The 57,671-nt window shown below is 37.9% G+C and carries 36 protein-coding genes (2 of these 36 only partly in view); 15 read left to right on the top strand and 21 right to left on the bottom strand.

Going from position 1 to position 57,671, the window contains the following annotated elements:
* Positions 1-755, top strand: partial view of a Leu/Phe/Val dehydrogenase gene (locus B6A32_RS10710; protein WP_085303780.1) — the 3' portion only. Its footprint begins 289 nt before the window's first position; only the last 755 of its 1,044 coding nucleotides appear in the window; its start codon lies off the left edge, out of view; the stop codon is at positions 753-755.
* Between the two features lie 149 nt (positions 756-904).
* Here the strand turns inward: B6A32_RS10710 and ydiJ are convergent, their stop codons facing one another.
* Together ydiJ and ppsA are read right to left on the bottom strand one after the other, a co-directional pair.
* Complete coding sequence (ydiJ, locus tag B6A32_RS10715; RefSeq protein WP_085303781.1) at positions 905-3,973, bottom strand: D-2-hydroxyglutarate dehydrogenase YdiJ; 3,069 nt, start codon at positions 3,971-3,973, stop codon at positions 905-907.
* A 180-nt stretch (positions 3,974-4,153) separates the two neighbouring features.
* Positions 4,154-6,532: a phosphoenolpyruvate synthase gene (gene ppsA / locus B6A32_RS10720; RefSeq protein ID WP_085303782.1), complete on the bottom strand. Its 2,379-nt coding sequence runs from the start codon at positions 6,530-6,532 to the stop codon at positions 4,154-4,156.
* A 206-nt stretch (positions 6,533-6,738) separates the two neighbouring features.
* On the opposite strand from ppsA, the gene ppsR reads away from it, so the two are divergent.
* Both ppsR and B6A32_RS10730 read left to right on the top strand, forming a co-directional pair.
* Positions 6,739-7,548: a posphoenolpyruvate synthetase regulatory kinase/phosphorylase PpsR gene (gene ppsR / locus B6A32_RS10725; protein ID WP_085303783.1), complete on the top strand. Its 810-nt coding sequence runs from the start codon at positions 6,739-6,741 to the stop codon at positions 7,546-7,548.
* A 127-nt stretch (positions 7,549-7,675) separates the two neighbouring features.
* Positions 7,676-8,725: a 3-deoxy-7-phosphoheptulonate synthase gene (locus tag B6A32_RS10730; RefSeq protein WP_085303784.1), complete on the top strand. Its 1,050-nt coding sequence runs from the start codon at positions 7,676-7,678 to the stop codon at positions 8,723-8,725.
* Between the two features lie 274 nt (positions 8,726-8,999).
* Here B6A32_RS10730 and B6A32_RS10735 read toward each other — a convergent pair whose 3' ends face one another.
* Together B6A32_RS10735 and B6A32_RS10740 are read right to left on the bottom strand one after the other, a co-directional pair.
* Positions 9,000-11,264: a TonB-dependent receptor gene (locus B6A32_RS10735; RefSeq protein ID WP_085303786.1), complete on the bottom strand. Its 2,265-nt coding sequence runs from the start codon at positions 11,262-11,264 to the stop codon at positions 9,000-9,002.
* Between the two features lie 93 nt (positions 11,265-11,357).
* A complete protein-coding gene (locus B6A32_RS10740) occupies positions 11,358-12,569 on the bottom strand; it encodes a phosphopentomutase (RefSeq protein ID WP_085303788.1) in 1,212 nt (403 codons plus the stop codon).
* 296 nt (positions 12,570-12,865) lie between these two features.
* On the opposite strand from B6A32_RS10740, the gene udk reads away from it, so the two are divergent.
* The 4 genes from udk to B6A32_RS10760 all read left to right on the top strand — a co-directional run bounded on the left by udk (position 12,866) and on the right by B6A32_RS10760 (position 16,347).
* Positions 12,866-13,504: a uridine kinase gene (udk, locus tag B6A32_RS10745; RefSeq protein WP_085303880.1), complete on the top strand. Its 639-nt coding sequence runs from the start codon at positions 12,866-12,868 to the stop codon at positions 13,502-13,504.
* Positions 13,505-13,583: 79 nt separating this feature from the next.
* Entirely contained in the window at positions 13,584-14,828 is a 1,245-nt protein-coding gene (locus B6A32_RS10750) for a NupC/NupG family nucleoside CNT transporter (RefSeq protein WP_085303790.1), read from the top strand.
* A gap of 85 nt (positions 14,829-14,913) precedes the next feature.
* Positions 14,914-15,687, top strand: coding sequence for a deoxyribose-phosphate aldolase (gene deoC, locus B6A32_RS10755; RefSeq protein WP_085303792.1), 774 nt, complete (start codon positions 14,914-14,916; stop codon positions 15,685-15,687).
* 72 nt (positions 15,688-15,759) lie between these two features.
* Positions 15,760-16,347, top strand: coding sequence for a thymidine kinase (locus B6A32_RS10760; protein WP_085303794.1), 588 nt, complete (start codon positions 15,760-15,762; stop codon positions 16,345-16,347).
* Positions 16,348-16,449: 102 nt separating this feature from the next.
* Here the strand turns inward: B6A32_RS10760 and B6A32_RS10765 are convergent, their stop codons facing one another.
* The 10 genes from B6A32_RS10765 to B6A32_RS10810 all read right to left on the bottom strand — a co-directional run bounded on the left by B6A32_RS10765 (position 16,450) and on the right by B6A32_RS10810 (position 40,479).
* Positions 16,450-25,602 carry a choice-of-anchor L domain-containing protein gene (locus B6A32_RS10765; RefSeq protein WP_085303796.1) on the bottom strand — a complete coding sequence of 3,051 codons (9,153 nt, stop codon included), beginning with the start codon at positions 25,600-25,602 and terminating at the stop codon, positions 16,450-16,452.
* Positions 25,603-26,412: 810 nt separating this feature from the next.
* Entirely contained in the window at positions 26,413-28,398 is a 1,986-nt protein-coding gene (locus B6A32_RS10770) for a cytochrome c/FTR1 family iron permease (RefSeq protein WP_085303798.1), read from the bottom strand.
* A 418-nt stretch (positions 28,399-28,816) separates the two neighbouring features.
* Entirely contained in the window at positions 28,817-29,200 is a 384-nt protein-coding gene (locus tag B6A32_RS10775) for a cupredoxin domain-containing protein (protein ID WP_085303801.1), read from the bottom strand.
* A gap of 21 nt (positions 29,201-29,221) precedes the next feature.
* A complete protein-coding gene (locus B6A32_RS10780; protein WP_085303804.1) occupies positions 29,222-31,465 on the bottom strand; it encodes a heavy metal translocating P-type ATPase in 2,244 nt (747 codons plus the stop codon).
* A gap of 18 nt (positions 31,466-31,483) precedes the next feature.
* A complete protein-coding gene (locus tag B6A32_RS10785) occupies positions 31,484-31,888 on the bottom strand; it encodes a MerR family transcriptional regulator (RefSeq protein ID WP_085303806.1) in 405 nt (134 codons plus the stop codon).
* A gap of 290 nt (positions 31,889-32,178) precedes the next feature.
* Complete coding sequence (locus B6A32_RS10790) at positions 32,179-32,997, bottom strand: formyltransferase family protein (protein ID WP_085303808.1); 819 nt, start codon at positions 32,995-32,997, stop codon at positions 32,179-32,181.
* A 317-nt stretch (positions 32,998-33,314) separates the two neighbouring features.
* The gene (locus B6A32_RS10795; RefSeq protein ID WP_085303810.1) at positions 33,315-36,455 is read right to left on the bottom strand and encodes an efflux RND transporter permease subunit; all 3,141 of its coding nucleotides are present in this window, start codon (positions 36,453-36,455) and stop codon (positions 33,315-33,317) included.
* Between the two features lie 17 nt (positions 36,456-36,472).
* Positions 36,473-38,353 (bottom strand): efflux RND transporter periplasmic adaptor subunit, encoded by a 1,881-nt coding sequence (locus B6A32_RS10800; protein WP_085303812.1) that lies wholly within the window; start codon positions 38,351-38,353, stop codon positions 36,473-36,475.
* Positions 38,346-39,809: a TolC family protein gene (locus tag B6A32_RS10805; protein ID WP_085303814.1), complete on the bottom strand. Its 1,464-nt coding sequence runs from the start codon at positions 39,807-39,809 to the stop codon at positions 38,346-38,348. The genes B6A32_RS10800 and B6A32_RS10805 overlap by 8 nt, the downstream gene beginning before the upstream one ends.
* Positions 39,810-40,041: 232 nt before the next feature.
* Positions 40,042-40,479 carry a hypothetical protein gene (locus B6A32_RS10810; RefSeq protein WP_233131386.1) on the bottom strand — a complete coding sequence of 146 codons (438 nt, stop codon included), beginning with the start codon at positions 40,477-40,479 and terminating at the stop codon, positions 40,042-40,044.
* 426 nt (positions 40,480-40,905) lie between these two features.
* Between B6A32_RS10810 and B6A32_RS10815 the strand changes: the two genes are divergently transcribed.
* The 6 genes from B6A32_RS10815 to B6A32_RS10840 all read left to right on the top strand — a co-directional run bounded on the left by B6A32_RS10815 (position 40,906) and on the right by B6A32_RS10840 (position 48,044).
* Complete coding sequence (locus tag B6A32_RS10815) at positions 40,906-41,445, top strand: manganese efflux pump MntP (protein WP_085303816.1); 540 nt, start codon at positions 40,906-40,908, stop codon at positions 41,443-41,445.
* Positions 41,446-41,582: 137 nt separating this feature from the next.
* The gene (locus B6A32_RS10820) at positions 41,583-42,248 is read left to right on the top strand and encodes a response regulator transcription factor (protein ID WP_085303885.1); all 666 of its coding nucleotides are present in this window, start codon (positions 41,583-41,585) and stop codon (positions 42,246-42,248) included.
* Positions 42,249-42,257: 9 nt separating this feature from the next.
* Positions 42,258-43,688 (top strand): sensor histidine kinase, encoded by a 1,431-nt coding sequence (locus B6A32_RS10825; protein WP_085303818.1) that lies wholly within the window; start codon positions 42,258-42,260, stop codon positions 43,686-43,688.
* 161 nt (positions 43,689-43,849) lie between these two features.
* A complete protein-coding gene (locus B6A32_RS10830) occupies positions 43,850-45,538 on the top strand; it encodes a phosphoethanolamine transferase (RefSeq protein WP_085303820.1) in 1,689 nt (562 codons plus the stop codon).
* On the top strand, positions 45,538-45,903 hold the full coding sequence (locus B6A32_RS10835; protein ID WP_085303822.1) for a diacylglycerol kinase: 366 nt from the start codon (positions 45,538-45,540) through the stop codon (positions 45,901-45,903). Before B6A32_RS10830 ends, B6A32_RS10835 begins: the two co-directional genes overlap by 1 nt.
* Positions 45,904-46,055: 152 nt before the next feature.
* Positions 46,056-48,044 carry an LTA synthase family protein gene (locus tag B6A32_RS10840; RefSeq protein ID WP_085303824.1) on the top strand — a complete coding sequence of 663 codons (1,989 nt, stop codon included), beginning with the start codon at positions 46,056-46,058 and terminating at the stop codon, positions 48,042-48,044.
* Between the two features lie 192 nt (positions 48,045-48,236).
* Here B6A32_RS10840 and rnk read toward each other — a convergent pair whose 3' ends face one another.
* Positions 48,237-48,614: a nucleoside diphosphate kinase regulator gene (gene rnk, locus B6A32_RS10845; RefSeq protein WP_085303826.1), complete on the bottom strand. Its 378-nt coding sequence runs from the start codon at positions 48,612-48,614 to the stop codon at positions 48,237-48,239.
* A gap of 58 nt (positions 48,615-48,672) precedes the next feature.
* Positions 48,673-48,900 carry a hypothetical protein gene (locus tag B6A32_RS10850; RefSeq protein ID WP_085303828.1) on the bottom strand — a complete coding sequence of 76 codons (228 nt, stop codon included), beginning with the start codon at positions 48,898-48,900 and terminating at the stop codon, positions 48,673-48,675.
* A 667-nt stretch (positions 48,901-49,567) separates the two neighbouring features.
* Between B6A32_RS10850 and B6A32_RS10860 the strand changes: the two genes are divergently transcribed.
* Entirely contained in the window at positions 49,568-51,946 is a 2,379-nt protein-coding gene (locus B6A32_RS10860; RefSeq protein WP_085303832.1) for a putative bifunctional diguanylate cyclase/phosphodiesterase, read from the top strand.
* A gap of 30 nt (positions 51,947-51,976) precedes the next feature.
* Here the strand turns inward: B6A32_RS10860 and B6A32_RS10865 are convergent, their stop codons facing one another.
* The 3 genes from B6A32_RS10865 to B6A32_RS10875 all read right to left on the bottom strand — a co-directional run bounded on the left by B6A32_RS10865 (position 51,977) and on the right by B6A32_RS10875 (position 54,854).
* The gene (locus tag B6A32_RS10865) at positions 51,977-52,756 is read right to left on the bottom strand and encodes a ZIP family metal transporter (RefSeq protein ID WP_085303834.1); all 780 of its coding nucleotides are present in this window, start codon (positions 52,754-52,756) and stop codon (positions 51,977-51,979) included.
* 53 nt (positions 52,757-52,809) lie between these two features.
* Positions 52,810-54,084, bottom strand: coding sequence for a mechanosensitive ion channel family protein (locus B6A32_RS10870; protein WP_085303836.1), 1,275 nt, complete (start codon positions 54,082-54,084; stop codon positions 52,810-52,812).
* A 269-nt stretch (positions 54,085-54,353) separates the two neighbouring features.
* Complete coding sequence (locus B6A32_RS10875; RefSeq protein ID WP_085303838.1) at positions 54,354-54,854, bottom strand: hypothetical protein; 501 nt, start codon at positions 54,852-54,854, stop codon at positions 54,354-54,356.
* A 175-nt stretch (positions 54,855-55,029) separates the two neighbouring features.
* Here B6A32_RS10875 and B6A32_RS10880 point away from each other — a divergent pair, with 175 nt between their 5' ends.
* Positions 55,030-56,019, top strand: coding sequence for an LLM class flavin-dependent oxidoreductase (locus B6A32_RS10880; protein ID WP_085303840.1), 990 nt, complete (start codon positions 55,030-55,032; stop codon positions 56,017-56,019).
* Positions 56,020-56,276: 257 nt separating this feature from the next.
* Here B6A32_RS10880 and B6A32_RS10885 read toward each other — a convergent pair whose 3' ends face one another.
* Both B6A32_RS10885 and B6A32_RS10890 read right to left on the bottom strand, forming a co-directional pair.
* Complete coding sequence (locus B6A32_RS10885) at positions 56,277-57,338, bottom strand: fatty acid desaturase family protein (RefSeq protein WP_085303842.1); 1,062 nt, start codon at positions 57,336-57,338, stop codon at positions 56,277-56,279.
* Positions 57,335-57,671, bottom strand: partial view of a flavin reductase family protein gene (locus B6A32_RS10890; protein ID WP_085303844.1) — the final stretch only. 722 nt of this gene lie beyond the right edge of the window; only the last 337 of its 1,059 coding nucleotides appear in the window; the start codon falls outside the window, past its right edge; the stop codon is at positions 57,335-57,337. Before B6A32_RS10890 ends, B6A32_RS10885 begins: the two co-directional genes overlap by 4 nt.

The raw sequence follows: 57,671 nt of genomic DNA on the forward strand, positions 1-57,671 counted from the left end.
AAGCCTTCGGCCATGCGGTTAATAATTTAAATGGCCGTTACTACACTGCAGAAGATATTAATATCACAACAGGTGATATGGCAATTGTTAATCAAAGCACTGCGTTCGTTTCAGGACTTGAAGGTAAAAGTGGTAACCCTGGTCCTTTTACTGCTTTAGGTACTTTTTTAGGCATTAAAGCAGCCGTTAAGTTTAAGTTAGGAAAGGACGAATTAACGGGCATTAAAGTAGCCGTTCAAGGCTTAGGTAGCGTAGGTTATTCACTTTGTGAAAAATTACATGCTGCAGGTGCAGAATTGATCGTAACTGATATTAACCCAGTCGCTTTAGATAGAGCAGCAAAAGAGCTAAATGCTACTGTTGTTGGTTTAGATGAAATCTATAGCCAAGATGTTGATGTGTACTCTCCTTGTGCACTTGGTGCATCTATTAATGATGAAACAATCGTGCAATTGAAAGCAAGTATTATCGCGGGTTGTGCAAATAACCAATTAGCAGAATCACGTCATGACAAAGCTTTACTTGAAAAAGGTATTTTGTACGCACCTGATTATGTTATCAATGCTGGTGGTATTATTAATGTGGCATTAGAGATTTATCCTGAACCTTATTGTGCGAAAAGTGCAACAAAGTTAGTAGAGAATATCTATAACACTTTGATGACTGTTTTTGAAACAGCAAAGACTAACAATATGCCCACCGGCTTTATTGCAGATGAAATGGCGCGTAATATTATCGCTGCAGGTGCTAAGTAAGTATAGCTATCAGCTATCAGCTATCAGCTATCAGCTATCAGCTATCAGCTATCAGCTATCAGCTATCAGTATTAAAACTGACCTAGAAAAATAAAAAAGCACCTAAGGTGCTTTTTTTGTTTTAAAGAGGTGTGACTTTACCTGAAGTTTTATAACTCATTTAGCAAAGCTTGCACCGGGTGTAGTGTAACTTTGTTATCTAAGCGTTTTATCTGGCTTCTACACGAATAACCGGTAACTAAAATTTGCGCTGAGGCTAATTGTACTACTTTATCCTGCCAGCTCATTTTATAAAGCGAGGTAGAGTTATCAAGATTCACTTTTTCATGGCCATATGTACCAGCCATGCCACAGCAACCTAAAGAGGTATTAGATAAATTTAAACCAAAATGTTTGAAAATCTTTACCCACTGCCCTTCACTGCCAGCTAAGGCAGTCTTTTCAGTACAATGGGCAAATAGTTTATAAGCTATGCTACTAGCGCTTTGTACTGTAATTACAGGACTAACGTTGTTATCTATGAGTGTTATCAGCCACTCATGAGCCAATTTAACTTCAAAATCACCACGATATTCCCCTAATGCTTGCTTGTATTCATCTCTAAAACATAAGGCTAATGAAGCGTCTAAACCTACCATAGGTATATCAAGTTGGTGTACTTCATTTAAAAACTCCGCCGTGTTTTTAGCTGTTTTAGCAAATTTAGCTAAAAAACCTTTTACATGCTGCGGTTTACCATTGGGTTTGAAAGGTAAAAGTATTGGGTCGAACCCTAGCTTTCTAGCTAATAACATAAAATCTTCAACAACCTTTGCATCATAAAATGATGTAAACGGATCTTGCACAATTAATAGCGTTTTTGCACGTTTATCTGCGGTCATACTCTTCAATGCTGATAAATCAAAAGGGGTAAATTTATGCTGAGCTATTCTTTGTGTTAAAGTCGGGATTGATAATAAAGGCGTATCAACATAACCAATAGAGACTTGCGATAATTTATCGTAAATACTTGAAGCTAAAACACTGTTGACTAGTTTTGGTGTTTTAGCCATCAAAGGTGTCATCCACTCTACATTCGCCACTAAATGATCTTTTAATGGTCTAAAATAACGAGTGTGATATAGGTTAATAAAACGCGCTCTAAAATCTGGCACATCAACCTTAACTGGGCATTGGCTCGCACAAGCTTTACACGCTAAACATCCTTGCATTGCTTCCATAACTTCATGGGAGAAGTCATCTGCATCATCGCGATTTAAAACGTTAGTTAAACGGTTTTTCACCTTATCTAATAGACTTTTAACGGACCAGTTTTGAATATTTTGCTCCATAACAAGCACATCAACACCTTTAGTCTCTAATAAGCGTAACCACTCACGCATCAAGCCAGCCCTACCTTTCGGAGACTGCCTTCGGTCACGCGTTACCTTGCTGGAAGGACACATAGGGCTATCAAGGTCATAATTGAAACACAAACCGTTACCGTTGCAATCGAGCGCTGAATTAAAGGAAGTTTTTACCTTAGTAGGGATTTGTCTGTCATAAAAACCGCGTTTTTTATCATCGACAGAAACTAGTTTTTCTGTCGAAAGATAAGGCGTACAAATTTTACCTGGGTTCATTTTGTTTAGTGGGTCAAAAGCGGCTTTAATTTTTCTTAACTCAAGAAATAATGTTTCGCCAAAAAACTCTGGACCGTATTCGCTGCGGTAACCTTTACCATGTTCACCCCACATTAACCCGCCATATTTAGCCGTTAACGCCACCACTTTATCTGAAATATCTCTCAGTAAAACTTCTTGTTCAGGGTCACACATATCGAGTGCTGGTCGCACGTGTAAAACTCCGGCATCCACATGACCGAACATACCGTAGTGCAAACCATAGCCATCGAGCAATGCTCTAAATTCTACTATGTAATCGGCTAAGTTTTCAGGTGGCACAGCAGTGTCTTCAGCAAATGCTAGCGGTTTTTGGCTGCCTTTGGTGTTGCCCAACAAGCCTACTGCTTTCTTACGCATAGTATACAATTTACCTATGCTGGTAAGATCAGATGTTACTTGATAACCAATAACGCCGGTTTTATTGGCAATATCTTTATCAAGCTCTGCACATAAAGCAGAAACTTGGTCGGCAACACTTTCAATACTTTCGCCGTTGTATTCCACCATGTTGATACCGTCCATAACGGCACCATCAACATCTTGCAGCATATCACTGACTAATTGCCACACAATATCCTGTTTTGCTAAATTAAGTACTGTACTGTCTATTGTTTCAACAGAAGTTGCTTTCGCTTCTACTAAGCTTGGAGAGTGGCGTAGTGCTGAATCAAAGCTGTCATATTTAATATTAATTAACGTTTTAGCATTCGCAATAGGCGTTAAGTTCAGTTTAGCTTCACAAACAAAGGCTAACGAGCCTTCTGAGCCAGTAATAATACGACTTAAGTCAACCATAGACATGTCATGATTGAATACGTTTTCTAAGTCGTAGCCTGTTAAAAATCGATTTAAGCGCGGAAATTTTTCTAAAATCTGTACGCGATTATCAACACATGAGTTAAGTACTTGTTGCATTAATTTTGCTTCTGTACCCTCCTGCTGAGCAAGTAATTGTGCTTGTTCCATGCTTTGAGGTTTTGTTTGCAGTATTTCACCGTTTGCCAAAACACTTTCTAATGCTAAAACATGATCAGAGGTTTTACCGTAAACTAATGATCCTTGACCTGAGGCATCCGTGTTGATCATTCCCCCCACAGTGGCGCGGTTACTGGTTGATAAGTCAGGCGAGAAGAAAAAACCATAAGGTCTTAAATAATCATTGAGTTGATCTTTAATAACACCCGCTTCAACACGTACCCAGTTTTCTTGAACATTAATCTCTAAAATACGGTTCATGTATTTTGATAAGTCGATAACAATACCTGGGGTCAGGCTTTGTCCATTAGTCCCGGTGCCGCCACCACGTGCACTAAATTTAATGCCGTTGAATTTATCTTCGCTGCCGAGCAAAGTAATAATTTGAATATCTGATTTGTTACGAGGATGCAGTACTAATTGAGGAAGTTGTTGATAAATACTGTTATCAGTGGCATGCGCTAATCGAGCACTGTACTGGAAATTTATATCACCTGAGAACGATTTAGTCGCCAATATTTCGGCAAACTCTTGATATAATGGAGAAACTAACTCTTGAGGACTTAAGCGAGGTAACATGGATAAAAGTCTATTAACAATATTATGTGAAAAATATTATATCATGAGACTTTGTTAATTTAATCGTTTTACAACAAAAGCCTAAGAACTTTTTTGTCATTGTAATCACAAGTAATAACAAACAAGTACTTAGGCTTTAATAAGGTCATAATTTACTTTCAACCGATTAAGGTTAATTTATTATGATTTTTTGTGTTGCTCTGCTAAATATAACCATGTTGGCAATACGGTATCTGGGTTTAGTGATAAGCTTTCAATGCCTTTTTCAACTAACCAAGCGGCAAAGTCTTCGTGATCAGATGGGCCTTGACCACAAATTCCTACGTATTTACCACGCGCCTTACAGGCTTTAATGGCCATTTCTAGTAAAATTTTGATTGCTGGGTCGCGTTCGTCAAACAAATGCGCCACTAAACCTGAATCTCGGTCTAAACCTAACGTAAGCTGTGTTAAGTCATTAGAACCAATTGAAAAACCATCAAAGTAATCTAAGAATTGATCAGCCAGTAAAGCGTTCGAAGGTAATTCACACATCATAATAATACGTAAACCATTTTCACCGCGTTTTAAGCCATGCTCTGCAAGAATCTCAATAACAGCAGCCGCTTCGTCGAGTGTACGTACGAATGGGATCATGATCTCAACATGGGTCATATCCATATCGTTACGCACGCGTTTAATCGCCTCACACTCAAGAGCAAAACAATCTCTAAAGTCTTTAGAGATATAACGAGAAGCACCACGATAACCAATCATCGGGTTTTCTTCTTCTGGTTCGAAATTGTCACCGCCAACTAAATTAGCGTACTCATTTGATTTAAAATCAGACATGCGCACAATAACTTTTTCAGGGGCATATGCTGCGGCTAAGGTAGAAATACCTTCGGTTAGCTTGGCAATATAAAACTCTACAGGGTTATCGTAACCCGCAATTATATCGCGAATTTCATCTTGTAAATCGGCTGATTGCTCATCAAAATTTAATAAAGCTTTAGGATGAACACCAATCATTTTGTTAATAATAAATTCTAAACGTGCTAATCCAATACCAGCATGTGGTAAACGAGCAAAAGCGAATGCGCGATCTGGGTTACCTACGTTCATCATTATTTTTAAAGGTAAGTCAGGCATTGCGTCGACTTCTGATGTGGTAACAGTGAAGTCTAATTTACCTTGGTAAATGAAACCGGTATCTCCTTCAGCACAAGAAACTGTTACGTCATCGCCTGTAGCAATTTTTGATGTTGCATCACCACAACCAACAACCGCAGGAATACCCATTTCACGAGCGATAATGGCAGCATGACATGTTCTTCCACCACGGTTAGTGACAATAGCAGAAGCACGTTTCATAATTGGCTCCCAATCTGGGTCGGTCATATCCGTAACTAAAACATCGCCTGGTAAAATTTTATCCATTTCAGCTAGCGATGATAATACTTTTGCCTGACCACTACCTATTTTATGACCAATAGAGCGCCCTTCACAGATAATATCTGCCGTTGCTTGTAATTGAAATTGCTCCATTACATTAGCATTTTCACGACTTTTAACTGTTTCTGGACGTGCTTGTACTATATATAGTTTACCGTCTAGGCCATCTTTAGCCCATTCAATATCCATTGCTCGGCCATAATGCTTTTCAATGATAACCGCTTGCTTGGCGAGTTCTTCAACCTCTTTATCATTAAGTGAAAAGGTATCAGATTGTGCTTGGTCGATATCGACAATTTCAACTTGCTTGCCATGTTCTTCGTTAGCAGCGTAAATCATTTTAATGGCTTTACTACCAATATTACGGCGTACAACTGCAGGTTTTCCTTTAGCTAACGTTGGCTTATGAACATAAAATTCATCTGGGTTAACGGCACCCTGCACAACCATTTCACCTAAACCATAGCTTGAAGTAACAAATACCACATCTTCAAAACCAGATTCAGTATCGATAGAGAACATAACGCCACTTGATGAAATATCACTGCGAACCATACGTTGAATGCCAGCGGAAAGCGCAACACCGCGGTGGTCGTAGCCTTGATGTACACGGTAAGAAATAGCACGGTCGTTAAAAAGAGAGGCAAAAACGTGTTTAATCGCTACCATTACAGCATCGAGTCCACGAACGTTTAGAAAGGTTTCTTGCTGGCCAGCGAAAGAAGCGTCTGGCATATCTTCAGCGGTTGCAGATGAACGAACAGCAAATGAGGCATCATCAGCAAAACCACCTGCAAGCTTAGCGTAAGCTTGTTCAATATCGCTTTGCATATCAGGTAGGAATGGGGTATCGATAATCCATTGACGAATTTTTGCACCGCATTCAGCTAAAGCATTTACATCACTGACATCTAAATCATCAAGCAACCGATAAATTTTATCGTTTACACCACTTTGTTCTAGAAATTCATTAAAAGCAAACGAGGTAGTTGCAAAGCCACCAGGCACTTGCACACCCACATTCGAAAGATTGGAAATCATTTCACCCAATGATGCATTTTTACCGCCAACACGGTCAACATCATTCATTCCTAAATCTTCATACCAAAGCACGTATTCTTGCACGACAACATCTCCACTAGACATAATAAAATTTAAGAAAGCTATCTATCAAAAATATGCTAAAAATATCTTTCTTAACGCTTTTATCTATTTTTGTACTAATAAGTGGTTTATTTCATGCCACAGACATTTTACACTGCTAACCTTGAAACTAAAGTACTATTTAAATATTTTCACCTTTCATTTCAGAATAATATATAGGATAAAAAATGCGGGCAGCTTTTTATATTTCGGACGGCACAGCAATAACATCTGAAGTTTTTGGTCATGCACTGTTATCTCTTTTTCCTATGGAGTTTGAGCATGACACTATTTCTTTTGTTGAAACAAAAGAAAAAGCAATTGAAGCATGTAAACGTATTAATAAAGCAGCCAAGCGAACCGGTATGCCGCCTTTAGTATTCCATACCTTTGTTAATCCAGATATTAGAGAAATTATTGACGGCTGTGATGGGGTTATTTATAACTTCCTCGAGCACTTTATTGCCCCACTTGAAGAAAAGTTGGGTATTAAAGCAAAACCTAAAGCCCATAGAACCCATAGTATTCATGAAAACAGTTATGATTATCGTATCGACGCGGTTAACTACTCGTTAGCTAATGACGATGGCTCAAATGTTACTAACTATGAGCATGCCGATGTTATCCTCGTTGGTGTTTCTCGCTCTGGTAAAACACCAACAGCGCTTTATTTAGCACTGCAATATGGTATTAAAGCAGCAAATTACCCTTTTACCGATGATGACATGGACGAATTAAAAATACCGTCGTTTTTAAAAATGCATAAAAAGAAAATATTTGGCTTAACAATAGACGCAGAAAGACTTGTCGATATTCGCGATGGCAGAATGGCAAATACAAAGTACTCTTCTGCTCGCCAATGTCGGATGGAAATACGAGAAGTTGAAAAGCTCTATAAACAAGAAAAAATTCCCTTCCTAAATACGACTAAACTGTCTGTTGAAGAAATAACGGCTAAAATACTATCAGAAACCGGTCTTCAGCGTTATAAATATTAACTTATAACAATTTAGTTTCATTAATTCTTCGAAAGCGGTTCACATAATTGCTTATATTCGTTATGTTAGCGCGATAATATTATTGCGCTGCATCAATATATGCAGGCTAACCAGCATTTGAAAGAACATGACTATAAAAACAGATGAATTTAGAACCACATTAATTGATAATTTAGTTTCGCCTGCTGAACTTGCAGAGCAAATACCGCTTGACGACGACACCGCCAATTTCATCATTAAAAGCCGTAAAGAAATTGAAGCCATCATTAAAGGCGACGACAAACGTTTATTGGTTATTATTGGCCCTTGCTCAATACATGACACTGAAGCGGCCATTGACTACGCAAAAAAATTAAAAGTACTGCAAGAAAAGTATGCCAGCGAATTACTGATAGTCATGCGAGTATATTTTGAAAAGCCTCGTACCACTGTCGGTTGGAAAGGTTTAATCAGTGATCCTGATCTAGACAAATCATTTAAGGTTGCTAAAGGTTTAAATTTAGCCCGCAATTTATTAATGGAAATTAATAAATTAGGTTTAGCTGCCGGAACTGAATTTTTAGATATGGTAACTGGCCAGTATATTTCAGATTTGATCAGTTGGGGGGCTATTGGTGCGCGTACAACAGAAAGCCAAGTTCATAGAGAATTAGCTTCTGCGCTTTCATGCCCTGTTGGTTTTAAAAATGGTACTGACGGTAACATTCAAATAGCCGTTGACGCTATAAAAGCTTCTAGCGTTCCACACGTGCTTTATTCACCTGATAAAAGCGGCCAAATGTGTATTTATCAAACACATGGTAATCCATACGCACACGTAATTTTACGAGGTGGTAAAGAGCCAAACTATCAAGAAAAGTATATTACACAGACCTGTGAGACATTAGATAAAGCAGGTTTACCTGAGAAAGTAATGATTGATTGCAGTCATGGCAATAGTTATAAAGATCATAACAAACAAATTGACGTTGCAAATTCATTAGCTGAGCAAATAACAACAGGTAATCAATCTATATTTGGTGTAATGATTGAAAGCTTTATGGTTGCAGGAAATCAAAAAGTTGTACCAAATGAGCCATTAGTTTATGGTCAAAGTATTACCGATGCATGTATCAATTTAGATACCAGCGAAGACATACTAACGGTTTTAGCTAATGCAATTAAAACCAGAGTGTAAAACCAGAATGTAAAACCAGAGTGTAATAGCAGTAAAACTCAAGATTGGCATTTCTGGGGAGTCGGCTTTAATCTAAGCTACCTTATTTAACCTGAACTCTGGATAATGCGTACTTGATACGCAAGTTGCTGCTTATCCAGAATTCAGGTTATTTAATGTGATGCTCTGAAACTTAAATTCAAACAATAAAAAAACCGGATATCAAATTGATAGCCGGTTTTTTATTTTTAACGTATTGTTAAAACAAAACTAATCAATAACAAAAAGCTCGTTATTAAAAGAAGTTCGCTTTAAATTCAACACCCCAGAAACGAGGTTCGTTAACATAACCTGTTAAGTTATTGAAATCGATCGCACCAGTAAGTTGCTCTTCATCAGTAATATTACGACCAAATACAGCCACTTCATATTCAGCGCCGTCGGTGTACCATTCGTACCCAACACGTATACCGCCTTCTAGTAAGCCATCGCCAGTAAACTCTGTTGACTCATATAAGAAGAAGTTAACTTCACTACGGTAAGACCAATCTGTGTAAATATAAAGTTCACCATCAGCAATTTCTTTAGTCCAACGAGCAGCAAAGTTTGAAATCCACTCTGGAGATTGCGGTAGTGAGTTACCATCGATTAACGCTAAACCGTCACCATTTAGTGGTGAAGTTACTGTACAACCACCGCCACAACCTGGCACAGCTACATTTTTATCTTGTAATTCTGTATGGTTATAACTAACGCTTGCTGTTAATACTAAATCGTCTGTAACAAAGTATTCTGAGTCAAGTTCAAAACCGTAACCAACTGACTTATCAGCATTAAGTAAACTTGCTACGTTACCAGTACCACCAACAGCTGTTAATTGTTGGTCATTCACAACATAGTAGTAAACCGAGCCATCAACACGTGCGGTATTTTCTAAAAATACTGATTTAAAACCAGTTTCTACAGAGTCAACAGTTTCAGAATCAGCTGTTGTTGAGTTAGCTGAGAATAATAAACTACGTCCCTGGATACTTGGCGCACGGTAACCACGAGCTAAACGTGCATAAACGTTAGTTTCATCATTTAATTTGTAGCTAGCACTTAAGTCACCACTGACTTGTGAATCTTGTACATTGTTACTTTCAGTAAAGCTTGGTGCGCCAAATGGAGATTGAACTAATTCGCCATCCCAATCACGTTTGTCGTCTGAATAACGTAAACCACCGTTAATCGTTAACTTATCTGAAACTTCATAATCAAGTGATGCAAAAACTGCCCACGCCGAAGTTTCCATTTTTTGGATAGCAATACCGTTTTGTGCACCACCACCTAAAGTATCAAAACTTAAGTTGTTAATCGTTAAGTCTTCATCAAAAAGGAAATAACCAAATTGATAATCAAACTTACCTAAGTCATTACTCGCGATACGTATTTCTTGAGTAATTTGTTTGTGATCTGGCATTCTTGCGCCAGTTTCTGATGGGAATGGAATAAAACCAGGTCCCATTTCAGGTAAGAAAGAAGCACCGTAGCCACCATCAATATCACCAACTGAAAACATTTCAGCAGACTCATAACCAGTAACAGAGGTTAGTGTGTGATCGCCCATGTCATATTCAAGCCTTAAACTAGCACCTTTCATATCAACCGTTTGGTTGTTACGAGAAGCAGCATCATGAAATACAGTTTCACGATCAAAGTCATCAACTAATTCATTAGTGCCCGGCTTGATGATATTTGCTCTAAAAACACGAGCATCAGCTTCTGCATCACGAAAATGATAGTTAAACAATGCAGAGAATTCATCACTTGGTTCCCATAACAATTGTAAGCGACCAGCAGTTTCACTGTAGCCACCTAGTTGGTCTTCAGCTTCAAAACCAGGTGCTTTGTTATCTATCCAATCATCACGATCTTGTTGTAATAATGCAACTCGAGCTGATAATGTATCGGTTAAACTACCACCTACTGCTACACGTAAATCAGTGGTATCAAAACTACCGTATGAAGCAGAAACACTTGCGTCAAAATCTTGTGTTGGCTTTTTCGATTGAACTTTAACAATACCAGCGGGAGTATTACGTCCAAACAATGTTCCTTGAGGACCACGTAAAACTTCAACGCGCTCAATGTCAAACATTGGCATACCTTTAGTTAAGGCATTTTCTAAAACAACATCATCGTATATTAACGATACTGGTTGTGAGGCTAGTAGATCAAAATCTGTGTTGCCTAAACCACGAATATAAAATCTAGGGAATGTACGACCAAAAGAAGATTCAATGAGTAAGCTTGGTACTTTAGCTGAAAGTGCTCTAACATCCATACCAGATGAACCTAAAACCTCTAATTTTTTAGGGGTAAGTGCTGATACAGAAATTGGAACTTCTTTGATATTTTCTGTACGCTTACGAGCGGTAACTTCTATAACTTCAACGCCAACAACATCAGCGTTTTTAGCACTTTCTTCTGCTAATGCTGATGTTGAAACACCTGCAGCAGATGCTAAAATAGCCGCATTTACGCATAGTGCGAGCGACGTCTTCTTAAAAACATTCATGTAGTACTCTCCCAAGAACTGTTTATGTTTTGTGTAAAATTTATTTTTCTCATTTTACTGTATGTTATCAGTAAAGTGGTTAACTTTTAATTGTTATAAATCAAGATCAGATAAAAAACTAGTACCATAAGGCATTTTATCTAATGAAAATAAATCTGCGATAGTTTGACCGATATCAGCAAAAGTACCGCGCTCGCCGATATTAACAGATCGTACCTGTTTGTGAAATGCTATTACAGGGACATATTCACGCGTATGATCGTTACCCGGCCACGTTGGGTCACAGCCATGATCCGCGGTTAAAAACAATACATCGTCATCGTTCATGGCTGAGATAATTTCAGGCATACGTTTGTCAAAGTTTTCAAGTGCTAATGCATAACCAACGGGATCACGACGGTGACCGTAGTCTTGGTCAAAGTTAACCAGGTTAGTAAAGATTAAACTCTTGTCTTGTGCGCTATTTATATGAGTAATTGTGGCATCTACAAGTGCGTCTATACCCGTTGCTTTGGTTTTTTCACTGATACCTTGATGGGCATAAATATCGGCAATTTTACCAACGCTAATCACATGGCCACCCGCTTGTGTAAATGCATCTAGCACTGTAGGTGATGGCGGTAGAATAGAATAGTCACGTCTGTTACCTGTACGGGTAAAATCTGCAGGACTGCTGCCTACAAAAGGACGAGCGATTACACGACCAACATTCATATCGGCAAGTAATTCACGAACTGTTTCACAGTATTTATAAAGGTTATCTAAGCCAAAATGCTCTTCGTGTGCAGCAACTTGAAACACACTATCTGCTGATGTGTAACAAATAGGCAAGCCTGATTTAATATGCTCTTCACCGAGTTTATTAATAATGTCAGTACCTGAAGCATGACAATCACCTAAAATACCTTTATAACCTGTAGCTAGGTTAATTTTATCAATAAGGTCAACAGGAAAAGCATTACCTTCCTTAGGGAAGTAATCCCAATCAAAAAGTACAGGAACACACATCATTTCCCAATGACCACTAGGTGTATCTTTACCGGTACTTAATTCTGCAGCATAACCATAGGCGCCCTGCTCAGGTTTTTGCTCTTCTACAGGAAACTCGCTCTTACCAGCTTCAAATGCCGCTTGAACTAAACCCATTTTAGCTAAATTAGGCACGCTGATTTTACGTTTTTCGTGTTGATAGAAGTATCGCGATAAATTAGCAAAAGTATTGGCATTAATACCGCCAAAATTTGCTGCATCAGGTGCATGACCCACGCCAAAGCTATCGATTACTAAAACTATTGCTCTTGCCATTTTGATTTCCTGTCTTTAATTTACGTATTTTAACAAATTTTAAAAATTTATCCTCGTAAATATTAATAAATTTCATGACCAATTGGTCAACATGTGATACTTTACCAAGCTATAAATTATAGACAACAGATATTTTGTAAATATTTAACGCAGAGTTATTGCTTTTGCTTAAATTTTAATGAATTTCAGATAAATTAGTCCATAATATGAGTGCGGTGAGTTGTTCTCAGTCACATCGCAAATAATAATTACTTAACATTTTGTTAATCATATTTTTAAGGCTCTCTGTTTTGCAAATCAATAAACCGACAATTATCGCGGTAACCGGCGCTTCTGCATCTGGAAAATCACTTTATGCGCAAACAATTTACGATGAATTGTTACCTGAATTAGGATCGAGTGGCATTGCCATTATCAAAGAAGATTCTTACTACAATAGTCAATCACATTTATCGATGGAAGAACGTGTAAAAACTAACTATGACCACCCTAGTGCATTTGAACATAGTCTACTTTCAAAACACTTAACACAGTTAAGCAATGGCGAAAGTGTAGATATACCCACTTATTGCTATAAAACCCATACCCGTTTACCTGAAACAATTCATTTAGATCCCACACCTATAATTTTAATCGAAGGTATTCTTTTATTTTCGGATAAAGAGCTAAGAGATAAATTCGATATTAAAATTTATATAGATACTCCGCTTGATATTTGTCTTGTGCGAAGAATTAACAGAGATACTGTCGAGCGTTCACGAAGCGTAGCGTCAATTACAGAACAATATTTAACGACTGTTCGACCTATGTATCGCCAACATATTGAGCCCAATAAGCCTTTCGCTGATATCGTCGTTACACGTGGCGGGAAAAATAGAATGGCCATTGAAATGCTAAAAGCAAAAATACGTCAGTTAATGAATAAACGCGTATAACGCTATAAAAATTTAAAATTAACTTAAATATAATTTAAATAAATATAATAACGATAACAAAGTAATTTATGAGGTAATTATGGAATTAGGTGCTCTTCGAGGAGTCTTTGGTATTTTCGCTTTATTAGCATTAGCATTTTTCTTATCAAAAGATCGCAGTGCAATAAATTGGCGAACCGTGGGTTTTGCTTTTTCATTACAGATTATATTAGGTGCTTTTGTACTTTACGTGCCTTTTGGTAAAGACATGTTGGGCTCGGTTACTAATGGTGTACAACAAGTTATTAATAGTGCTGAGGCTGGTATAAGCTTTTTATTCGGTGGTTTAGGCACCGATGCCATGTTTGAAAATGGTGTTGGCTTTGTTTTCGCGATTCGAGTATTACCGGTAATTATTTTTTTCTCATCCTTGATTGCTGTACTTTATTATCTAAATATAATGCAATGGGTAGTAAAAATTATTGGTGGCGGATTACAAAAACTATTAAAAACATCTAAGCCTGAATCACTTTCTGCGACCGCTAATATTTTTGTAGGTCAAACAGAAGCCCCGCTAGTTATTCGCCCATACATTTCAAAAATGAGTCAATCTGAACTTTTTGCTATTATGGTGGGTGGTTTAGCATCCGTTGCAGGTTCGATTTTAGCCGGTTATGCAGGCCTAGGGGTTAAACTTGAATATCTTATAGCCGCTTCTTTTATGGCAGCTCCGGGTGGTTTACTTATGGCTAAAATACTCTTACCTGAAACAGAAGAAATCAATAATGATTATAGTGATGTTGAGTTAGCTGAAGCAGGCGATAAACCCGCCAATGTAATCGATGCAGCTGCAACGGGCGCCGCTTCAGGTTTAAAGCTTGCAGTGAACGTTGGTGCCATGCTACTTGCCTTTATTGCTATTATTGCGTTACTTAACTCTATGGTTTCTGGCTTTGGTAATTTACTAGGGTTTGAAGGCATCACCATTGAATGGTTGCTTGGCTATATTTTTGCGCCGTTTGCTTTCCTTATTGGTGTTCCTTTTGAAGAAATGCTTCAAGCAGGTAGTTTTATTGGGCAAAAAATTGTTGTTAATGAATTCTTCGCTTATGTTAACTTTGTTGAAATAAAAGAAACACTTTCTCCAACAACTCAAGCTATCGTAACCTTCGCTTTATGTGGTTTTGCTAACTTATCATCTATTGCTATTTTACTTGGTGGTATAGGTTCAATGGCGCCGAATCGCCGTCCTGATATTGCACGTTTAGGCATGAAAGCAATGCTTGCGGCTACTATGGCTAACTTAATGAGTGCTGCTATTGCTGGCGTATTCGTCAGTTTATAACTTAAAGCATTAACATTATAATTTAACAGCCTAGTTTTTCGCTAGGCTGTTCCTATTCTAAATCAAAAAACTACAGAGAAACATCATGAGTACATTAGAAAGTTACGCACAACGTGCATTGCATATGATGGATTTAACCAGTTTAACCGACATTGAAACTGCTGAAGATATTATAAAACTTTGTAAAACAGCTAAAACTACCTGTGGCAATACCGCCGCTATTTGCATTTACCCTCGCTTTGTTCCATTAGCAAAAAAAATATTAGCGTTGCAAGGTACGCCTGAGATTAAAATAGCGACAGTGACAAACTTTCCTCACGGAAACGATGACGTAACTATAGCCGTTGCTGAAACAAAAGCCGCGATAGCCTACGGTGCTGATGAAGTTGACGTGGTATTCCCGTATAAAGCCTTAATGAATGGCGATGAAAAAATCGGTTTTGACCTTGTTAAAGCCTGTAAACAAGTTTGTGGTAAAAACACGCTATTAAAGGTTATTATTGAAACTGGTGAGCTTAAAACTGACGAACTTATTACCCAAGCCAGCGAGATTTGTATTGCTGCAGGTGCTGATTTCATCAAAACATCAACCGGCAAAGTGGCAACAAATGCGACACCAAAAGCTGCTGAGTTAATGTTAAAGGCCATTAAAAATAAAAATACACAGGTTGGATTCAAACCCGCCGGTGGTGTAAAGAATGCCGAAGATGCTAAGATTTACCTTGACTTGGCGAGTGATATTTTAGGCACAGATTGGGCTACTAAGAGCCACTTTCGCTTTGGTGCCAGTAGTTTACTGACTAACTTACTAAATACTTTAGGCGCGAGTGCTGAAGTAGCAAATCCTTTGAGTTATTAATTGATATTAAAATTAATAAAAACATAAATAACATAAACAATTAAACTCCCATAATTAGGACATTATTGAGCAATGGCACAATTATACTTTTATTATTCAACTATGAACGCCGGCAAGTCGACTCATTTATTACAATCTTCTTATAACTACCAAGAACGAGGCTTAGATACTTTGTTATTTACGGCACAAATTGACGATAGGTTTGCTAAGGGTAAAGTGTCATCAAGACTAGGTATTCATGCCGACGCGCTACTTTTCGATGATAATACCGATATATTCAGCCAGGTAAAGCAGCAAGTTGGTCAACGTAAAATTGCTTGTATCTTAATCGATGAAGCGCAATTTTTAACTAAACTACAAGTAAAAGAATTAACCGACATTGTTGATGAATTGAAAGTGCCGGTATTAGCATACGGTATTCGCACTGATTTTCTCGGTGAGACTTTTAAAGGCAGTGCGGCATTATTAGCTTGGGCTGATAAGTTAGTCGAATTAAAAACAATTTGTCATTGTGGTAAAAAAGCCAACTTTGTTATGCGTTGCGATGAAAATGGTCAAGCGGTACAAGGCGGAGAACAAATTGAGGTGGGTGGTAATGAACGTTACGAATCTTTATGTCGTAAACATTTCAAAGCACAAGTTTGGAATATGTCTGTTTAAATCCTATTAATTGAACTAATACAAATAAAAAAGGAATGCGCTAACATTCCTTTAAATATTATTAAAACTGATGTTTAACGGTAATAATTAGAAAATTTCGTTTTAATGCCCTTCAATAACCACTTCGACTCTGCGGTTGTTATATCGACCCGCTTCAGTTTCATTGGTGTCGATAGGTTTAAGTTCACCATAACCTATTACCGTAATAGCAGATTCAGGTAAATTGCTAGATTGCATAAGAGTTTTTGCAACTATGTTTGCTCTTGATTCTGACAATGGTTGGTTTGATGTTTGTTTACCACGCCAGTCTGTATGCCCCTCAAGTGTTAAGTTAACTTCGTTATATAACGTTAATTGCTGGGTTATTTCATCAATTTTTTGCTTATACTCGCTACTGATAGCTGTAGAGTTATTATCAAACTGAATGATAAATTTTTGTGTTACCGGACAGCCTTTTATATTAACAACTAAGCCTTTAGCGGTATTTTTACATTGATCTTCTTGGTTCAGAACTCCATCAGCATCTGAATCTGGATTGTTAACTGGTATAATAGTCGTCTGTGCTTTGGGTGCTGTTTTTGACATTGATTCAGAATTTGATTTAACCTTCGGTTTAAGTTTGGTAATTGAGCGAGATAAACTTTTCGCTCGCTTAACTGTTTTACTTTCACCGAAGAACTTGCTGATAGTTAACCCTAGATAAATCGCATCTTTATCATAGCTGTCAACTTCAAACCGTGTCATCCAACTATCATTAAACCGCCACTGAACTCCGCCGCCGAATACAAACTGGCTACTATTAAGTTGATCATGGTATTGTTCAAAGTTACTACTGGAGTCTATCAATGAAACCCCTGCCCTGATAAAAGCATTCCATTCACTCCCTACTGGCATAAACCAATAACCGGCTTGTGCAGCAATCCCTGTATACTCGACTTTCAAAGTGTCTATAATATTTGGATTAGAATTATTTAAACGCGCTTCACCTAAGTCGCTATAACTCAACTCAGCAAACCAATGGTCGTTAAATGCATAACCACCATAAAGTTTATAAGAACTGCCATTATTATCGAAGACTTTCCAGCCGGAGTCATTTTCATTAGGATCAAGAAACGACATACCAAGTGAGCCTGAGAGGTACCAGCACCCCTCATCCTCTAGGTTTTGACAATTTTTCTCAGCTTGACTAGAAAAACTCATCGATATCAATAAAGCTATTGCCATGAATTGGCGTTTCCTACGCATTACTACCATGAATAACATTCCTCCAATAATTAAAAATCCACTACTACCTGCACCTTTCAACGTTGACTCAACTTTACGAGGTTCCTGTAAGTTATCGTTGATACCATCATTGTTAAAGTCACCATTTTCTTGGCTGTCTGATATGCCATCGCCATCACTATCAAGATCTTTATAATTCGGTATTCCATCTCCATCTGAATCTATATCACCCTCTACGTTATCGCTTATCCCATCACCATCACTGTCAAGGTCTCGGAAATTTGCTATACCGTCACCATCTATATCAATCAAGTCAAGTGCGTTGTCATCAATGCCATCAAGGTTCGCATCATTGCCAAGGGTAAAGTCAACATCAATAGCATCATCAATACCATCATTGTCACTGTCTACTCCACTAAGTTGCGCAAGTACTTGTTCTTGTGAATCGTTTATACCATCAGAATCAGAATCTAAGTCAAGGTAATCAGGTATACCGTCATTATCAGTATCTGCGATAACAAATATATCATCTATACCATCACCATCATTATCTATACCCCCAGTAGTATCTACATCATAGGCATCATCGATACCATCGCCGTCTGAATCCAGACCTGTAGGTGCAGGTCTATCTGCTTCAAATGCATCTGGTAGTCCATCATTATCACTATCAACATCTAAATAGTCTGGTATTCCATCACCGTCACTATCGCCTACGCCTTCAACTATATCTGCGATGCCATCATTATCGTCATCTTTGTCAACATGTGATGGTATTCCGTCCCCATCATCATCTGTGCCAGGGCTAGTGCCTCGACCACCTGGGTTAGCGTCGTAGCTGTCATAAATCCCATCACCGTCAATATCATCTGCAGGGTCAATCATGCCATCGTTATTTACATCTAAGCCAGAACCCGGTGTGCCAATAATGTCAAAAACACCATCATTATTACTGTCTAGGTCGCGATAATCAGGTGTTCCATCACCATCTGTATCTATTGGGCTTATGACTAACACATTAGGATCATCAGCAAAGCCATCACCATTTTCGTCAGTAACACCAGCTTCTTGAGTATCTAACAGGCCATCGTTATCGCTGTCTAGATCATGCATATCTATAATACCGTCTCCATCAGTATCCGTTAAATTGATATCATCATCTATACCGTCGTTATTAACGTCCATGCCTCCGGTAAAGTCGATATCAAATGCATCATCAATACCATCCATATCGGCGTCAACACCACTAACATCGGCTTCAACACCATCGCTAATACCATCGTTATCGCTGTCTAGGTCTAAGTAGTCGGCAATCCCGTCACCATCAGTATCAGTGAAGGTAAGTAAGGCATCATCAATACCATCACCGTCAGCATCAAAACCGCCTGTAACATCAACATCAAAGACGTCATCAATACCATCACCATCAGAATCAGCACCACCAGTTGCATCTACATCATATTGATCAGCAATACCGTCTGAGTCTGAATCGATTGCACTTAGCTGCGACTCTACAACATCTGGAACACCGTCATTATCGCTATCTACATCAATATAATCAGCTACACCATCATTATCAGAGTCTGTTGGTAATACATCATCATCAATACCATCACCGTTAGTGTCTACACCACCAGTTTGGTCGACATCGAAGCTGTCATCTATGCCATCGCCATCAGTGTCGACTCCACTATTACCTGCTTCAAAACCATCGACAATGCCATCATTATCAGAGTCGGTATCTAGATAATTTGGAATACCATCCATATCGTCATCGCCAGTACCTTCAACAATATCAGGAATACCGTCACCATCTTCATCTAGACTAGTGTCTAAGTAGTCAGGTGTTCCATCGCCATCACTATCTCCAGCCCCTTCATCAGCGTCGCTAATGCCGTCGCCATCAGAATCACTATCTAAGTAATCAGGAATACCATCTCCATCGGAATCACCATTACCTTCATCAGCATCATTGATACCATCGTTATCAGAATCACTATCTAAATAATCTGGAATGCCATCACCGTCACTGTCACCGTTGCCCTCGTTTGAGTCATTAATGCCATCACCATCAGAGTCATTGTCTAAGTAATCTGGAACACCATCACTATCGGTATCACCATTACCTTCATCTGCATCGCTTATTCCGTCACCATCAGAGTCATCGTCTAAATAATTAGGAATTCCATCGCCGTCTGTATCACCATTACCTTCATCTGCATCGCTTATTCCGTCACCATCAGAGTCAAGGTCCAGGTAATCAGGTGTTCCATCACCATCTGAGTCAACATTGCCTTCAGAAGCATCATGAATACCATCGCCATCTGAGTCGGTATCTAAATAATTAGGGATACCATCACCATCGATATCGCCAATTCCCTCATCAGAGTCGTTGATACCATCGCCATCAGAGTCAGTGTCTAAATAATTTGGAATACCATCGCCATCAATATCGCCATTCCCCTCGACAACATCAGGAATACCATCACCGTCTGTATCTATATCGCTATCTTGGAAGTCAGGTCTGCCATCTTCGTCGCTATCTGGCAAAGCAATATTATCGTCTACACCATCATTATTAGCATCAACGCCACCGGTTTCGTCTACATCAAATGCATCGTCTATACCGTCATTATCACTATCGATACCTGCTGCACCAGACTCAACACCATCATCTATGCCGTCGCCATCACTATCAGTATCTAAATAGTCAGGAGTACCATCCATGTTAGTATCAGAATTACCTTCTAAAACGTCTGGTAAACCATCATTATCGCTGTCGGGGTCGAGATAATCAGGACTGTCGTCCATATCTGTATCAACGGGTGCAACGTTGTCATCTATACCATCAAGGTTAGTATCTGTGCCGCCGGTTTGGTCTACATCTAAGCTGTCATCAATACCATCACCATCAGTATCATTACCGCTCAAACCTGCTTCAACGCCATCGTTTATACCGTCATTATCACTGTCGGAATCTAAATGGTCAGGTGTACCGTCACCATCTGAGTCTAGTGCGTATGGGCTGGTATTGTCGTCCATACCATCACCATCGCTATCAACACCACCAGTTTGGTCGACATCAAAGGCATCATCGATACCATCACCATCGGTATCTACACCTGTGGCACCATTCTCAAGAACATCAGGTAAGCCATCATTATCACTATCAGGGTCTTTGAAATCTGGTATGCCATCGTTATCAGTATCAATTGGCGTTACTGCATCGTCAATACCATCACCATTCGCATCAATTCCGCCGGTTTCATCAACGTCAAAGTAATCGTCAATACCATCGCCGTCAGTGTCTACTCCGAGAGCACCCGACTCAATGGCATCCGAAATACCGTCATTGTCACTGTCTAGATCTTGGAAATCTGGAGCAGTGTCAGTATCACTATTTGCGGGGGACGAATTGTCATCAATACCATCACCATTAGCATCTGTACCACCGGTAATATCTACATCGAAAGCATCGTCAATGCCGTCCATATCAGAATCAACATTTAAAGCACCAGACTCCCAAAAATCAGGAATGCCATCGCCATCACTATCAATATCAAGATAATCAGCGGCTAAATCACCATCGGTATTCGCTGCTACAACATTGTCATCAACACCATCACCATTGGTATCAACACCGCCGGTTTGGTCAACATCAATCGCATCATCAATACCGTCATTGTCGGTATCATTGCCGCTTGCCACTGCCTCATTCGCATCGGTAATGTTATCGCCGTCTGAATCAGTATCTAAATAATCAGCTATACCATCAGCATCACTATCAGTTATACCTGTAGCAGGGTTATTGTCTGCATCGAGGTTAGCATCTTCATTTGCTGTTGCTATACCATCGTTATCGTCATCTGGGTCAATTGCATCTATTACACCATCGCCATCACTGTCATTAGGATTATTTACATCACCAACTTCAGAACCATCTGGTATACCATCTTTGTCGCTATCGTTACTGGTAGGATCAAGGCCAAGGGCAATTTCATCTTCATCACTAATGCCATCACTATCTTGGTCAAAAATAACCACAACTGACGTCGCGTTCGTATCGTTTCCGGTTGAGTCTTGGCCTGCACCTTGCGCTAAACTAATTGCTACATCGCCGCCGCCATCAGGTGTAACTTCAACGGTATAAGTGTTGCCATCAATTATTGTGAAATTCGCTAAAGTAGAGTTTGTGAATTCAACATCACTGACATCAAAGTTTACAACGTCTTCGCTAAACTCGAAGGTCAGTACAAAGGTATTCGTATTGTTGACCGTGGCAGGCGCATTTAAGATAGACACAATAGGTTGGTCTTCATCTTTATCTGCAGTGAGTTGTGCAGCATTGCCTATATTACCAAAGGTATCAGTTTGGTTGGCATCAACAACAATTACATCTGTGCCATCAGCTATTGCGCTTATATCGAAGGTAGCATTCCATGTGCCATCAGGATTACAAGTAACTGCTTGGCTGCTAGGCGAAGCCCCAACAAGATCGACCGTGACATTACCGTCCCCTATAGTACAGGTACCGGTTACAGGGTAGCTCGCTTTATTAACAATATTGCCATCGACTAATGTATCAATTACAACAACGGGTAGCGTACTATCTTTATCACTTGCTTGGTTAGCAGTTGTGGTTGTATTACCCGATGCATCGGTTTGGTTCGCATTAACAACAATATTGTCTTCACCGTCTGCAATTGCACTGACATCAAATGTTGCGCTCCACGTTCCATCTGGATTACACACTACACTTTGACTAGCAGGGCTTGCTCCCGCTAGCATCACAACAACATTACTATCTCCTATTGAACAAGTACCCGTGACCGGATATGTAGTTACATTATTGGCATTAACTTCAACTAAAGGATCTACCGTCACTGCCGGAACAACCGTGTCTTTATCTGCTGATAATTGCACCGCATTACCCGTATTACCTGAATCATCAGTTTGGTTTGCATTGGCAACAATGGCATTGGTGCCATCTGCAATTGCCGAAACATTAAAGGTCGCAGTCCATGTTCCGGCTGCGGAACAGGCGACTGCTTGACTACTCGGGGTTGCACCAGCTATTGAAGTGGTTACGTTACCATCATTTATCGTACACGTACCCGTAATCACATACGCCGAAGCATTACTGGCATTAGCATCGCTGAGTGCGTTAATCACAACACTCGGTGCAATAATATCTTTATCTGCAGTCGCCTGTGTTGCAGTTCCTGTATTATTAACAGCATCAGTTTGAGTTGCATCAACTACAATAGCATTAGTTCCGTCTGCTATCGCACTTACATCAAAAGTGGCTGTCCAAGTTCCACCAGGCGAACAACTTACGGGCTGATTAGCGGGTGTTGCCCCAGCAATAAACACGGTGACATTACCATCATCAACAGAGCAACTACCACTTACAGTATAAGTACTAGCGTTAGCGGCATTTGCATCGTTTAAGGCATTAATACTCACGGTAGGAGGTACAATATCTTTATTCGCACTTTGCTGAGTAGCATTACCGGTATTACCCGCGGTATCAGTTTGGTTTGCATCAGCAACAATTACGTTAGTGCCATCTGCAATCGCGCTAACATTAAATGTTGAACTCCATGTACCTGCCCCAGTACAACTTACCGCTTGGCTTGCAGGCGTAGCGCCAGCAACAGCAACGGTTACATCACCATCGCCAATGGTACATGTGCCGTTTACAGGATAGCTATTTTGATTTGCATTGTTACCTACTGTTAAAGCGTTAATAACAACTGTAGGTAATACCACATCTTTATTTGCTTCGTCATCAACTGCTGAGTTATTGCCACTTAAATCGGTTTGCTCAACAAATACGGCAATAACATCAGTGCCATCTGCAATGGCAGTGACATTAGTGGTAGCCGTCCACATACCAGCATTACAAGTAACACGCTGGCGCTCAGGCGTTGCACCTGGTATATACACAGATACTTCTGTGCCAGCACTTTCACACATGCCAGTTACGTTATAGCTAGCCTGATTCGTAGCATTAGCAGCAGTTAATGAATTTAAAGTTAATGCTGGGCCAGTAGTATCTTTATCTGCATTTTTTTGTACGGCACTACCAGAGCTATCATTGGCATCTGCAACAATTACTCCAGTACCATCTGCAATAGGGCTTACATCAAAAGTTGCCTGCCAAGAGCCATCTGCACATACCGCAGTTTTTGAAGGTAAGCCAGAAATTAACACTGTTACAGGGGTATTAGCGTCAACACAGCTACCATTTATTGTATATGCGAATTGATTTTCTGTTGTCGCTTTACCTAAGTTATTCAAAGTTATTGCTGATGTGCTATCTTTATCGGCTGCTTTTTGTGTTGCATTGCCTACATTGCTATTTTTATCTGTTTGTGAGGCATTAATAATCACTTGGCCGAAGCCGTTATTAATACTAGAAACATCAAATGTAGCGGTCCAAATACCTTCTGCGCTACAAATAGGCGAGCTGGTGATACCCGAAGGCGTACCATCAAAATCATCTACTACAACAGTAACTACACCATCTCCGACGGTACACGTACCTGATATAACATAAGCAGTATCATCGGCTGCAGTAACTAATGTTGGATCGTCAATAGTTACCACTGGTGCTGTGGCATCAGCCGCACCAGAAATAACAAAACCATAATCCTCAACTTCACCTGAATTAAAACTGCCACCAAAGTCGCCAGATGTTAAAGGTGTATTAGAAATACGAATACGGGCAAAGCTATCTCCTGTTTGAGTGCCAGCAGGAATAGAGTCCCATGCAATGGTGATATCTTCTTCGTAGGTACCTGCAGCAATTTCATCTGTAGCTTCATTTACAACAGCACCAGCGTCTGAAATCTGATTAGTAAATTCGTCGGCTTCAAACGACCCATTACCATCAAAGTCAATCCAAGCCCCAATGTAAGCAGTTTGACCATTAAAGGAAGTTACATTGGCTGTTATAGCATAGGTTGTATCGGTATCGTCTAACTGTGGGAAAGTGGCAATACCGTCATCAACATCATCTCTTGCTGTACCATTACTATCATCAAAACCATCACGAAAGCCGTCAATATCACCGCTAGGCTGAGTGCCCAAATGTATGCCTTCTACAATAGTATGGCTTGGGCCAGATGAAGATAAAAGTGTTTGATAAGAGTCTGGCGCATCGCCTAAATCACCACCTGGCTCTGCACGTAAGCTTTTTGCTCTAAAAAAAGCCCAAGAGTCTAGAGTTGCATCCCCGTCATCGGTAACGCCAACAATTACACTCACTTCTTGATTTGGTGTTACTGAAGCACGACAAGTAACTCTTTTAGTAAAACCGTCCATCTCAGTGGTAAAATTTGCGGTACTGACTTCACCAGAATTTGCTCCTGGGTCATTATTTATAAACAATTCTGGGTTAATAGAAGGGCCAGCTGTTCCCACTGCAGGAGGAAACTCCCCTGCTCGGTTAACGGTATCTATACTAAACGCTTGATTATCGGGTGTGAGGGCACAATTTGTACCATCAACCATGATCTTTAGTTTATCATTAAAGCCTGAATTTACATATTCATTATATTCTTCTGAGCCAAAAACAAAGTCTAATATCAAGGTATCAAACTCAGGCTCAATTGTGAATTGCAGCTTTGCATGATCAAAGCCAGATTCTTCTAGCTCATTATCCAATGAAACCGTTCCACTAATAGTAGTACTTTGATTATCTGCAGTATTGGAGCCCCCCGTTGCGACTACCGGCTCGACTGAACCAGTACTGAGAATAACGCCACTGGAAAAGTCATTATCGCCAGTTGGGTCTAACAAGAAGCCGAAGTTATCGAAGACCCCAACCTGAATATTATCGCCTACAAAGTTTGAGCTGGTAATTGTTATCCCACTTCCGGTAAGTCGATTAACCAGATCAGTGGTTGTAATTGTTGAATCATCTTTTTGGGCTACACTTTCTCCTTTAGTTCCGACAGTTTCTGCCAGAGTAATCCCTGAATTTAATGATAATGTAACCAATACAGCAACTAATGACTTTTGCATATAATCCTTCCTGATAATTCATTGTGCAATTTCTAAATGAGCTAATACCTTTATGTAACTAAATTAAAAATGTTTAATTTTAAAATTCCCACCTACAGCTAAACCAACATTTATTTTCGGCATACTATTATCCACCTCAATCAACTGTTTTAGATTGAAACAAACAAAACTCATTGGCATTTGTGTAAAAGGGAGCGCAAACTAAAGCAATACTTAGGTATGTTTTCAGCTTACAGGGAGTTAATTGTAACGAAGAGAAGATTTTAATCCGTGTTTGACTCATGACTACTCCATCTGATCATTAGAAACATTTATTCTACAAGCATAAAATTAATACTAGTAAAGGATTTTCAAATCACAAATTAAAATTCAATTAAATTGTAACCCAGAGATTTATAGTTAATTCAGATGGTTATCTTGGCTACATAATCTTGCCTGTAACCATTAGTATTTAAGGATTAATAACAAACATTAGACAATTAACTTATAAATAAACTGATTAAAACCTAGGTTAAATAGTGTCGAAAATGGGGGGGATTATTAAAGCTTTTATTGATGAAAGGGAAAGATTCATTATCACTAGCTGATGTACGAATTGATAAAGCATTAATTAAACAGAAATACTGTTATGTAGCTGGATAAGTTGATTGCTGGCCAGTGCAAATGGTTAGCCAAAAATTAAATAAAAAAACAAAAGAGCTTGATGCCCCAAAATAGGTTAGCTTACTCAATTTACGTTGTAAGCTAACCTTTAATTAACGATGTAAACTCGTTCTATTTTTGAATAAAAAGTCTTAGTAACTTATAAAATTAAGTCACTTCTATTGCTTTTTTCTTGGCAGACATTCGATAAAAGGCAAAAAACAAAATAACCGCAATTTGCGCAATAGCTCCCTGCCAGGTTGAACCTACACCAATCCAAGGTAAATCAACATGTATTGGCAAGGCCGAAATACCGATCACTGCAGCTTCTTGTAAAGCGCTAATCGCTTTACCCATTAAGATAAATGCTAATGCGAGTAACAAATAAGTGGTCATAGAGAAAAAGCGCGCAATAGGTAATTTTATTGAATACTTTAATATCACCCAAGCGACTACCGCTAAAATAACCACACCGACTACAAAACCAGAAACCGCAACAGAATATTGCTCAGACGATGCTTGTGTTAACAACGACTGATAAAATAAAACCGTTTCAAACACTTCACGATACACGGCAATAAATGCAAGTAAGGTTAATCCCCATAATGTACCTGCCTTTAACTGGGTATTAATATGTTTTTGAATATAGGCTTGCCATTGCTCAGCATTGGTTTTACTGTGCATCCATATACCTACATATAACAGCATAACTGCGGCTAGTAGTGCTGCAACACCTTCCATTACTTCACGGCTTGCACCACTTATGTCTATAAGAGACTGTGCTAAAGCCCATGTTGCAACGCCGGCTATTAAAGCTAATATCCAACCAGCATGTACATATTTAACTGCATCACGTCTGTTGGTTTTAATTAGTACTGTCATGAGTGCAATAACTACTAATAATGCTTCAAGCCCTTCACGTAGTAAAATCACCAAACTCGCAGAAAACAAAGCACTGCTTGATAATGCTGCCCCTGTTAAAAGTTGCTCGGCTTCATCTAACTGAGTAAATATTTCAGCTGATAATTGTTTAAGTTGTTCTTCTTCCCCTGCCGTATTAATAACTTGTCGCAAATTAATAAGGTTTACTTCTATGTTCTTACGTAAAACTTCGTCTCTTGCATCTAAACTATTTTCAATTAATTCAAAACCATCAAGGTAAGCACTCACGGCAAGAGTATTAGCTTTGGCATATTCATTATTATGAAAGGCACTAATGGCAGCACTTAGTTGGCTTTTAGTGATATCAATTGGATTTTGTTGTTTATTAAACAATAAAGAAGGCGTTGAACGATATGTATCAATAAAATTGGCGTTAATATTTTCATCACTATTGATTAACTGGCTAGGATTAAAGTTTATCCAGTTTTGCAAATCAATGTCTGGTGCTGAATTTGTTGGAGACTTTATTGAAGGTTGTATTGCATTAGTTTTATCTTTAAATGCAAGTCCACCAACATAAAATGCTAATGACCAACGTTGCTGTTCTTTCAGCTGTGTAAACGCTGGCATTGCAGTATCATCTAAGCCGTTAGAAATAGCGTCAAACAAGCCTAACAATGAGCGGTTTACTGCTCTTGTTTTATCAGTAAAGTTGGTTGGCTCTGGTGATAAGCCCTTTGCTAAAATACCATCACCTTTGCCGGTAGCACCATGACAGCTAACACAGTTTTCTTGAAATAAAGTTTGTGTATCTTTTTCCGGTAATAATCTACTCGGTAATAATGACTCAGGTAATATAGCTAACAACTGACCACGAATTGTTGCGCTTATTTGGCGAATGTTACTTACAGACTCTTTGTTTTTAATCGCTTGTTCTAACGCTAACGATTCATTATAAATTGCTGCTTTTTGCTCCTCGCCAATTTGACTCGAAACTCGCTCAACAATCATAGATGAAAACTCAAGCATTTCTTGGTATTCACCTTCATTAATCACTAAACCATTTTCAACCGCATCAGCGTAATCAACACCTATATATTCTGCTAACTGAGCTAACTGTCGTAATTGAGCGGTATCGTTAGTTTGGGCAGAAGCCTGTATTGAAAGCAAATTAAGCGACAGAAAAAGCACTGTCGCTATGCTGAATAACGTGTGTTTAATTTTTAATAATAAACTATTGGAATGACAAAAATAGGTAGCGCTTTTCTTCATGTTAAATAACCTTAACCATATTGCGTAATGATAACTATTATCAATTGTAAGCTATGTATTAACAAATGTAATTAATTAAATTTACTTAAAATGTAGCTAAAGTGTAATAGTCTAAAGTACTAATGTTTAAAGATTATTCTGAAGGCTATTTATTCACGATATTCTTAAAATAATTTGAAGTTAATTTTCAACATTAGGTCGATTTAACGCTATGATAAATACCACGTAAGTTAATCAATTAAATGTTACCTAGTCTGTTCCATTTCAAATTGCAGCCTCATTAAGTCATCCCTTAATACACTAAAATTAAAGCGGTCAACTTTTAACTTTAATCTTGCCTATTTTCTCATAAGCTATTGATTTACAATAATCTACAGATAATTCACTCATGCTAATATGCATTATATTTAAGACTGGTTTATTTAACTAATAATGTTCCGTTATACATTTTCATTTGGCAATGGAATACATATTCACCTTGTTGCATAGCCGGTAGTTGTATTTTTACAAGTTTATTAAGCGGTAGTTCTGCGCTTATGTCAAAGTCAGGGAACATCACAGTCGCAGCACACGAGCTAGAGTCTTTGCGAATAAAATTAATATTTAAAGGCTTATTCTCAGGCGATAGCAGATGAGCAGGTTGATAAATTCCTGAATCAACCACCACAGTAACTTCATTACTGCACTTGTTATCAATCTTTTCACTTTTAACAGCTACCGCTGTTGCCGTAGGTTTATATAGCCAAAACCACCATATAATTAAAATAATTAATCCTAAGCCCGTTAAATTGATCAGTAACATGCGTTTGCCCTTTAATTATTTCTATTGTGGTTTGAATAAGCGTAAACGGTTGGCATTACTTACCACCGTTAATGATGAAAATGCCATTGCAGCACCGGCGACAACGGGGTTTAACATTAAACCAAAAAATGGATACAAAATACCTGCGGCAACAGGTATACCGGCCACATTATAAATAAAGGCACCAAACAAGTTTTGTTTAATGTTGGCTAATGTTGCTTTACTCACCGCAATAGCATCAGCAAGGCCATGTAAAGATCCTCGCATTAAGGTAATGTCGGCACTTTCAATCGCTACATCTGTGCCCGTGCCAATAGCAAAGCCAACATTAGCTAAGGCTAAAGCGGGTGCATCATTAATGCCATCTCCTGTCATACCTACAATTTCACCTTGCGCTTGTAACTCAGCAACTTTGTTAGATTTTTCTTCCGGTAGCACTTCAGCAAACACTTCTTTAATACCAACTTGCTGTGCTACTGCATTTGCCGTTGCTCTGTTATCACCCGTTAGCATTACCACTCTAATATCTTTAGCTTGTAGTCTTTTAATGGCAGCCACTGAGTCAGCTTTGATCGGATCTGAAACCGCTATAATCGCCACTAATTTATTATCAATAGCTAAATACATAGGTGTTTTTGCGCTATCAGCAAGTTGCTGCGCACGTGCTACAAAGTCATTTAACGCTATAGCGTTTTTTAACATCAGCTTTTGGTTACCAAAAATTAACTGCTGATTGTTTAACTTAGCTTGCACCCCATAGCCTGCAATAGCGTTAAATTCTGAGGTGTTCTCAAGTACAAGATTCTTAGCAAGTGCTGAGTCAACAATAGCTTGGGCAAGTGGGTGCTCTGAGTTGCTTTCAATACTTCCAGCTAAGGTTAAAATTTGTTGCTCGCTATAGTTCCTGTCAGCAATAATAATGTCAGTAACTGAAGGTTTTCCCTCAGTAATTGTGCCTGTTTTATCTAATATCATTGCAGTAATTTTAGAGGCCGTTTGTAGCGCTTCACCATGTCGTATCAACACCCCCGATTCTGCAGCTTTACCGACACCAACCATAACAGACATAGGCGTTGCTAAACCCAGGGCACATGGACAAGCGATAATTAACACCGTTGTTGCTGAAACAACGGCATAAGCAATAACAGGATCTGGTCCAAAGTTAAACCAAACTAAAGCGCTTAGAATTGCAATTATCATGACAACAGGAACAAAATACGCTGAAATTACATCGGCTAATCGTCCAATTGATGGCTTAGAGTTTTGTGCTTTTTTCACCATATTAATAATGTGTGCTATGGCTGTGTCTTTACCTATTCTCGTGGCTTGAAATAAAATTGAGCCTGATTTGTTAAGTGTGCCAGCAACAATTTCATCGCCCTTACCTTTTTCAATAGGCATAGGTTCGCCTGTTAACATTGATTCATCAATGGCAGTATTACCCTGTATTACAACCCCATCTACAGGCACTTTTTCACCTGGACGAACGCGTACAATGTCATCAAGTAAAACCTGTTCAATCGCAATATCAAGCTCTTTATTGTCCCGTACAACCCTCGCGGTTTTAACTTGTAAGCCAATTAAACGTTTTATCGCTTCACTGGTTTTTCCTCTGGCTTTGACTTCAAGCGCTAAACCTAAATTGATTAAACCAATAATCATGGCGGTGGCTTCAAAATAAACATGGCGAGCCATCTCTGGCAACACCATAGGAAATAAGACCACTACCATAGAATATAACCAAGCAGTGCCTGTTCCTAAGGCAATTAAAGTATCCATATTAGCGCTATGATTAACCAGTGACTTCCAAGCACCTAAGTAAAAATGTTTACCCGAAAAGTACATGATAGCCGCACACAAAACCCCAATAAATAACCAAACAGTTCGCGCTAAAGATGTGTCAGCCGTCATTGCCCCACCAGCCAGGCCATAAACAATTAACGGAATTCCTAAACCTAAGGCCATCCACATTTGTTTGATTAGGCTGTTATAATATTTTTGATCAGCAATTTCTTTCTCATCGATTAATTCATTATCGCTACTCTCACTAACACTTTTGGCGTTATAACCAATAGATTCAATCGCGTTAATCAATACTTTAGCGTTAACATCACCTGTAATTGAAACCATGCGTAAAGCAAAGTTCATTTGTGCATTCTCAACACCAGAAATATTGTTTAATACGGTTTCAATTTTGCCTACACAACTCGCGCAACCGGCTCCTTCAATGATTAATTCTTGCGTCGATTCAGTTAATTTACTCATCACTTTTCCTTTGCTAGATTAATATTTCCCTGCTTCTATTAGGTGACATATCATTTGTCCAGTTGGCGCTTTATCAGGCTTACTTTGCCAATCATCAATCGCGCTTCTTAGTTTTTCTCGTAATTCAAATGCTGCTTGAAATTGCTTTTCTGTTTCAGCCAAATGATTTTCGATAATCTCTCTAACCAATGGACAAGCAAAATGTCCTTTATCGGATTCCAATAAAATATTTTTGATCTCTGCAACTGAGAAGTTTAATTGCCGAGCACTTAAAATGAATTTAAGTCTATTCTGCGCAGTTTTCCCATAATTTTTATAACCATTCGTTGGATTTTTACTTGCCGTTATAAATTCAATTTTGGTGTAATATCGAACGGTATCAGGCGTGGTGTTCATTGCATTTGCTAGCTCAGTAACTGTCATAGCTTTAACCTTTGGTCGATAAATTAAGTAGCTTAATTTTAATAATTTGAATAGATTTTACAGCTGTGTCTAAGACACAGGTCAAGCGAATAATGTCAAAAAAACTGTCTTTCAAAACAGTTACCTTTAAAACCATAACCTTCAAAACTATTGCCTCCTAAACCATACTCTTCGAAACAACCCCCTTCGAAACAGTGAGCATTTAAAATACCCACGCACTTGGCCTTTTCACATTAATTTTTATCATTCCCTATGACTTATTATCACTTAATTTTCCTAGACATTACTGGCTAAGTTGACAATAAAGCTAGCGATGACTTATGAATACAAACAATACCGTCTGCGGCATTAACAGCGAGTAAGCTGTCGTCTTCAAAAGCTACATGGCCTGGTTGTGCCGTAGGTTTGTATGCAGCTAATTCAATATGGGTGGCGGCCCATAAATCTTTGTCTAACTTAATTAATAGCCCCATATGCCCAAAACGCTTAACTTTTTGGTCAATATCATTTATCGACATTTTAAAATCTAAGATTCGTTCAGCAACATCTGTTCTAGGCCAATACGAGTGGTTAATTTGTGGGCGTGCAGCGTTATAGTAATGTTCGATATTGTCAAAGAAACGTTGTAACAAATTTACGGATTCAAGATGTACTTTTATCATCAAGGTGGTTAGCGTTTCATTGGCAGATTGTGACAACTGGCTCTGTAATATAATGTCACCACAATCAAATTTTTCAGCAATTTTATGTAACGTTATTCCTGAAAATTTTGGCTGCGTTATTAAAAAAGGTAAAGGTGTTGGGCCTCTACCCTCAGGCAATAATGTCGGATGAATATTAATGGCATACTTTACTTTGGTTACGGGGAGTAAATAAGAGTATTCAGCAACAATAAACATCTCTGCCCCGAGTGTTATTAATTGATTTAATTCACTCTCGCTCGGTTTATGGCTATGTAAAGGGATACAGTTGTCAGCGCATACGCTATCGATAATCGAAGAGTTACGTGCTGAATTATTTTTATATACTCTTAGTATTTCATGACCTTGGGCCAATAAATACTTTAAACATGAGGAGAATAAATTATTCCCAAAATAAACAATTTTCATAATCAGATTTCAATATAGTGGTTCAAAATAAAGCTTTTAAATATTTTATAAATAATATTTAGTTCAGCTATCTAAGTTAAGTAAAGGTATGGGTGAACTTATCATTAATTTTGCTGCAAATATTTTACGAGTTACTTTAGGTTTAAAACCAAGTTTAAGCATATGTTTGAATACCTTGCACAGCTTATTCAGTAATAAGACCTTTAATTAAGCATTAAAATTACCATAACAGGATTATTCGTTGATAACCCTGTTTCCACACGTAACTTATTTATAACTTTAGCTAGCCCTGTAAATATAAAAAGTTCATCAGCCCATTATTTGTTTTTGCAATCTCTAGCGTTAATCGATGAACAGCGCCATAAATAAAACAAAGCAGGTAAAACAAGTAAGGTTAATATCACCGCACTTAACATGCCGCCAACCATAGGAGCTGCTATTCTGCTCATCACTTCAGAGCCCGTACCTGTGCCATATAAAATAGGTAGTAAGCCAACAATAATGGCAGCAGCAGTCATCATTACTGGGCGCACGCGCATGCCAGCGCCATGCAACACCGCCTGAAATAAATCTGCTTTTGTTGTGGTAATATTTTTTGAGCTATGATCCTCTAACATGGTTTTATAGGCTTGGTTTAGATACACCAACATAATCACACCAATTTCAACCGCCACCCCTGCAAGGGCAATAAAACCAACCCCTACTGCTACTGAGAAGTTAAAGCCCTCTAAATACATCAACCAAATACTGCCTACCATAGCGAGCGGTAATGTTCCCATAATCATCGCTACTTCAATGACATTTCTAAAGTTTAAATAAAGTAAAATAACAATAATAAATAGTGTTAAAGGCACCACATACGCCAACTTAGCTTTTGCTCGCTGCATATACTCGTATTGGCCAGCCCAAGTAACTGAGTATCCTGCAGGTAGCACTAATTGCTCGGCAACAACTTCCTTAGCCGCTTCAACATAAGTACCAACATCGACACCTTCAATATCGACATACGACCAACCATTTAAACGAGCATTTTCAGATTTAATACCTGGTGGCCCCTCTTCAATATAAATATTGGCAACATCGCCTAAGGCAATACGCTGACCATTGGGTGTCACTAGAGGTAATATTGATAATTGTTCAGGCGAGTCACGATAGTCTTGCAAGTAACGCACATTAACGGGGTATCGCTCTAAGCGCTCAACGGTTTGAGTAACATTCATGCCGCCAATCGCAGTAGCAACCACTTGTTGAATGTCAGCAATGTTTAAACCGTAGCGAGCAGCTTTTAAACGTTGAATATCGACTTTAATATAACGACCGCCAGCAACGCGTTCAGCGTAAACAGACGTAGTACCTGGTACAGTTTTTAAAATAGTTTCTAACTGCAGGCCTATGTCTTGAATAACCGATAAATCTGGCCCTGCGACTTTAATGCCAACGGGGGTTTTAATGCCTGTTGCTAACATATCAATACGGGTTTTTATTGGCATAACCCAAGCGTTAGTTACCCCTGGAAGTTTGACTAAAGCATCAAGTTCTTTTTTCAGGCTCTCTGCTGTTACACCTGCTCGCCATTGGTCTTGAGGTTTAAACTGAATAAAAGTTTCTATCATGGTGAGTGGCGCAGGATCGGTTGCGGTTTCTGCACGCCCTACTTTACCAAACACTGTTTTTACTTCTGGTACCGTTTTAATCAATTTGTCAGTTTGCTGAAGTAGTTGGCGAGCTTTACCAATTGAAATACCCGGATACGTGGTTGGCATATACATTAAATCGCCTTCATCAAGCGGTGGTATAAACTCACTACCAACTTTATTAATTGGATAGATGCCAATAGCCAAAACAATTAACGCTACAAATAACGTTACTTTAGGAAAGTTTAAAACGGCTTTAAGTGCTGGCATATAAATAAAGGTTAAAAATCGATTAACCGGGTTTTTATGCTCGGGTAGCACTTTACCTCGAATAAAATAGCCCATTAATACCGGCACAAGTGTAATAGCCAATGCCGCACTCGCCGCCATGGCATAAGTTTTGGTAAAAGCGAGTGGCGCAAACATGCGCCCCTCTTGCGCTTCTAAGGTAAATACCGGCACAAAACTTACGGTAATAATAAGTAAACTAAAGAATAACGCAGGGCCAACTTCACTGGCTGAGTCAGCCACTATTTGCCAGCGGTTCTCTTTTGTTAGTGGGGTCTTTTCCATATGCTTATGCATGTTTTCTATCATTACAATAGCCCCATCAATCATCGCCCCTATGGCAATAGCAATACCGCCTAACGACATAATATTGGCGTTAAGCCCTTGTATATGCATGATGATAAATGCGGTTAAAATACCCACAGGTAAACTGATAATCGCGACTAATGATGAGCGCACATGAAATAAGAAAATAATGCACACTAATGCCACTACACCAAACTCTTCTAATAACTTAAATGCTAAATTATCAACAGCGCGTTCTATTAATGCAGATCGGTCATAAACCGGCACAATTTCTACACCATCTGGTAAACCTTTTTTAAGTTTTTCAAGTTTGGCTTTTACGCCATTAATTACTTGTTGAGCGTTTTCACCAAAACGCATAACCACAATACCGCCAACCGTTTCACCTTTGCCGTTAAGCTCAGCAATACCTCTGCGCATTTGCGGGCCTGTGCCAATATCAGCGACATGTTTAAGCAATAATGGAGTGCCATTTTTATTTAACCCAAGCGGAATATGTTCTAGATCTTCAACGCCTTTAATATAGCCAGTTGCTCGCACCATATATTCTGCTTCAGCCATTTCAACCACCGAAGCACCAATTTCTTGGTTACCTTGCTTAATGGCGGTTTGAATAAGCGAAAGTGGAATACCATAAGCACGTAATTTGTCAGGATTTACGTTAACTTGATACTGTTTCACCATACCGCCAAGTGCGGTAACTTCAGACACACCCGGTACCGTTTGTAATTCAAACTTTAAAAACCAGTCTTGAATGCTGCGAAGTTGGCTTAAATCATGTTGGCCAGTGGTATCGGTAAGCGCATATAAATAAACCCAGCCCACTCCTGTGGCATCAGGCCCAAGTTGTGGACGCGCATCACTGGGCAAGCTTGGTGCAACTTGGCTTAGATATTCAAGTACTCTAGAACGCGCCCAATATAGATCGGTATCTTCATCAAAAATAACGTAAACATAAGAGTCTCCGAAAAAAGAATAGCCGCGAACAGTTACCGCGCCAGGCACAGAAAGCATCGCAGTGGTCATTGGGTAAGTTACTTGGTCTTCAACCACTTGTGGCGCTTGTCCGGGATAACTTGTTTTTATAATAACTTGCACGTCAGATAAATCTGGCAGTGCATCAATCGGCGTTTTACTGACCGAAAACAAACCTACACCCACCAATAAAACCGTTGCCAATAACACCAAAAAGCGATTAACAATCGACCAGCGAATAATAGCAGTAATCATTTTGTCTTTACTCCTGGTTAGTGGTTTGAATGATCAATCGGAGCTACGTTCAACGCAGCTTCAGAATTGTTTTTTTCAGTTTTTGACAATGTTGAAAAATTAGACAATGGCGAAATATCAATAATAACGAAGTCTCCATCACGTATTTCAAAGGTAAAGCTCACTTGCATGCCTTCGTTGAAATTCGCTAAACTAACATTTTTGGCCGTTATAAAATCTACCGTTGCCGCAGGTCTATTCCATTTTTCAATTGCTGAGCGACTGATATTGATCATACCGTGATCTTTCATCAGTGAATTAATGGTGCCTGTAACTGTGGCTGAACTGACTTTCTTAATCGATTCGTTTTCCATGTCACTACCCATTTCCATTGCACTATCCATTGCACTAGGAGTATCAGGAATATGAATATTGGAAATTATGTAATCGCCTTCTGCGGTTTTACTGATTTCTACATGTAAAGTTAACCCAAGCTTTAAGCGTGAGAAATCAACGCTATCAATAACAAGAAAGTCCATAACCATTTCAGGCCAGTCCCACTGAGGAATAGCTTCATGCTCAAGCGTTAACATCTTGTGCCCTGCCATAAGGTTGGTTATTTCACCTTGTACCCAAACCGATACCGGCATTGGTTCTTCACTAGCTGTAGCATCACTTCCTTCGTTTTCAGAATACATACGCTTAAAATCTGATGATTTACTTGATTCTGAATCCAATAAAAATTGTGCTGAACTCACCACCTTATCGCCTTCACTCAGACCAGTAATAATTTCAACATTTTCATTGTCATATCGACCTACCGTTACCGCAATTGATTTAAAACTGCCTTCACCTAAGGCAAGAACAACACGATCTTGTTTACCGGTTCGTATCAATGCTTCTTTAGGAATAAGCAAGGTGTTATCTGCGTCTGTTGAGTGAATAGCAATTTGTGCGAACATATTAGGTTTAAAAGCACCTTTTTCATTACTAAAACGTAACCTAAGTTTTACCGTTCTGGTTTTAACATCTAAAGTTGGATAAATTAAATCAACTTGCCCTTGCCATGACTGTCCCGGTAAATAATCTAAAGTCATGGTCACAGGTGCGCCTGCCTTAACTTGATTAGCTTGGCGCTCAAATACTTCTGCTTCCACCCAAACCTGCGATAAATCGGCAATAGACATAACCGTTAATCCCGGTTGAACATAAAACCCTTCACGGATATTCAATGTTTCAACCACCCCGTTTTGTGGCGAATAAAAGGTAATGGTTTGCTGTACCTGTTTGGTTTTTATCAGCTGAGATATTGCTGACTGAGGAATTTGTAACGCTAATAAACGATTTTCAGCGGCTTTTATTAGCTGACGATTACTACGGTTGAGCGCCAACACTAACTCTTCTTGAGCATTGACTAGCTCTGGCGAATAAATTTCATACAGCGCTTGGTTTTTTGTTACCGATTCACCTACCGCTTGAACGTAAAGCTTTTCTACCCAGCCTTCTACCCTTGGATGAATATGCACCATTTTTTCTTCATCGTAAGCAATATAACCAACGGTATTTATTTCAGCATGTAAGGGCTTTATTTTTGCCGTAGAAGTTCTAACGCCTAAATTATTTATCACATCAGAAGAAATACGAATGGTACCAACACCTGCATCTGGACCTTGGTTGCTATCTTGGTATACCGGCACCAAATCCATACCCATGGGGGATTTGCCTGCTTTGTCTCTTCTATAATTAGCATCCATAGGCGCAACCCAATATAGCGGTTTATCTTTTGCTGACGATGCTGATGGCTCTTTTCCATTGCTTTCTGCAAAAAGATAAGAGAAAGCAGCACCAGTAATTAATCCACCCAATAAGATGCCAAAAGCAACCGGCTTGAATAGGTTTTTATTGATTGTATTACTCATTAATTAACTCCGAAACAACAGCGACTTGGCCGCTATTGTTGATAATTTTACTACCGTGTGAGCTTGCGGTGTTGAGGTTACCCATAAAGAGATAGTTAAGTTCTAAACGTATTTTCTGCTCTTCAACATTAAGTGTTAACTCGTCTATTTCGCTATTCAGCACCGCAATACGTGAACGAACCACTTCAGAGAAGTCGCCATCGTCATTGGTATAAGCTGACAACGATGCTTGGGCTTGGTCATGAACTTGCGGTAACAACTTGTTTTTATATAAGTCTTGGCGCTGTTTTAAGCTGACAAGTTGACCTTTTGCACTGGCATAAGATGCCATCAATTCACGCAGTAACAATATTTTTTCAGTTTTTATCGATTCTGACTCGTATATAGCAGACTCACGCTCTTTATCTTGTTTATTTTCAGTAAAAAGTGGCAAGTCGAAGGTTACACCAACTGAAAATAAATCAGCGCGACTACTCCCCATTGCATCGTCTGCACGATAACCATAACTGGCATTTACTCCCCATTGCGCTTTATATTTTTGCTCAGCTAATGAAATACCTGCAGAAGTAGCCGCTATTTTTTTCTCAACAGCCAAAACCGCGGGATGATAAGAAAAGTAAGGCAGCAGTGCCATAGGTTTAAGCCACTGTTGTTGCCAAACTAAATCGGCATTTATTAACGCTATCTCGGGCAATTTAGGGTGAGTAATAATGTTATGAAGAGAAAAGTCAGACGCTGAAATTGCTGAATCCATTGAGCTCTCTACACGAGAAAACTGACTTAACCACTGCGAAATCATGCCCTGATAGCGATTTTGTTGCTGCGTTAATACATTTAATCTGTCATCTAAACGGGTAAGTTCTAGCTGTGAGCGCACAATATCTTGTTGGCGAGTTTTACCTAATGCTGATGAATAACTCACTTGTGCAACTTCTGCTAATTGTTCGAAAAGCGATCTGTTTTTTTCGATTAACGCGATACTTTGTTGCACGCGATAAACATCTAGCCATAAACTACCAACCGTTACGGCTACTTGTCCTTCACGATTTGCCCTTTGAAAAGGCAAGGCTTCACTTTGGGTTTTTAATTGACCACTTTTTATCGCTAAGCTATCACCGCGAGGAAACAACTGAGCAACGCCAAATTTTGCTTGGGTCATACCCTCTTGAGCAAAGTCAAAACCATTCACCGGCAAGTTAGCTAAACTGATAGAGACCATAGGATCAGGCAAGGTATTGGCCGCTTGGCTCATTAACTCAATCGCATTTTGCTTATGCACGTTGCCCATTAACCAAGGGTCGTTTTTCTGCGCTGTTTTAATGGCATTTTCAAATGATAAAGTAACGCCTTTATTGTAATCTGTTGCGCTTGCTGTATGAATATATAAAACAGAAAACACTAGAAAACTAAGACGAAATTTAATGTTAAATTTAAACTTCTTACTTTGCTTAGCCATTAAAATTGCTCCTGATCATTTTTAAACATAATTTTAAATAAAACTATTACCATAATTTTTAACATATCTATTATTTAACGATCATTACCCCGAATTGGGGTATCAATTATTGTGTTAAAAAAGGTTATTTTTAAGGCGTGAAAAGTAATTTGTATAAATTACGCGCAAAAAAACTAACGACTCTCTAGGTTTTATAAATGCAGCCTAAATTCTGGACACACTTATGCTGTAGCTAGCTAGATATTGGCGGACGGTAAAGAGATGTGCTTTGTTGGCTTAAAGCCACACTGGAGGTATTTAGTATTTTCTCTGGATTAAGAATAAAAAGGTTTGGCGCTAAACTATTGATAATGCTTGCAACATTCGAACAACCACCGGTATAGCACTGACAGTTTTTGTTACAACAGTCTTGATTTGAACTTTCATCTGAATCAGAAGAGGTTCCTGACATATTGTGCATACTATGATCCATCATAGACATCATATTTTGGGGCGATGAATCTGAGTTTAGTTCTGTACTTACTTCTTTATCTAATGCAGAACTCATATTCATCATACCCAACATTTGATAAGACATAATAGTAGACGCGATTGCCTGACCCACAAAGGCCATACAAACGATCAGAACTATTGATGTTTTAGCTAATGATTTTGCGTAGTATGCGAACACAGGTGTTCCAAAAAGAGAATAATTAGCGGAATGGTCGCACAGCTACGGGTTATATTCAACGAAATCATCTTTTTCTAGTGAATAAACTTACCGCCCGTGATAAAAAATTATGTAATTAATTAACATCGATACAAACAAACGGTTTATTATAGCGCCGCTTTGAAAAGAATGGTTATAAAGCCTAACGTACAAGATTATTAACTAACTTTAATAGTGCATATACGCTTTTTCATAAGCTATTACACCTATTCGTTAATCGTTACAAAATTAAGCTTATTGCAGGGTAAACGTATTATTATTCCTAGAAAAAGTGCTGAGACACTCCAACCACACAGCGTCTCGCCATACCAACCTAACCTTTTGTTATATGTTAATAATTAACAAACCTAAATCAATATATTAACGCTTTTTACTTGGAAATTTAAAATGTTTGAAATTGTTATTCTATCGTTAGCTTTAAGTATGGATGCTTTCGCAGTTTCTATAGGTTTAGGCGCTAAGCATACCCAAAAAACTAATAATCTCGCCATTTCTTGCGGATTGTATTTTGGTTTTTTCCAAGGGTTAATGCCATTAATTGGTTATATGGGCGGTCGAGGGGTTTTAGGTTGGGTGGAGTCGTACGCGCCTTGGATTGCCTTCTTACTATTAATATTAATTGGCGGAAAAATGATTTATGAATCACTTTCGCACGGTATTGAAAATGATATAGCAAAAATCACCCATAGGATCATGCTGGTGCTTGCCATAGCAACAAGTATTGACGCTATGGCTGCTGGGTTTTCGTTAACCCTACTAGATATCAACCCGTTAATTGCTTGTGCAACCATAGGCTTTACCACACTATTTTTCAGTGTGTTAGGGGTTTTTATTGGCGCAAAAAGTGGCACATGGCTTGAAAGCAAAGCTGAACTCTTAGGTGGTGTTGTTTTAATTCTTATTGCGATAAAAATATTATTTATTTAAAGCATAATTAATTCAATCTTAACTAAGTTAGGGCTCAAATAAAAAACAAATATCTCGGTAATTTTATTGCAATATTCAGCTAATCTTAAGTTTAGTCTGGTATGTTATTAGCACTATATTTTTATTGCGAATTGCTTGTGAAAGTTTTAATTATTGAAGATTCAACATCTTTGAGAAGAAGTTTAAAGATTGGCTTATCTAATCTAGGTTATACCGTAGATGACACCGGCGACGGTTCTGAGGGCTTAAGTATGGCACTCTCTGGCGACTATTCTCTTCTTATACTCGATTTAATGCTGCCATCGGTTGACGGTACCTCAATTCTAAAAGCGATAAGAAAAGCAAATAAAGATCTTCGGGTTCTTATATTATCAGCACGCGATTTAACCGAAGATAAAATTGAAGGCTTACTTAATGGCGCTGATGACTACCTCACCAAGCCGTTTTCTTTTGATGAACTACATGTTCGACTACTTTGCTTAATGCGCAGAGGCTCATTAAACGTTAATGACAACACTATTAACATAGGCATGTTTTCATTGGATCTGCACTTAAAACAACTTTTTTGTGATGGCGTAGATACAAACTTAACCCCCAATGAATATAAATTAGTGGAATGTCTTTTTAGTAATCAAGGTAAAGTTATATCACCAGAGAAATTAAGTGAATACTTAGCTGGACAATACGACGCCATCGCAAAAAACTCAATTGAGGCGCATTTATCTACAGCGCGTAAAAAAGTTAAGTCGCTTGGTTACGATTTACCCATTAAAACTAAGCGTGGCTTCGGCTATTTTTGTTGAGATTAATGAATGACTTCTATTAAAAAAAAGTTAAGCCGCTATATATCAATTTCGATATCGATATTATTAGTGTCGATACTATTGATCACCGATATAGCGGTTGATAGCTGGATTGATGTTGAATTTGACCGAGCAATGACTAACAAGGCTAACTTGCTTACCACGCTAATAAGTGAAGATAGTGATGAAATACATGGTATTGAATTTGATTTCGCAGATGAATTTATGCCTGAATTTTCTGGTAATAATGATCCTGAATATTTTCAACTATGGCTTGATAATAAGGTATTCGAACGTTCTAAAACATTAGCGTTGTTTGATATTAATGATCTCCCTCGAACAACAGTTAAATTAAACCAATCCGTTATTATTGACATAACCTTGCCTGATGGTCGCTCAGGTAGAATGTACTTTACTAAATTCAAACCTCAAATAGATACCGACGATAGAGAAGGTCTTGTTGATCTCCTCCAAGTAGTACAAAATCAAAAAACCATGGAGTTGGCTTACGCGGTGAGTAATGAAGGGTTAAACCAAATACTTTGGTTTGTTGATATTATTTTTATCTTAACTTCGCTTGCTGCTGTTTTCGCGGTTAGGTTAATTGTTTTTAAAGTTGTAGATCGCGGTTTAAAGCCTATTGAACAACTTAATAATGAGTTACAAAAAATCAATTTAAATTCTGAAATTAGTGCCATAAACACCGCCAATTTGCCAGACGAATTAATCGTAATTGCTAACGGTATTAATCATTTTATTCGAGAAAACAAAAACCTTTACTCGCGAGAAAAACGCATAACCTCAGATATTGCACATGAATTAAAAACACCCATAGCTGAGTTATTGAACTTAAGTGAAGTTGCCATTAAATTCCCACACGAGAAGCAATTATCTGATAATTTTAAAGTTGATGTTCTTAACATTACTGAGCGCTTACGCAATATTGTAAACAGCATACTCTTACTGCAAAAAAGCACGAATAGCATCAAGCTAGCAAAGCAAAAAATTGAACTAAAGCAATTAATTAATAACGTTATAAAAATTGAAAATAAAGCAAAGCGAACGATAAATTTCACTTTGGATAAATCATGCGAAAGTATTCAAGCGAATGAGTTCGCATTAACAACCATTTTATGCAACTTAGTAAATAATGCACTTTTTTATAGCCCAGATAACACACCCATTACTATTTCAGTGTTACCTCATTCTGAAAACAAGCAAGTTATCTTCAGCTTAACTAATGTTAGTGAACACCATTTTTCTGAACAAGATTTTGCCCTGTTTTTCGATCCTTTATGGCAAAAAGACGCTTCACGTACCTCAACTGACCGATATGGTTTAGGCTTAGCTATTGTTAAATCTTATTGTGAAAATATATCGGCCACTTTACAGGTTGCTATGTCAGCAGAAAAAGAAATAACCTTTACAATTATTATATAAATGCCAGGTTAATTAACAATAACTCAATAGCAAATAAGCATGGCATATAAACGATATACTTAACGAAATGTTAAGTTTATTCTAAGCTAAATATCAGTTTTCCCTAAGCACTTCTTAAGGTTAGCTAATTAACATATAAACACTGACTAATAAGTGTTTATATGATGATATTTTTACAGAAACTTAAAAATTTAACCTTAACAACAAACCAATTGTTATTTTTTACTTGCTGTTATATTGCGCTAATTTTAAACCTGCCCTTTTTAACAAAAGCCACTAACGCTATTACCGCTTTAGATGATTACAATATTATGTTTTTAATCTCATTACCGGTATTTTTATTATCTTTAACTGTATTAGTTCAAGGGGTGTTCTCATTTCGATGGCTAACCAAACCTTTGCTTATAGTTACGGTACTTATCTCATCACTGATATTCTATGGCACGATAACTTACGGCATTGTTTTTGATTATACTATGGTACAAAATACCGTTGAGACAGACACTGCTGAAGCACTATCTTACCTTAACGTTTACGCCAGTTTATTTTTCTTATTTTTTGGTATTTTACCTGCTTTTTTAATCTATAAAGTAAAATTAACCTATAAGCCTTTTATTAGAGAATTATTAAGCCGTTTAAAAGTTATTAGCTTGAGCTTGGGGACAGTATTATTAATCGCCAGCGTTTTTTATTCTAACTACGCTGCTGTTGGCAGAAACAATAAAGATTTATTAAGCTATATTACGCCTTATAAAATGATAGATGCCAGTTATAAATTTGTTAGAAATCATTACTTTTACCCGCCGCTTAAATTTCAAGTGTTAGACACTTTACCTACTATTGTGCGCGATAATTCCCGTAAACATGTGACGGTTATGGTACTAGGTGAAACCGCAAGAGCGCAGAGCTTTTCACTTAATGGCTATAGTAAGCCGACAAATATAAATACCGAAAAGCACGGGGTAATATCGTTTTCAGATGTTAGTTCATGTGGCACAGCTACTGCGGTATCTGTACCTTGCATGTTCTCTAGATTAAACAAAAAAAACTACAATAAACGTAGTGCGACAGCGCAACAAAACGCCATAGATTTAATACATTTAGCAGGCGCTGATGTATTATGGATTAGCAATAATAATGGTAGTTGCAAAGGCGTATGTACCCGTGTAAAAACAATTCAAGTAGCAACTGATAAATCTAACCCTTTATGTGATGGTGAATATTGTTTTGACGAAGCTTTACTTGCGCATTTAAAACAAAAGCTGAACTCACTTACACATGAAAATACCTTGATAGTTTTACATATGATTGGCTCTCATGGTCCTACCTATTTTAAACGATATCCGAGTGATAAGAACGTATTTACGCCTGACTGTCAGCGTAGCGACATTCAAAATTGTAGCCCTGAGCAACTGCTTAACAGTTACGACAATACTATTGCCTATACTGATTTTGTTCTCTCAAAAGTTATCAACGAATTAAGTGTTTTAGATAAAAAAGATAATATTGAATCTTCAATGCTTTATATATCAGATCATGGCGAATCGTTAGGCGAAAGTGGTGTATATTTACATGGTCTGCCCTATGCCTTCGCCCCCGTAGAACAAACGCATGTCCCGATGATATTTTGGACCGACAATACCCAAGCTGATTTTAATACTGAGTGTTTGCGAGATTTGTCAAAATCACCTATGAGCCATGACAATATTTTTGATACTTTGCTCAGTATTATGTCAGTTAAATCGAAAGCATATCGTATTGAAAACGATCCGTTTATTGACTGTAAATCCGAGCATGCAATAGCACGAACTACGCCTTCTAACTCATTAAAGATGGAGATTACAAACTAGTGTTTGACAATACCAAAAAGCCTAAGGGCTTAAAAAGAATAGTTTTAGCTTCGTTTAACTCATTTCGAGCAATAAAATGGTTATACCAAAATGAATCAGCATTTCGACAAGAGTTATTGTTACTGATGATTGCCATTCCAATATCTTTTGCATTCGACATCAGTGCTAAAGAGCAAGTGACGTTGATACTAGCCGTACTGTTTATTATTTTTACCGAAATAGTCAATACCGCAATTGAAGCAGTAGTCGACCGAGTTGGTTTAGAGATACATCCATTGTCTGGGTTAGCAAAAGATTTAGGCTCAGCCGCCGTTTTATTAAGCTTAATAATTGCTAGCAGTATTTGGTTTGTAATATTACTTTGATAGCAGCTAAGTAGCCGATAAACAGCTTAAACACTTGCCAGTATAGTACTGACAATAAAAAGTTAACTTAGCTTAATTTCAGTTTAAATTAAGCTTTTCTTAAGTTTCGTTTAATAAAGTAGCACCGTGTTCTAATTGCGGTATTACTTTTAATGTTCAAAACAACGATTTATTTACTTCGCCCATTTATTCTATTTTCTGCATTACTTTTACTAACGTTATTCATTTCTCGAATGGGATTAGCGCTTTGGCAGATTGAACGGTTCGAAAACTTTAGTGCTCTATTAACGCTAGTTACACACGGTGTTAGGATTGATTTAAGTGTTCTGGGTTATTTACTGGTTTTACCTGCCACTTTACATCCTTGGTTCATACTTTCTAAATATCATAAAAAATGGCTAATAATCTTAAAGGCACTATTTTTCTTTATTTTTATCTGCGTATTCTTTTTTGAACTGGCTACCCCTGCTTTTATTAATGAATATGGCTTTAGGCCTAATCGGTTATTTATTGAGTATTTACCCTATCCTAACGAGGTTTTTAAAATGTTAGTTAACGGCCATTTACTCACCTTAGTTGTCGTTTTATTAACGTTAGGCTTAAGCGCAAAATACCTTGGTTCTTATTTAAATAGCGTTATTCAGCATAAAAAACAGCAGCATAAAGTAACAATATTGGCATCGGGCTTATCATCTGTATTTTTATTATTAGTATTAGTCCTTTGTGCTCGTGGTACGCTTGGCCATCGCCCTATAAACCCAGCATTAGTCTATTTTTCAACTGATCCGTTAATTAACTCATTAACGTTAAACTCTATTTATAGCGTGGCGCATGCCTTTAAACAATTGGGTGATGAAAAGAATGCTTCAAAACTTTATGGCAGTATGAGTACTGATAAAGTCATTAGACTCGTGCGACAAGAAACGGGGTTAGCTATAGAAAACTTTAGCAATAAATCATTGCCTTCACTCGCGTCACGTTTACCGGTTTATCAAGGTAAACCTAAAAATTTGGTTATTATTTTAGAAGAAAGTTTAGGAGCGCAATTTGTTTCGTCTTTAGGCGGTTTAACTTTAACACCAGAAATTGACAAGCTTAATGATGAAGGCTGGGCTTTCAAAAATTTATATGCCACAGGTACGCGCTCTGTTCGAGGTATAGAAGCAGTAATTACAGGTTTTACACCAACACCTGCAAGAGCTGTTGTTAAGTTAGATAAATCGCAAACCGGCTTCTTTACTATTGCAAGTTTATTGGCCAAGCAAAATTATCACACACAATTTATTTATGGTGGAGAAAGTCATTTCGACAACATGAAGAGCTTTTTTTTAGGTAATGGCTTTAGTGATATTGTTGACTTTAAAGATATTGAAAATCCGCAGTTTGTTGGGTCTTGGGGCGCTAGTGATGAAGATGTATTCAATCAAGCCAATGTTGAACTCAATAAACTTCACAACCGTAAGCAACCTTTCTTTAGCTTTATATTTTCATCGAGTAACCATGACCCTTTTGAAATTCCTGAAGGTATAATTACACCTATTCAATACAGTAAAGAGCAACTTGTTCAATACGACGAAAAAGAGCTATCACGCCATAAAGCAATACAATATGCTGATTATGCTTTAGGTAAATTTATAGCGACAGCAAAACAGCAACCTTATTGGCAAAACACAATATTTTTAGTCGTCGCTGATCATGACGCTAGAGCATTAGGTAGAGACCTTGTACCGATCAAAAACTTTCATATTCCTGGCGTTATTCTTAACTCAGAAAAACAACCTTTTGTTGATAACAGAATTGTCAGCCAAATCGACTTAGCGCCAACATTATTATCGTTAATTGGTGTAACCAACTATTCTCCAATGCTAGGGCATGATCTTAATAGAAGCGATATTTCTGAACGGGCTATAATGCAATACGCAGATAATTTTGCCTATATGAATGCCAAGGGCGTGAGCATTTTACAACCACAAAAAGAGCCACTAAGTTTTAATTACGACTTAAAAAGTCAGCAACTAATGCCGGTATTAGATAACAAAGCCTTAACAGATATTGCTTTAGCACATGCTTTATGGGGAAGTTTAGCTTATGAGAATAAGTGGTTTGCTCTGCCTGATGATGTGATTAGCAATATAAAATAATAATGTTGATTACAGATCAGCCATAGTTGACTTAATAAATCATGAATAGATCAGAATTAACGAAAACGGGTAAATAACCTGAACACTGGATAAGCAGCGCTCATTATCCAGCGTTCAGGCTAAATATAAAATTAACGTTAATGTTGTAAAGTGAAAAATAAAGCTTAACTGGCATTTATGCTGATAAGCCATTTACTCCTTATATTCAACAGTATCAATATGCACAACAGTTGATTTATTTTTGTCTAGTGGCCACTCAATTTCTTGGCCAATTGATAAGCCAATTAATGCACTTCCAACGGGAGTTAGAATTGACAAAGTGCCACTTTCCTTAACATCTCTAGGGTAAACTAATGTTAAAGAGAAAGTTTTATGTGTTGATTGCATGGTAAATGTCACGGTTGAATTCATCCGCACTACATTGATAGGCAGCTTATTTTTCGGGACAATCTTTGCTCTATCTAGTTCGTCTATCAGTAAGTCATGTGAAGGCATAAAGTCTTCTTTCTCTAACATAGCCTGTATGCCATCGTAATCTTCATTACTAACAATTATTTTTGGTTTAATCATTATATACCGCTTATTTATTAATTATTTACCCTGTAAATATTTTCATTTTAAAGCCGTATCAAAAATCAGTTTTTAACGTTTTTGAAAGTGCTGAAATTAACTTAACCGCAACAAACGCTTCATAAGAATCTACGGGATCAAAACTGCGATCGTATAGCAGCTCAAGTGTATTTAGTCGTTTAGTTATTAAGCTAATATTTGCTTGATTGTCATTGGTTACATCGTTTGTTGCATTCTCGATTAGCTCTGATGTTTCATAGAGATAATTCCAAAAATTATTTTCCATATACCCGTTCTCAGAATTGAATGAGCTGTAATAATGTCACTTATAAATTCAAGGGGCTTATGTAAGCCCAGTTAATTTGAACGCTAAAATTATTACTTTGAAATAATGTAAATATATTGAATTTCAGGTGACTAAGTAGAAGGAGCTTAGCCACCAAAATTGGGGAAGATGAATACAGATAGTACCCATTTGATAGTTAATACATTAACTAGGATAAAATAACGTGTAAACATTGGCCTTTTTTAACCTTTTTGTGCTAACTATTTTGTTGAATTTTTTAATAATGCTACGATTGTTAATACCAATATGCTGCTTAACAAGTATTAATTCAAGCTTATTTGGTTCTAAATTAAACCATTGATGAAAGCTAAAAACGCTCGCTACGATCAACACTGTAAATATTCTACAACGCAAAATTTAATCAGTTAATTTATTAAATTTTACATTACACTAACATGTTGTTGCATACTGTAATAATATGTTTATATCTAGAAAAACAAAGCTTGTTTATACTTTATATATGTTTAACTTAGAGGCAATTTATACTAAAGATTGACTATAGGTTTAGCTCGGGTAAGCTAGTGATGTTAATCTTAGATTTCAATAAATTAGATATTTATAACTGCATTAAGTGTCGTGTATTATTATTGTTCAATAAAGGGTAACCATGCGAAGCGTACTGGATACAAAAAATAAAAATAAATATAGCCGCTATCGTTTAAAACTTACGGGTTCATTGCTAGTTTTACTTGGTGCAATTGCTATCGGCTTTACCTTGTCAATCATTCAGATACAGTCAGGCATTGCTGTTTATCTAGCAGCATTAAATAATTGGTCTAATGGCGTCAGTGAATCCATTAGACAATCTAAAAATTATCTACACTCATCTGATCCTATTGAACTGCAATTTATTCGAGAAAAATATCAAATTCCGCTAGGAAACCTTCAAGCACGCCTTTTTATTGAGGCTGAAACTTTAGACTATAAGTCTGCATATCGCAGCTTTTTACAAGGAGGTAATCACCCTGACGATATCGCTCGTATGATATGGCTATTTCGATTATTTCAAAATGCACCCTATTTTAACGATGCAATAAAAGCTTGGCGCAGCTCTGACCCATGGGTGATTAAGTTAGGCGATATCATAGAAAAGCTACCTAAAGTTTCTCAAAATTCTGAATCTGAAATACAAGCATTTAAGTCAGCGTTAGATGAAATTACCAATCGCTCAGCTCAGCCACAAGCTGAATTTCAAATAAAAATGAGTTTAGCTAGCCGCGTAATAACAACAGTACTTTCGATTGCCAGTGTTATATTTTTTATTTTGTTAGGTGGTATTGCAGCCCTATTACTAAATAAATTAACCGCTACCATGCGTGTTTCTGAATATAAATTTCGAAGCACTTTTGAGAATGCTGCAATCGGCATTGCTCAATTAGATGCTAATGGCCAAATTATTGAAGCTAATCATGCTTTATGTAATATTTTAAAATACAATTATGGAGAATTATTACAGCTCAGATACAATCAGCTGATCCACCCAGATGATAGCAATATATTTCATGATGAACGTTCCTTACTCGATCAAAATTTAAGTGAACGTGTTACCTTCAAACAACGTTTACATAGTATGGATAAAAGTGTTGTTTGGGTGCAAACCACTATGTCGCGTTTCGAATGGGGTACGCCATCAGAAATACGTTACATTTGTATAATTGAAGATGTTTCTGAACAACATAGGCTCAGTAACGAATTAAGTTATCAAGCACGCCACGATGACTTAACTGGATTAATCAACCGTAGGTCATTCGACAGTTATTTAAGTGCGGCTTTGCTTAAGGCACGCACTGAAAACTTATCACATTGCCTTTGTTTTATAGATTTAGACCAATTTAAAGTTATTAACGACACACTTGGCCACTTTGCTGGTGATCAGCTTTTATTACAAGTGACTAAATTATTCAATCGCCAACTTAGAAAAAGTGACTTATTGGCTCGATTAGGTGGTGACGAATTTGGTTTAATTCTTGATTGCTGTGAGCCAGAACAAGCGATTAAAACGGCTGAAAGCCTGCGTAACAGTTTATGCGAATTACCATTTAGTTGGAATGGCCGTGCGTTTAATATTACCTGTAGCATTGGTATTACCCCCATTCTAACAACCAGTGAAGATGAAGCTGCATTATTACAAGCCGCAGATTCAGCTTGTCATATGGCAAAAGAGCAAGGCAGAAATCGCATAATAATGACCTATCAAGATGATATTGAGCTTGCAGCTAGACGCGTTCAAATGGAGTGGATTGAACGTATCCGAAGAGCAATTGAAACTGACAAGTTATATCTAGATGCACAAAAAATTGTGTCTTTATCGTCTGATAATACTAGCCACATTGAAGTATTGGTTCGTATGCTAGGAGATAATAATGAAGTAATTCCTCCTAATGCATTTATCCCTGCTGCAGAGCGTTTTAATCTCGTACATTTAATAGATCGCTGGGTTATCCATAAAGTGTGCTCACACCTGCAAAGTTACCCGTTAAAACTGAATAATATTGACGTTTGCCACATTAATATTTCCGGCAAAAGCTTTGATCACGAAGATTTTACACAATTTACCATCGAAACAATTAAGCAATACAATATTCCAGCCAATAGCCTCTGTTTTGAAATAACCGAAACGGCAGCTATCAGTAACTTAACGCAAGTATGCGAATTTATGGAACAACTCAAAGCTATGGGTAGTAGCTTTGCTTTAGATGATTTTGGTGCCGGCTTATCTTCATTTGCCTATTTAAAACAATTTCCCGTTAAATATCTCAAAATAGATGGTGCATTTGTTCGAAATATGGCGAACGATAATACCGATAAGGCAATGGTTAACGCTATCAGCAACATAGGAAAAACTTTAGGTAAAGTTATTGTTGCTGAATTTGTGGAAGACGAACAAGCCTTAACTTATTTAAAAGAAATGGGAGTGGAATTTGCTCAAGGATATTATTTACATAAACCCGAAAGGCTTGATGGTCTGGTAAATAATACCCCATAAAATTTACCTATTTCATACAGTAGCTAAGCGTTAACTAAACATTTCACTGGCACTATAAGCAACTAAAAACCCTATGGCCGCAATAGGGCCAGTTATATCATGCATATCTTCAAATGCTTCTGGGATCATGGTTTGAATTATCATTACCAAAATAGCCCCTGCCGCCACCGCGGTTGCAAATCCAATATACTCATTGCCGTATTGCCCTAAAAGCGTAAAGCCTAAATAAGCTGACAACGCCAACACTATGGTAATAACTATCCAAAGTGTAAAAACAAAACTAGCACTTTTACCTGCTTTTTTCATACCTGCCGAGCTTGATAAGCCTTCAGGAATATTTGACATAAATACGGCAAAAACCGTAACTAAAGCAACACTGCCGCCTTCCAACATACTGACACCAATAGCCGCAGATTCTGGAATACCATCTAAAAGCGCACCTAAAGCAATGGCCATACCGGCAGATGAAGCTACCCTAGCTTTATCCGTTTTTACTGTCACATTCTTTGGTACACCTTGTGATCGCTTTCTGTGAAGCCCACCACCATGAGCTACAAAATAGTTAGCAATAGAGTAGACTAAAACACCTGCAGAAAACCCACTCACCGCATATAACAGCCCCCCTTGATCTGTCGCCTTAGCCATTAACTCAAATGATAACGCTGAAATGAGAACACCGGCACCAAATGCCATAATGCTAGAAATAACTTTATGCGGTAACTTGATAAAATAACCAACTATCGCGCCAAGTATCAATGCAAGGCCTGAAACGCCACCCCAAATTGCAGCTTCTAATGCTTGATTAACCATGGTAAATCCTACTTAATATCTTGTTAACTTATAGCCCTATCGACATGATTATACTAAACATTTTTAACTAATAAACGTATATCGTTACCTGTTGGCGCTTCATGAACTCGCAATGAAAATGCAGGTAAAACCGCAATAATATGATCAAAGATATCGGATTGAATATCTTCATAAGCGTTCCAACTTGTAGTGTTAGTAAAGGCATAAATTTCAATGGGTAAACCATTAGTGGTTGGCTCTAACTGGCGAACGATTAACGTCATACTTTGATGGATTTTAGGGTGGCTCTTTAAATAAGACACCAGATATTTTCTAAATGTTCCAACATTGGTCATCCGGCGGCCATTTTGCATCACGGTCATATCAGCTTTTTTATCGGCATTTTCTTTTTCAATTTCTGAAATTGTACTGGTAATATAGTCGCTCAATAATTGTGCTTTTTTCAATTCATTTAATTGCTCTTTATTTAAAAAACAAACACTGCTCATTTCAACATGAATACTGCGCTTTATTCTTCTTCCACCAGCTTCAGACATGCCACGCCAGTTTTTAAAAGAGTCTGAAATAAGTGCATAAGTTGGAATTGTTGTAATAGTTTTATCCCAATTCCTTACTTTAACCGTGGTTAATGCAATATCAACCACATCACCGTCTGCGCCATATTTCGGCATTTCTAGCCAATCACCAACAGCAAGCATATTATTGGCAGACAACTGTATACCGGCAACTAAACCTAATATAGGATCTTTAAATACGAGTAATAAAACCGCCGACAAAGCCCCTAACCCGCTCAATAAAATAAGCGGAGACTTATCCATTAGTAATGACACGGCCAAAATTGCGGTTAACACACTCGCCACAAGTTTAACGGTTTGTAATAAACCTCTTAGTGGAAAATGTGCTCGCTTTTCTCTTTTATCAGAAATTGACTGAAGAATATCTAATAAAGTAAATAGGGATAATAAAGCAAAAAGAATAATCCATTGGTCGGTTACCACCTCAATAACATGCAGAAACCATACACCTTCAGCTATCCAGAGCTTCGCCTGTATAACAACTAAAGCACCTTGAAACGCAAATGAAAGCTGCCTAGCTAGTCGTTGAATCAATGTTGTTGTTAAGTTTTCTCCCTGCAACGTATTTTTATTAGTTATTTTATCCGTAATAAAGCGCTTAGCCACCCCTCTAATAAAATAATGTAAGGCAACGGCAAAAGCAGTTATCCAGAGAATAACTATAGTGTCATACCAAAAAAAAGCATTACCAGGGAGGTTTGCTTCAAACCAAGCTAATAAAAACTCTTTTATTTGTGCTCTTGTTTCAGTCATTATTTAATTACCTAATCCTTTATTTCACTATTTAATTTACTATTTAATTCACGAATAAACATAAACAAAAAAGTTATCATTTGATAGCTCATATTTTTCCAAGTTGAGTTTTAAAGTTATATTTAGAGTTTGAATATGAGTTTGGAATGAAACTAATCTTAAGATAATTTTGGTTCTTCAATGTAGAGTGATTGTCTTTGTTAATTTGCCCAAGGTAACGCCCTGATAACATCAAAACAACACGCACATTTCGAACAGAAATCAGCCAACTATTTTTTATTATAATATAGTGTTTGCTGTGTGTTTGATTTACTTGGCCGAATATGCGCTAAACTACCAATAGCAAAACAAATACCAACATACAACCAAACAGAGCTAGCCACAAACTGCCAAATATCAAAGCCAATAGAAACAACAAGTGACGTAATTCCAAGTAAAGCACGCAAGGTACAAAGTAATGCAATAGTCATTAAAGCTGGCTTCAGTAGAGGTACTTTACGAATTAGACCTGCACCTGAAAATGCAAACATAGTACAAGCAAACATTAGCGTGGCAATTATTATTGTACCAATAGGGGCAAGCATAGTTCCTTGTTGAGCAGATTCAATAATTTGCTGAGGTGCACGAGCAAAAATAAACCAACCAGGGCCACCTATAATACAGAGCAAATGCCAAATTGCAGAAGCTGAAGCAATAGCCCCTGCACTAACTAATAATCTAGATTTAAAACTCAATACAACTCCATTTTCACTGGCTCTAGTGTTAAGCATAATAACCTAACGATAAATAAGTAAAAAGAACGTTTCAGCTTACTCAGTTATTCTTACAAATTCACACTTAAAGCACCTTGAATTATCTATTTAACAGAGCCATATATAACCATATCTAGTTATGTATATGCATAAATATATTTATACTAATCTGTATTAGTTAAGAGGTGCTATTTTGTTATCAAACATTCCTTTTTCATTATTAGAACTTGCCCCTATGCAAAAAGGGTCTACCGTATCTGAAACCTTAAACAAAAGTACCCAATATGCACAAAAAGCAGATGAACTTGGCTTCAATCGCTTTTGGTTAGCAGAGCATCATAATATGCCCGGTATAATCTGCGCGGCCACATCTATACTAGTTGGCCATATTGCAGGAAAAACCAAACGTATACGTGTAGGCTCTGGTGGGGTCATGCTACCAAATCACTCAACCTTAGTTGTCGCTGAACAGTTTGGCACACTAGAAAGTTTATACCCAAACCGAATAGATTTAGGCCTTGGTCGAGCGCCCGGTAGCGACCAGGTTACTAGCCAAGCACTAAACAGTGATATGCGCCGTGCTGAAAGATTTCCAGAAGAAGTACAAGAGCTACAAAAGCTATTAGGTCCTTACGATGGTAAGCATCCGGTACGTGCAATTCCCGGTGAAAATACCAATGTACCTATTTGGTTATTAGGTTCTAGTTTATTTAGTGCGCAATTGGCGGCTAAAAAAGGCTTACCTTATGTATTTGCAGGACACTTTGCACCACACTTCTTACAAGAAGCGGTTGCATTATATAGAAGAGAATTTACACCATCAGCCACACTGAAAAAACCCTACTTTATGTTGGCATTACCAGTGGTTGCAGCCGATACAGATGAAGAGGCTCAATACTTATCAAGCACATCAAAGCAACGTGTTCTTGCACTTATGCGAGGTCAAGAGTTGTGGCTACAAGCCCCCGTTGAAAGTATGGAGGAGAAATGGAGCCCACAAGAAAGAGCGCAAGTAGATAACTTTTTAGCGTTAAGCGTTATTGGCAGTCCTGCGACGATAAAAACAAAATTAGAAGCTATTGTTGAAGAGCTTAAAGTTGATGAATTTATATTCACCAATGACTTATACGACAGTGAAAAACGCCACCACGTACTTGAAATTTTAATGGCAATAAAAAAATAAAACATGGTTAATTTAGCGCGGTTTTATAAACCCCGATAAATGGTAAAGATAAACTGGCTTATAAATCATTAGTGCGATCGCGAAATAGTAATAACGTTAGAGTCTTGTTTTAATAAAGCTTGTTTGTAGCTACCTACACTTGATGCTGATGAGGTTCCAAAATTTATACGAGTACAATTATAAAAAGCCGATTAACATAGCGCTAATCGGCTTACAATTATCTAGCTTATCAAACGATCAAATATACTTAACATTTACTAAGCGGCGTTTGGTAAAGAGTATTTAAATATACGTTTTAATACCCCCGTGTACTGCGTTGAAAAACTCCCCGTATTATACTGCAGGTGATATTTTTTAAAGACGGCCTGTACCTGTGGTGCAACTTCTTGGTAACGAGAAGATGGTAAGTCAGGGAATAAATGATGCTCTATTTGAAAGCTCAAATGCCCTGTCATTAAATGAAACGCTTTGCCACCTTCAATATTTGAAGATCCCAACGCCTGTCGGTAATACCATTGTCCACGAGTTTCATTTTTAATAGACGCTTCTGTGAACGTATGCACGTGTTCCGTAAAGTGACCACAAAATATGATGGTTGAAGTCCATAAATTACGTAACAAATTGGCCACTAAATTACCGACCAACACCCACAAAAATAATGGGCCAGCAATTAATGGAAAAAACACATAATCTTTAATTATTTGGCGTGTGGCTTTACTAAAAAAACGACGTTTTAATTCAGAGTGAGAAACACGTTGATCTCGCCCGTCTTTTTTCTTACCAAAGAAAACACGTTCAGCAGCGAGTTCGTGGTAAGCAATGCCCCACTGAAATAACAAACTTAAATTAATGTAAGTTATAAACTGCCAAAGGTTTTTAACCTTCCATTTAAAGTCATTTGATAAACGCAAAAGCCCATAACCAAAATCACGATCTTTACCTATTACATTGGTGTATGTGTGATGTTCAAAGTTATGCACTCGGTTCCAGCTTTTACCATCACAGGCGATATCCCATTCATAACTTTGCGAGTTAATATGTTTATCATTCATCCAATCATATTGACCATGCATAACATTATGGCCAATTTCCATATTGTCTAAAATTTTTGATGTCGCCAGTAATAAAATTCCAACAACCCAAAGTGCAGGATGAATTAATCCCGTTAATAACATTAAGCGGCCAGTCCAACTACAGTAACGCTGCCAACGAATAACACGGCGAATATAGTCAGCGTCTTTTTTACCTACTTTTGCCATAGTATTTTGCTTTATAGCATCAAGCTCTTGAGCAAATTGTTCGTAATTCATTTGTGTCATATAGACATCTCCAAGTTGCTTAATGGCTGCGAAATACACAGCTGTATAATTTGTTCACCACTGTCTGATACATCGCCTGTAAGTAAGTTTTTTACAAGCCCACTCTTTTTAGTACAGTGACATTGGTGGCACACTCCAATGCCGCAGCCTCGTGTAACTTGTGCGTTCTGGTTTTCTAATTGTATTAACAGATTTTGTTGGTTAGAAGCAGTAAATACATTGCCATTTAACGTAACGGTGACGTCAACTTCTATCGATGAATCATCATTAACAATTGGCGCTAATGAGAAATGCTCTTGATAGAAATTAGCCCCGGTATTTTTACTTAACGCT

The organism is Colwellia polaris (genome assembly GCF_002104515.1).
GTDB classification, from domain to species: domain Bacteria; phylum Pseudomonadota; class Gammaproteobacteria; order Enterobacterales; family Alteromonadaceae; genus Cognaticolwellia; species Cognaticolwellia polaris.

Excerpts from the sequence above, each read along its gene's own strand:
- ydiJ (WP_085303781.1), bottom strand. The coding sequence starts at position 3,973 with ATGTTACCTCGCTTAAGTCCTCAAGAGTTAGTTTCTCCATTATATCAA.
- ppsR (WP_085303783.1), top strand. The coding sequence starts at position 6,739 with ATGCGGGCAGCTTTTTATATTTCGGACGGCACAGCAATAACATCTGAA.
- B6A32_RS10730 (WP_085303784.1), top strand. The coding sequence starts at position 7,676 with ATGACTATAAAAACAGATGAATTTAGAACCACATTAATTGATAATTTA.
- B6A32_RS10735 (WP_085303786.1), bottom strand. The coding sequence starts at position 11,264 with ATGAATGTTTTTAAGAAGACGTCGCTCGCACTATGCGTAAATGCGGCT.
- B6A32_RS10740 (WP_085303788.1), bottom strand. The coding sequence starts at position 12,569 with ATGGCAAGAGCAATAGTTTTAGTAATCGATAGCTTTGGCGTGGGTCAT.
- B6A32_RS10750 (WP_085303790.1), top strand. The coding sequence starts at position 13,584 with ATGGAATTAGGTGCTCTTCGAGGAGTCTTTGGTATTTTCGCTTTATTA.
- deoC (WP_085303792.1), top strand. The coding sequence starts at position 14,914 with ATGAGTACATTAGAAAGTTACGCACAACGTGCATTGCATATGATGGAT.
- B6A32_RS10760 (WP_085303794.1), top strand. The coding sequence starts at position 15,760 with ATGGCACAATTATACTTTTATTATTCAACTATGAACGCCGGCAAGTCG.
- B6A32_RS10765 (WP_085303796.1), bottom strand. The coding sequence starts at position 25,602 with ATGCAAAAGTCATTAGTTGCTGTATTGGTTACATTATCATTAAATTCA.
- B6A32_RS10770 (WP_085303798.1), bottom strand. The coding sequence starts at position 28,398 with ATGAAGAAAAGCGCTACCTATTTTTGTCATTCCAATAGTTTATTATTA.
- B6A32_RS10775 (WP_085303801.1), bottom strand. The coding sequence starts at position 29,200 with ATGTTACTGATCAATTTAACGGGCTTAGGATTAATTATTTTAATTATA.
- B6A32_RS10780 (WP_085303804.1), bottom strand. The coding sequence starts at position 31,465 with ATGAGTAAATTAACTGAATCGACGCAAGAATTAATCATTGAAGGAGCC.
- B6A32_RS10785 (WP_085303806.1), bottom strand. The coding sequence starts at position 31,888 with ATGACAGTTACTGAGCTAGCAAATGCAATGAACACCACGCCTGATACC.
- B6A32_RS10790 (WP_085303808.1), bottom strand. The coding sequence starts at position 32,997 with ATGAAAATTGTTTATTTTGGGAATAATTTATTCTCCTCATGTTTAAAG.
- B6A32_RS10795 (WP_085303810.1), bottom strand. The coding sequence starts at position 36,455 with ATGATTACTGCTATTATTCGCTGGTCGATTGTTAATCGCTTTTTGGTG.
- B6A32_RS10800 (WP_085303812.1), bottom strand. The coding sequence starts at position 38,353 with ATGAGTAATACAATCAATAAAAACCTATTCAAGCCGGTTGCTTTTGGC.
- B6A32_RS10805 (WP_085303814.1), bottom strand. The coding sequence starts at position 39,809 with ATGGCTAAGCAAAGTAAGAAGTTTAAATTTAACATTAAATTTCGTCTT.
- B6A32_RS10815 (WP_085303816.1), top strand. The coding sequence starts at position 40,906 with ATGTTTGAAATTGTTATTCTATCGTTAGCTTTAAGTATGGATGCTTTC.
- B6A32_RS10825 (WP_085303818.1), top strand. The coding sequence starts at position 42,258 with ATGACTTCTATTAAAAAAAAGTTAAGCCGCTATATATCAATTTCGATA.
- B6A32_RS10830 (WP_085303820.1), top strand. The coding sequence starts at position 43,850 with ATGATGATATTTTTACAGAAACTTAAAAATTTAACCTTAACAACAAAC.
- B6A32_RS10840 (WP_085303824.1), top strand. The coding sequence starts at position 46,056 with ATGTTCAAAACAACGATTTATTTACTTCGCCCATTTATTCTATTTTCT.
- rnk (WP_085303826.1), bottom strand. The coding sequence starts at position 48,614 with ATGATTAAACCAAAAATAATTGTTAGTAATGAAGATTACGATGGCATA.
- B6A32_RS10850 (WP_085303828.1), bottom strand. The coding sequence starts at position 48,900 with ATGGAAAATAATTTTTGGAATTATCTCTATGAAACATCAGAGCTAATC.
- B6A32_RS10860 (WP_085303832.1), top strand. The coding sequence starts at position 49,568 with ATGCGAAGCGTACTGGATACAAAAAATAAAAATAAATATAGCCGCTAT.
- B6A32_RS10865 (WP_085303834.1), bottom strand. The coding sequence starts at position 52,756 with ATGGTTAATCAAGCATTAGAAGCTGCAATTTGGGGTGGCGTTTCAGGC.
- B6A32_RS10870 (WP_085303836.1), bottom strand. The coding sequence starts at position 54,084 with ATGACTGAAACAAGAGCACAAATAAAAGAGTTTTTATTAGCTTGGTTT.
- B6A32_RS10875 (WP_085303838.1), bottom strand. The coding sequence starts at position 54,854 with ATGCTTAACACTAGAGCCAGTGAAAATGGAGTTGTATTGAGTTTTAAA.
- B6A32_RS10885 (WP_085303842.1), bottom strand. The coding sequence starts at position 57,338 with ATGACACAAATGAATTACGAACAATTTGCTCAAGAGCTTGATGCTATA.